General features: G+C 46.7%; 57 protein-coding genes and 1 other RNA gene (2 of these 58 running past the window's edge). 38 read left to right on the top strand and 20 right to left on the bottom strand.

The genetic code is table 11. The features are described from left to right. Positions 1-943 carry the 5' portion of an MFS transporter gene (locus HP548_RS10680; RefSeq protein ID WP_076292060.1) on the bottom strand. Its footprint begins 269 nt before the window's first position, so only the first 943 of its 1,212 coding nucleotides appear in the window; it begins with the start codon at positions 941-943; the stop codon falls past the left edge of the window. A 204-nt stretch (positions 944-1,147) separates the two neighbouring features. On the opposite strand from HP548_RS10680, the gene hemE reads away from it, so the two are divergent. The 6 genes from hemE to HP548_RS10650 all read left to right on the top strand — a co-directional run bounded on the left by hemE (position 1,148) and on the right by HP548_RS10650 (position 7,711). After that, entirely contained in the window at positions 1,148-2,212 is a 1,065-nt protein-coding gene (hemE, locus tag HP548_RS10675; protein WP_063564891.1) for a uroporphyrinogen decarboxylase, read from the top strand. After that, positions 2,205-3,155, top strand: coding sequence for a ferrochelatase (gene hemH, locus HP548_RS10670; RefSeq protein ID WP_175381620.1), 951 nt, complete (start codon positions 2,205-2,207; stop codon positions 3,153-3,155). Before hemE ends, hemH begins: the two co-directional genes overlap by 8 nt. After that, positions 3,155-4,579: a protoporphyrinogen oxidase gene (gene hemY, locus HP548_RS10665; protein ID WP_076292058.1), complete on the top strand. Its 1,425-nt coding sequence runs from the start codon at positions 3,155-3,157 to the stop codon at positions 4,577-4,579. The genes hemH and hemY overlap by 1 nt, the downstream gene beginning before the upstream one ends. 189 nt (positions 4,580-4,768) lie before the next feature. Further along, complete coding sequence (locus tag HP548_RS10660; protein WP_175381619.1) at positions 4,769-6,178, top strand: CapA family protein; 1,410 nt, start codon at positions 4,769-4,771, stop codon at positions 6,176-6,178. Between the two features lie 39 nt (positions 6,179-6,217). Further along, positions 6,218-6,970, top strand: coding sequence for a glycerophosphodiester phosphodiesterase (locus HP548_RS10655; RefSeq protein WP_175381618.1), 753 nt, complete (start codon positions 6,218-6,220; stop codon positions 6,968-6,970). A gap of 105 nt (positions 6,971-7,075) precedes the next feature. Further along, complete coding sequence (locus HP548_RS10650; RefSeq protein ID WP_175381658.1) at positions 7,076-7,711, top strand: fumarylacetoacetate hydrolase family protein; 636 nt, start codon at positions 7,076-7,078, stop codon at positions 7,709-7,711. A gap of 117 nt (positions 7,712-7,828) precedes the next feature. Here HP548_RS10650 and HP548_RS10645 read toward each other — a convergent pair whose 3' ends face one another. Next, positions 7,829-8,236 (bottom strand): hypothetical protein, encoded by a 408-nt coding sequence (locus HP548_RS10645; RefSeq protein ID WP_175381617.1) that lies wholly within the window; start codon positions 8,234-8,236, stop codon positions 7,829-7,831. Between the two features lie 358 nt (positions 8,237-8,594). On the opposite strand from HP548_RS10645, the gene HP548_RS10640 reads away from it, so the two are divergent. From HP548_RS10640 to HP548_RS10600, 9 genes are all read left to right on the top strand, one after another. Beyond that, positions 8,595-9,152: a MarR family winged helix-turn-helix transcriptional regulator gene (locus tag HP548_RS10640; RefSeq protein WP_076292053.1), complete on the top strand. Its 558-nt coding sequence runs from the start codon at positions 8,595-8,597 to the stop codon at positions 9,150-9,152. Between the two features lie 46 nt (positions 9,153-9,198). Then, a complete protein-coding gene (locus HP548_RS10635) occupies positions 9,199-10,638 on the top strand; it encodes an aryl-sulfate sulfotransferase (RefSeq protein WP_076292052.1) in 1,440 nt (479 codons plus the stop codon). A gap of 21 nt (positions 10,639-10,659) precedes the next feature. Then, positions 10,660-11,715 (top strand): ABC transporter substrate-binding protein, encoded by a 1,056-nt coding sequence (locus HP548_RS10630; RefSeq protein WP_175381616.1) that lies wholly within the window; start codon positions 10,660-10,662, stop codon positions 11,713-11,715. 26 nt (positions 11,716-11,741) lie between these two features. Then, a complete protein-coding gene (locus tag HP548_RS10625; RefSeq protein WP_099853557.1) occupies positions 11,742-12,518 on the top strand; it encodes an ABC transporter ATP-binding protein in 777 nt (258 codons plus the stop codon). A 16-nt stretch (positions 12,519-12,534) separates the two neighbouring features. Next, the gene (locus tag HP548_RS10620; protein WP_076292050.1) at positions 12,535-13,308 is read left to right on the top strand and encodes an ABC transporter permease; all 774 of its coding nucleotides are present in this window, start codon (positions 12,535-12,537) and stop codon (positions 13,306-13,308) included. A gap of 237 nt (positions 13,309-13,545) precedes the next feature. Next, positions 13,546-14,355: a DUF92 domain-containing protein gene (locus HP548_RS10615; protein WP_099853722.1), complete on the top strand. Its 810-nt coding sequence runs from the start codon at positions 13,546-13,548 to the stop codon at positions 14,353-14,355. A gap of 13 nt (positions 14,356-14,368) precedes the next feature. Beyond that, the gene (locus HP548_RS10610) at positions 14,369-14,947 is read left to right on the top strand and encodes a TetR/AcrR family transcriptional regulator (protein WP_076292048.1); all 579 of its coding nucleotides are present in this window, start codon (positions 14,369-14,371) and stop codon (positions 14,945-14,947) included. A 70-nt stretch (positions 14,948-15,017) separates the two neighbouring features. Beyond that, a complete protein-coding gene (locus tag HP548_RS10605; RefSeq protein ID WP_175381615.1) occupies positions 15,018-16,955 on the top strand; it encodes an ABC-F family ATP-binding cassette domain-containing protein in 1,938 nt (645 codons plus the stop codon). Positions 16,956-17,121: 166 nt separating this feature from the next. After that, a complete protein-coding gene (locus HP548_RS10600; protein ID WP_175381614.1) occupies positions 17,122-18,060 on the top strand; it encodes a hypothetical protein in 939 nt (312 codons plus the stop codon). A 187-nt stretch (positions 18,061-18,247) separates the two neighbouring features. Here the strand turns inward: HP548_RS10600 and HP548_RS10595 are convergent, their stop codons facing one another. The 5 genes from HP548_RS10595 to HP548_RS10575 all read right to left on the bottom strand — a co-directional run bounded on the left by HP548_RS10595 (position 18,248) and on the right by HP548_RS10575 (position 22,344). After that, the gene (locus HP548_RS10595) at positions 18,248-19,288 is read right to left on the bottom strand and encodes a M42 family metallopeptidase (protein ID WP_175381613.1); all 1,041 of its coding nucleotides are present in this window, start codon (positions 19,286-19,288) and stop codon (positions 18,248-18,250) included. A 116-nt stretch (positions 19,289-19,404) separates the two neighbouring features. Continuing rightward, the gene (locus tag HP548_RS10590) at positions 19,405-19,794 is read right to left on the bottom strand and encodes a LapA family protein (RefSeq protein ID WP_076292044.1); all 390 of its coding nucleotides are present in this window, start codon (positions 19,792-19,794) and stop codon (positions 19,405-19,407) included. A gap of 136 nt (positions 19,795-19,930) precedes the next feature. After that, complete coding sequence (gene pepF, locus HP548_RS10585) at positions 19,931-21,721, bottom strand: oligoendopeptidase F (RefSeq protein WP_175381657.1); 1,791 nt, start codon at positions 21,719-21,721, stop codon at positions 19,931-19,933. A gap of 200 nt (positions 21,722-21,921) precedes the next feature. Then, entirely contained in the window at positions 21,922-22,107 is a 186-nt protein-coding gene (locus tag HP548_RS10580; RefSeq protein ID WP_024629224.1) for a hypothetical protein, read from the bottom strand. Positions 22,108-22,110: 3 nt separating this feature from the next. Beyond that, positions 22,111-22,344 carry a hypothetical protein gene (locus tag HP548_RS10575; RefSeq protein WP_024629225.1) on the bottom strand — a complete coding sequence of 78 codons (234 nt, stop codon included), beginning with the start codon at positions 22,342-22,344 and terminating at the stop codon, positions 22,111-22,113. A 163-nt stretch (positions 22,345-22,507) separates the two neighbouring features. Between HP548_RS10575 and HP548_RS10570 the strand changes: the two genes are divergently transcribed. Beyond that, positions 22,508-22,705: a cold shock domain-containing protein gene (locus HP548_RS10570; protein WP_017689394.1), complete on the top strand. Its 198-nt coding sequence runs from the start codon at positions 22,508-22,510 to the stop codon at positions 22,703-22,705. 146 nt (positions 22,706-22,851) lie between these two features. Here HP548_RS10570 and HP548_RS10565 read toward each other — a convergent pair whose 3' ends face one another. Together HP548_RS10565 and HP548_RS10560 are read right to left on the bottom strand one after the other, a co-directional pair. Then, entirely contained in the window at positions 22,852-24,021 is a 1,170-nt protein-coding gene (locus tag HP548_RS10565; RefSeq protein ID WP_175381612.1) for an MFS transporter, read from the bottom strand. 37 nt (positions 24,022-24,058) lie between these two features. Beyond that, positions 24,059-25,399: a multi antimicrobial extrusion protein MatE gene (locus HP548_RS10560; RefSeq protein ID WP_076292041.1), complete on the bottom strand. Its 1,341-nt coding sequence runs from the start codon at positions 25,397-25,399 to the stop codon at positions 24,059-24,061. A gap of 179 nt (positions 25,400-25,578) precedes the next feature. Here HP548_RS10560 and HP548_RS10555 point away from each other — a divergent pair, with 179 nt between their 5' ends. Next, positions 25,579-26,658 (top strand): tetraprenyl-beta-curcumene synthase family protein, encoded by a 1,080-nt coding sequence (locus HP548_RS10555; RefSeq protein ID WP_175381611.1) that lies wholly within the window; start codon positions 25,579-25,581, stop codon positions 26,656-26,658. A 52-nt stretch (positions 26,659-26,710) separates the two neighbouring features. Next, a complete protein-coding gene (gene pfkA, locus HP548_RS10550) occupies positions 26,711-27,682 on the top strand; it encodes a 6-phosphofructokinase (protein ID WP_076292040.1) in 972 nt (323 codons plus the stop codon). 78 nt (positions 27,683-27,760) lie between these two features. Here pfkA and HP548_RS10545 read toward each other — a convergent pair whose 3' ends face one another. The 4 genes from HP548_RS10545 to HP548_RS10530 all read right to left on the bottom strand — a co-directional run bounded on the left by HP548_RS10545 (position 27,761) and on the right by HP548_RS10530 (position 31,851). Beyond that, complete coding sequence (locus HP548_RS10545) at positions 27,761-29,122, bottom strand: MATE family efflux transporter (protein WP_175381656.1); 1,362 nt, start codon at positions 29,120-29,122, stop codon at positions 27,761-27,763. A 208-nt stretch (positions 29,123-29,330) separates the two neighbouring features. Further along, on the bottom strand, positions 29,331-30,512 hold the full coding sequence (locus HP548_RS10540; RefSeq protein ID WP_175381610.1) for a putative glycoside hydrolase: 1,182 nt from the start codon (positions 30,510-30,512) through the stop codon (positions 29,331-29,333). A gap of 162 nt (positions 30,513-30,674) precedes the next feature. Beyond that, the gene (locus tag HP548_RS10535; RefSeq protein ID WP_029880762.1) at positions 30,675-30,863 is read right to left on the bottom strand and encodes a hypothetical protein; all 189 of its coding nucleotides are present in this window, start codon (positions 30,861-30,863) and stop codon (positions 30,675-30,677) included. A 175-nt stretch (positions 30,864-31,038) separates the two neighbouring features. Beyond that, positions 31,039-31,851, bottom strand: coding sequence for a YitT family protein (locus tag HP548_RS10530; RefSeq protein ID WP_375165310.1), 813 nt, complete (start codon positions 31,849-31,851; stop codon positions 31,039-31,041). A gap of 312 nt (positions 31,852-32,163) precedes the next feature. Between HP548_RS10530 and HP548_RS10525 the strand changes: the two genes are divergently transcribed. The 4 genes from HP548_RS10525 to HP548_RS10510 all read left to right on the top strand — a co-directional run bounded on the left by HP548_RS10525 (position 32,164) and on the right by HP548_RS10510 (position 35,589). After that, positions 32,164-33,747, top strand: coding sequence for a DEAD/DEAH box helicase (locus HP548_RS10525; protein WP_076292037.1), 1,584 nt, complete (start codon positions 32,164-32,166; stop codon positions 33,745-33,747). Positions 33,748-33,930: 183 nt separating this feature from the next. After that, complete coding sequence (locus HP548_RS10520) at positions 33,931-34,767, top strand: YesL family protein (protein ID WP_076292036.1); 837 nt, start codon at positions 33,931-33,933, stop codon at positions 34,765-34,767. 51 nt (positions 34,768-34,818) lie between these two features. Further along, a non-coding RNA gene (gene ssrS / locus HP548_RS10515) (6S RNA) lies at positions 34,819-35,010 on the top strand. 186 nt (positions 35,011-35,196) lie between these two features. Beyond that, the gene (locus HP548_RS10510) at positions 35,197-35,589 is read left to right on the top strand and encodes a DUF1499 domain-containing protein (protein WP_024629239.1); all 393 of its coding nucleotides are present in this window, start codon (positions 35,197-35,199) and stop codon (positions 35,587-35,589) included. Between the two features lie 73 nt (positions 35,590-35,662). Here HP548_RS10510 and tpx read toward each other — a convergent pair whose 3' ends face one another. Further along, positions 35,663-36,181, bottom strand: a complete 519-nt coding sequence (tpx, locus tag HP548_RS10505; RefSeq protein ID WP_063564797.1) for a thiol peroxidase — start codon at positions 36,179-36,181, stop codon at positions 35,663-35,665. A gap of 147 nt (positions 36,182-36,328) precedes the next feature. Between tpx and HP548_RS10500 the strand changes: the two genes are divergently transcribed. Both HP548_RS10500 and HP548_RS10495 read left to right on the top strand, forming a co-directional pair. Next, on the top strand, positions 36,329-36,955 hold the full coding sequence (locus HP548_RS10500) for a rhomboid family intramembrane serine protease (RefSeq protein ID WP_076292034.1): 627 nt from the start codon (positions 36,329-36,331) through the stop codon (positions 36,953-36,955). A gap of 70 nt (positions 36,956-37,025) precedes the next feature. Then, positions 37,026-37,937, top strand: a complete 912-nt coding sequence (locus HP548_RS10495) for a LysR family transcriptional regulator (RefSeq protein WP_024629242.1) — start codon at positions 37,026-37,028, stop codon at positions 37,935-37,937. A 35-nt stretch (positions 37,938-37,972) separates the two neighbouring features. On the opposite strand, the gene HP548_RS10490 is transcribed toward HP548_RS10495, so the two are convergent. Then, positions 37,973-38,653, bottom strand: coding sequence for a zinc metallopeptidase (locus tag HP548_RS10490; RefSeq protein ID WP_099853542.1), 681 nt, complete (start codon positions 38,651-38,653; stop codon positions 37,973-37,975). A 29-nt stretch (positions 38,654-38,682) separates the two neighbouring features. Then, the gene (locus HP548_RS10485; RefSeq protein ID WP_076292098.1) at positions 38,683-39,111 is read right to left on the bottom strand and encodes a MerR family transcriptional regulator; all 429 of its coding nucleotides are present in this window, start codon (positions 39,109-39,111) and stop codon (positions 38,683-38,685) included. A gap of 354 nt (positions 39,112-39,465) precedes the next feature. Here HP548_RS10485 and HP548_RS10480 point away from each other — a divergent pair, with 354 nt between their 5' ends. From HP548_RS10480 to HP548_RS10470, 3 genes are read left to right on the top strand one after another with little or no spacing between them, the layout of a single operon-like run. Continuing rightward, complete coding sequence (locus HP548_RS10480; RefSeq protein ID WP_076292032.1) at positions 39,466-40,866, top strand: ammonium transporter; 1,401 nt, start codon at positions 39,466-39,468, stop codon at positions 40,864-40,866. 33 nt (positions 40,867-40,899) lie between these two features. Further along, positions 40,900-41,994, top strand: a complete 1,095-nt coding sequence (locus HP548_RS10475) for a DUF294 nucleotidyltransferase-like domain-containing protein (RefSeq protein WP_409347650.1) — start codon at positions 40,900-40,902, stop codon at positions 41,992-41,994. Next, a complete protein-coding gene (locus HP548_RS10470; protein ID WP_076292031.1) occupies positions 41,991-42,728 on the top strand; it encodes an exonuclease domain-containing protein in 738 nt (245 codons plus the stop codon). Before HP548_RS10475 ends, HP548_RS10470 begins: the two co-directional genes overlap by 4 nt. Here the strand turns inward: HP548_RS10470 and HP548_RS10465 are convergent. Next, positions 42,714-43,202, bottom strand: a complete 489-nt coding sequence (locus tag HP548_RS10465; protein WP_076292030.1) for a Mov34/MPN/PAD-1 family protein — start codon at positions 43,200-43,202, stop codon at positions 42,714-42,716. The two genes, HP548_RS10470 and HP548_RS10465, sit on opposite strands and share 15 nt — an antisense overlap. 184 nt (positions 43,203-43,386) lie before the next feature. Here HP548_RS10465 and HP548_RS10460 point away from each other — a divergent pair, with 184 nt between their 5' ends. Then, the gene (locus HP548_RS10460) at positions 43,387-43,938 is read left to right on the top strand and encodes a TlpA family protein disulfide reductase (RefSeq protein WP_076292096.1); all 552 of its coding nucleotides are present in this window, start codon (positions 43,387-43,389) and stop codon (positions 43,936-43,938) included. 93 nt (positions 43,939-44,031) lie between these two features. Here the strand turns inward: HP548_RS10460 and cimA are convergent, their stop codons facing one another. Next, on the bottom strand, positions 44,032-45,651 hold the full coding sequence (cimA, locus tag HP548_RS10455; protein WP_175381609.1) for a citramalate synthase: 1,620 nt from the start codon (positions 45,649-45,651) through the stop codon (positions 44,032-44,034). 545 nt (positions 45,652-46,196) lie between these two features. Here cimA and HP548_RS10450 point away from each other — a divergent pair. The 3 genes from HP548_RS10450 to HP548_RS10440 all read left to right on the top strand — a co-directional run bounded on the left by HP548_RS10450 (position 46,197) and on the right by HP548_RS10440 (position 49,474). Continuing rightward, complete coding sequence (locus HP548_RS10450) at positions 46,197-47,501, top strand: DNA polymerase IV (RefSeq protein WP_076292028.1); 1,305 nt, start codon at positions 46,197-46,199, stop codon at positions 47,499-47,501. A 119-nt stretch (positions 47,502-47,620) separates the two neighbouring features. After that, positions 47,621-47,863, top strand: a complete 243-nt coding sequence (locus HP548_RS10445) for a ferredoxin (RefSeq protein ID WP_053783645.1) — start codon at positions 47,621-47,623, stop codon at positions 47,861-47,863. Between the two features lie 171 nt (positions 47,864-48,034). After that, positions 48,035-49,474 (top strand): L,D-transpeptidase family protein, encoded by a 1,440-nt coding sequence (locus tag HP548_RS10440; RefSeq protein ID WP_076292027.1) that lies wholly within the window; start codon positions 48,035-48,037, stop codon positions 49,472-49,474. An 86-nt stretch (positions 49,475-49,560) separates the two neighbouring features. On the opposite strand, the gene HP548_RS10435 is transcribed toward HP548_RS10440, so the two are convergent. Then, a complete protein-coding gene (locus HP548_RS10435; RefSeq protein ID WP_162842436.1) occupies positions 49,561-49,698 on the bottom strand; it encodes a hypothetical protein in 138 nt (45 codons plus the stop codon). Positions 49,699-49,953: 255 nt separating this feature from the next. Here HP548_RS10435 and HP548_RS10430 point away from each other — a divergent pair, with 255 nt between their 5' ends. The 3 genes from HP548_RS10430 (at position 49,954) to HP548_RS10420 (ending at position 52,483) form a co-directional block, all read left to right on the top strand. Continuing rightward, on the top strand, positions 49,954-51,051 hold the full coding sequence (locus HP548_RS10430) for a quinone-dependent dihydroorotate dehydrogenase (RefSeq protein ID WP_175381654.1): 1,098 nt from the start codon (positions 49,954-49,956) through the stop codon (positions 51,049-51,051). A 135-nt stretch (positions 51,052-51,186) separates the two neighbouring features. Beyond that, positions 51,187-52,002 (top strand): GTP pyrophosphokinase, encoded by an 816-nt coding sequence (locus tag HP548_RS10425; protein ID WP_053783647.1) that lies wholly within the window; start codon positions 51,187-51,189, stop codon positions 52,000-52,002. After that, positions 51,989-52,483, top strand: coding sequence for a DUF309 domain-containing protein (locus HP548_RS10420; protein WP_175381608.1), 495 nt, complete (start codon positions 51,989-51,991; stop codon positions 52,481-52,483). Before HP548_RS10425 ends, HP548_RS10420 begins: the two co-directional genes overlap by 14 nt. Before the next feature lie 212 nt (positions 52,484-52,695). Here HP548_RS10420 and HP548_RS10415 read toward each other — a convergent pair whose 3' ends face one another. Further along, positions 52,696-53,244, bottom strand: coding sequence for a thioredoxin family protein (locus HP548_RS10415; RefSeq protein WP_099853532.1), 549 nt, complete (start codon positions 53,242-53,244; stop codon positions 52,696-52,698). Positions 53,245-53,465: 221 nt separating this feature from the next. On the opposite strand from HP548_RS10415, the gene HP548_RS10410 reads away from it, so the two are divergent. The 4 genes from HP548_RS10410 to HP548_RS10395 all read left to right on the top strand — a co-directional run. Then, the gene (locus HP548_RS10410; RefSeq protein ID WP_175381607.1) at positions 53,466-55,154 is read left to right on the top strand and encodes an RsmB/NOP family class I SAM-dependent RNA methyltransferase; all 1,689 of its coding nucleotides are present in this window, start codon (positions 53,466-53,468) and stop codon (positions 55,152-55,154) included. After that, positions 55,151-55,897, top strand: coding sequence for a pseudouridine synthase (locus HP548_RS10405; protein ID WP_099853528.1), 747 nt, complete (start codon positions 55,151-55,153; stop codon positions 55,895-55,897). Before HP548_RS10410 ends, HP548_RS10405 begins: the two co-directional genes overlap by 4 nt. Positions 55,898-56,244: 347 nt before the next feature. Next, on the top strand, positions 56,245-57,048 hold the full coding sequence (locus tag HP548_RS10400; protein WP_099853719.1) for a Cof-type HAD-IIB family hydrolase: 804 nt from the start codon (positions 56,245-56,247) through the stop codon (positions 57,046-57,048). A gap of 99 nt (positions 57,049-57,147) precedes the next feature. Continuing rightward, positions 57,148-57,671: the start of a hypothetical protein gene (locus tag HP548_RS10395; RefSeq protein WP_175381606.1), read on the top strand. It continues 532 nt past the right edge of the window; 524 of the gene's 1,056 nt are visible here — the first part of the coding sequence; the start codon lies at positions 57,148-57,150; its stop codon lies off the right edge, out of view.

Here is a 57,671-nt window from a genome sequence, read left to right as displayed (position 1 = left end):
TGAAACGGACGATGATGAGCTGCCATACCGTCTGCACGAAAGCTTGCGGTATAAGCATGAGCCCTGTTCCTATAAGAGAGAATGTAAGTACCTTGTGTGAACCTACCCTGTCACTGAGCTTCCCGAGAATTGGGGACATGGCCATGTTGGATAGTCCCGTGACTGCGCCGACAAGCCCTGCCCAGAAGGCGACGTTGACATCCGAACCGTGTAACTTCTGTACATATAGCGGCAAGAGTGACATCGGGCTGATCATGGCAAATTGCAATAGGAATGTTACAGCAAATAGCGCGGGTAACTGGGGAGACTTGTTCAGTTCCTTCAGACCGGACAATACGGATTGTTCCGGCAGTTTGGCCGCTTCCTTGCGGTCAAACTTCTCTCTGACCAGGAACATGGCGAGCATTGAAGCCGCAAAGATCAGTCCGCCAGTAATATAGAAGATAGGGCGGAAGCCCACTGCATCAGCAAGCAAACCGCCGATCAGCGGACCCAGAATCGTACCGGCCACTTGGCCGGATTGGCTGATGCCCATGGCAAAACCCATGCGATCTTTCGGCGTTGTACCCGAGATCAATGCAACTGCTGCCGGGTTGAAGCCGGAGATCGTACCGTTGAGCAGTCGTAATAAAAGGAGCTGCCATGGGTTCTGTGCAAAACCCATCAAGGCAATAACAATCGCCATCCCGAATCCGGAACGCAGCAACATAATTTTCCGTCCGTACTTGTCAGACAATTTGCCCCACAAGGGCTGGAACAAAAATGAGGTGAGGAAGTTGGCAGCAAATATAAATCCCGCCCATATGCCAATTTCATGCTCACCAACCACGCCAAGATCCCTGGCGAGATAAAGGGACAAAAACGGGGTAATCATGGTCATTCCCGAGTTGACCAGAAATTGTCCAAACCAAAGCACAATGAGGTTTACTTTCCACGTTTTCAAAGTGCTTTCACTTCCTTTCCGATCGTTTCTGCAACGTTTCAAAAAAACACGATTCTTTCATTATAACATAATTTGCATATGGATGAGGGGATGTAAGGAATGTCATAGTATTGTCATCGGAACAGATCGACACGTGGTTGTTACCGCTCTTTAAAAAGGGCATAATGTTATTTATGAGTCCAAAAACTATTGGAGGCTTCTTACATGAGCTATAATGATCGTCTGATTCAGGCCAGCTTCAAACAGCAGGTGGACCGTGTTCCCGTGTGGTACATGCGTCAGGCTGGGCGTTATGATCCCGAATATCGCAAGATTAAGGAAAAGTATTCTTTGCTCGAAATTTGCCGTCAACCTGAGCTAGCAGCTGAAGTTACACTCATGCCGGTACGTAAACTTGGTGTGGATGCGGCTATTTTGTATTCCGATATTATGAATCCGGTTGCTTCCCTCGGTATAGATTTTGATATTGTTAAAAATATTGGACCTGTCATAGACAATCCAATCCGCACGGCGGCAGATGTGGATCGTTTGCGTCCCATTGATGTTGAAGGAGATCTGTCTCATATTCTGGAGACGATTCGAATTCTGGACAAGGAACTGGATGTACCTCTGATTACGTTTGCCGGTGCACCTTTTACCATTGCCAGTTATTTGATTGAAGGCCGACCTTCCAAAGGGTACATACGGACCAAAACGATGATGTACAGTGAACCTGAAGTGTGGCATAAATTAATGCAAAAACTGGGCGATATGGTGATTACATATGTCCGTGCACACATTGCGAACGGCGGTAAGGCATTCCAACTGTTCGACAGCTGGGTTGGCGCGCTTTCGCCAAACGACTTTAGAACGTATGTGTTGCCGACGATTACTCGTATCTTTACCGAATTATCGGATTTGAATGTACCGAAAATTTATTTCCCGGGTGTGGCTTCTGGTGAATTGCTGCCAACATTGCACGATCTGCAAGCTGATGTGATTGGGCTGGATTGGAGAGTATCAATCTCCGAAGGGCGTAAACGACTGGGCGGAAAATTTGCTGTACAAGGCAACTTGGACCCTTATGTGCTGACAGCACCGATGGATCTGATCAAGCAGCATGCCAAATTGATTATTGACGAAGGTATCAAGGAGCCGGGGTATATTTTCAATCTGGGCCACGGACTATTTCCTGAAGCATCTTTGGATAAATTAAGAGAACTCACGGCGTATATTCATGAATATTCAGCTGAAGCACTGAAGACTGGGGTGACGGTTACTAATGACTAATACAGTAGGTGTACTGGTGATGTCGTATGGCACACCTGAGAAAATGGAAAGTATTGAAGCGTATTACACACATATCCGGAGAGGACGTCCGCCTGAACCGGAACAACTGAAAGAATTGACCGACCGTTATGAAGCGATCGTTGGGGGTGTATTCCCACTTCGGGAAAACACGGATAATCAGGTTAAGGCCCTCCAGGAGACGTTAAACAAGGATGACCGTTCCAATGAGGTTGAATTCCGTTGTTATCAAGGGTTGAAGCATGCGTATCCGTTCATTGAGGATGGCGTGGAACAGATGGCGAAGGATGGAATTCAGACTGCAATAGGCATCGTGCTGGCACCACATTTCTCCACGATGAGTGTAGGGAGCTACATTAAGCGTGCTCGTGAGAAAGCGGAAGACCTGGGTATTCAGATGTCCTTCATTGAGAGTTATCACCTGCATCCGAAGTTGATTCAGGCTCTCTCCACACGTGTTAGTGCCAAATTGGATGCTTTCGAGGAAGCGGGAGCCAAACGCGGGGATGTGCGAGTGCTGTTCAGTGCACACAGTCTGCCTGCACGAATTGTAGATATCGGTGATCCATATCCGCAACAACTGATGGAGACTTCGGAAGTCATTGCTTCCCGTTTAGGTATTACGAACTGGCAGTTCACGTGGCAAAGTGCGGGACGGACGGCGGAGCCGTGGCTGGGCCCTGATATTCTGGACACGCTTCAGGATCTTGCTCGTGAACAGGTGGAAGATGTGCTTGTAGCACCGATTGGATTCGTATCGGATCATCTGGAAGTGCTCTATGATCTTGATATTGAAGCTAAAGCGATTGCCAAAGAGATCGACATGCGCCTTATGCGTATCGATTCTCTAAATAGTGACCCACTTTACATGGAAACGTTAAGTGACGTCATTATTAACCAGTGGCAGCAAGGAACGGATGAGTAATGGAAGACCATAAACGTCGTGTCGTTGTTGTCGGCGGAGGTCTGACCGGCCTAAGCGCGGCATTTTATATTCGGAAGCATTACCGGGAAGCAGGGGTTGAACCTGTCATTACCTTGGTTGAGAAGAGTTCTTCCATGGGTGGCATGATTGAAACGCTACACCGGGATGGGTTCGTCATTGAGAAGGGACCAGATTCTTTCCTTGCCCGCAAAACGGCGATGATTGATTTGGCTAAAGAGCTGGAAATTGACCATGAACTGGTCAGCCAAAATCCGGAATCCAAAAAAACGTACATCATGCAGCGTGGCAAGCTGCATCCTATGCCGGCAGGACTCATTCTCGGTATTCCGACGGAGTTGAGACCTTTTCTGAGAAGTGGTCTTGTATCTCCGGCAGGCAAGCTGCGCGCATTAATGGATTTTGTCATCCCTCCCCGTCGTACAACGGAGGATGAATCGCTTGGTTATATGATTGAGCGCCGCCTTGGAGCGGAAGTGCTGGAAAACCTGACTGAACCGTTGCTCGCAGGCATCTATGCTGGTGATATGCGGCGATTGAGTCTTCAGGCAACCTTTCCGCAATTCGGTGAAGTGGAGCGGGATTATGGTAGTTTGATCCGAGGAATGATGACTGGCCGCAAACCGACGGAGACCCATACGGGAACGAAGAAAAGTGCTTTTCTGAACTTCCGTCAGGGCTTGCAGAGCCTGGTTCATGCACTTGTACATGAGTTGCAGGACGTGGATCAACGGCTGAACACTTCCGTGAAATCTCTGGAGGTTCAGACTGGAGATTCGGCCAGGTATAGCATTCAACTGGATAACGGAGAGCGTCTTGAAGCAGATGATGTAGTCATTACCGTGCCTACGTATGTTGCATCTGAACTGCTGCAACCACATGTGGATACAGCTGCTCTGGATGCAATCAATTACGTATCGGTAGCGAATGTGGTGCTGGCTTTTGAGAAAAAGGATATTGAACATGTATTTGATGGGTCTGGTTTCCTCGTTCCGCGTAAGGAAGGCCGCAATATTACAGCATGTACTTGGACATCAACTAAGTGGCTGCACACCAGCCCGGATGACAAAGTACTGCTTCGTTGTTATGTTGGCCGTTCCGGAGACGAACAGAATGTGGAACTTCCGGATGATGCACTGACAGATCTAGTACTCAAGGACTTGCGCGAAACAATGGGCGTAGAGGCCGTTCCGATCTTCTCGGAAATTACTCGGCTTCGCAAATCCATGCCGCAGTATCCAGTAGGTCACCTGCAGCAGATTGCAGCACTCCGGGAGGAACTTGGCAGCAAATTGCCGGGGGTATACATTGCGGGTGCTGGTTATGAAGGGGTAGGCTTGCCTGACTGTATCAGACAGGCGAAAGAAATGTCAGTGCAAGCTACGCAACTCATTGCTGCAAAATAATTAACGTACATGGCTGTCTCGATCGTAGAGTTTTTCTACAGGGGAGACGGCCTTTTTTTTGCACCATAAAGCGAAAAGGGGAGAGAGATGAATTCTTTCAATGTTCGCACTTCCAAGGAATGATGGAAATCCAGAATATGCCTGATATAATATGATAAGGATTGCTGTGAACAAGAAGAGGAGTTGCCTATGTATCCCCCAAGATCAAAACGAAGTGTACAAAAGAAAAAAGTAAAACGTGCCCGCAAACGTATGGTCTGGATCATTAATTTGGTATTGATTGTGGCTATCGGACTTGTCTGCCTCTATTATGCAGTTGGAATGAAGGAACAGCAGGCGGACCCGGAAGTAAAAGAAACGGTTGTGAATCAGGAATCTGTGAATGAAGAGAGCCCTCAAGGCGGTGAGCAGGTAAGTTTACCTGATACTGACACGGAGGCAGGTAATACTTCGGATGAGGGGTCGGAGGGTTCTACTGAACAGGTAACTGAAAATTCCGGCGGTAATTCTGGTGAGAAAAAGCCTGATGCTGCAGACTCCAAGGCAAATGGAAAGACAGATACGGGAACGAAAAAAACGACGGATACTTCTGCTTCTTCCGGCTCCAAGGGGAGTGAAGGTACAGGAACTGAGACGACACAGCCATCTACTTCGGCAAACGATGTAACCATTAACTTTGTTGGGGATATCCAGTTTTCGGGCAAAGTGGCTGAATTGTTGGATAAGAATGGTTATGACTATCCCTTTGCAAAGCTCGGCAACTTGTTCAAGGAAGATGATCTGACCATTGGAAACCTCGAAACCCCCGTAACCCTTGGTGGAACTGGTGCAGCAAACAAAACCTATGTATACAAGTCTTCGCCAAAAGCGCTCGAAGCGATGGCTTCAGCAGGTTTTGACGCCGTGAATCTCGCCAACAATCATATTCTGGATCAAGGTGTAGAAGGTCTGGTTGATACGTTAACTTACCTTGAGCAATACGGTATAGCGCACACAGGAGCGGGTATGAACAGGGATGAGGCTTATGCACCAGCTTATCTGGAGCGCAAAGGCATGAAGATTGCACTGCTTGGATTCAGTCGGGTTGTGCCTGAAACAAGCTGGAAAGCGGAAGGGAATCGAGCAGGTGTTGCCGAGACCTACGATTCTACTGGAGCGGTAAAAGCAATTCAGGAAGCCCGCCAAAAGGCTGATCTGGTCATCGTTGTTGCACACTGGGGAGAAGAACGGGTCAGCACTCCGAATAATGATCAGACCCGACTGGCTCATGAATTTGTAGATGCAGGTGCCGACCTGGTCATAGGTGGGCATCCCCATGTCTTGCAAGGTGTGGAGTACTACAAGGGCAAATGGATTGCATATAGTACAGGCAACTTTATTTTCTCGAAATCAACAACAGAGGAAACGTGGAAAACAGCAGTTTTTCAGGCGAGCTGTAGTAAGGATGCCAAATGCAGCATGAAGGTTATCCCTTATGAGGCAGGGTTGGGTCAGGCCATTCCCATGGTGGACCAAGCCAACAAACTTCTGCTGGAGCAGATGACCCAGCTCTCGCCAGGTATTCGTTTTGATGCGAACGGATTCGCATCGGTAAATTAAGGTTCGATTTATTTATTTATTTATTTAGGAGGGGATGAAATGAACAACCTTTGTGTAGCGCACCGTGGTTTTTCGTCCATTGCACCAGAAAATACGATGGCTGCATTTCTGCTTGCCATGGAACAGCCTGAAGTTCAGTGGATGGAGTTGGATGTACAGCTGTCACGTGATGGTGTACCGGTGGTTATTCATGATTTTACTTTTGATCGGACTACGAATGGAAAAGGATTAGTTCGAGAAAAGGACTGGGCAGATATTCAACAGCTGGATGCGGGATCTTGGAAAGGAAAAGCCTATAAAGGGGAACGTGTTCCTGCGCTTAGTGAAGTGCTGGACCGCACCTGTGGCAAAGTGAGATTGAATATCGAACTGAAAACGCAAGGCAATATGTATCCCGGCCTGCCGGCAGCGGTTATTCATGAGGTGAGGAAGAGACATATGCAGCATGATGTGGTCATCACTTCGTTTGAACCTGCGGCTCTGGTTGAGGTGAAGAAACTGGCCCCGGAGTTCAAAACAGGTTTGATTATTGATGCACGCCCAGGCGATCTGGCAGCAGTGCTGCGGCAGATGAATTGCAGTTTTCTTTCCATCGGTTACACCAATGTGGACAAATCGCTGATGCGCGAGATGCGAAATGAAGGCATTCAGGTCATGGCCTGGACAGTGGATGACAAAATCATCATGAAGCGTCTTGCGGCGATTGATCCGGAGCTGATGTTATGCACAAACCGGCCTGATGTGTGGGAACAGGCTTTTCAGGAAACGAGTAGCCGATTTTTCAGACCCTAAACTCCAATTTTTTGAATAGCGAAAATATGATATGTACTTATATAATAAAAAGATGAACATGCTCCATATACGCTAATGAATCCGATAAAGGTGGTCGTAAAATCCATGCTGACAAACATTCGCAATGTATACTGTGTAGGACGAAATTATAAACTTCATGCAGAAGAACTGGGTAACGCGGTTCCGGATGAACCAATGATCTTTATGAAACCTTCCCATGCGGTTGTTGCCTTGAATAGTGAAACGCTGCAATTGCCTGCGACAAAGGGCGAAGTTCATTATGAGGCTGAACTGGTCATTCAAATCGGGCGGGATTATGAGCCGGGTATGGCTGTAGATGAGTTGGTTGACGCGTATGCGTTTGGCATTGATTTTACATTACGTGACGTACAGACGGTCATTAAGAAAAAGGGCCATCCGTGGACGGCAGCCAAAGGGTTCAAGAATTCGGCTCCGGTTACTGCATTCCAGCCATTTCCAGGGTCCCAGGCTCTTCTTGAGAAAGACTTTACACTCACCAAGAACGGTGCCGAGGTCCAACGTGGCAATATTCGTAACATGATCTTCAGTCTACAGGATATTGTGGATTATGTAGGTCATCATTACGGACTGGGACCTGGAGATATCATCTTTACAGGCACACCAGAAGGGGTTGGACCAACGGCAGCAGGAGATGTGCTTGAACTAGTCTGGGACGGCGAATCTTTGGGCAAATGCACGATTGCAGAAGCAGTTCAGTAAGTATCATACATCATCAATTTGCTTATTTAGAGTAAATATGAAACAGATAAGGGGCGTTTCGACGCTCCTTTTTGGCGTGCCCTCATTCTCTGCCTTAGCACATGGGAGACTATTCATTCACGCGAAGCTGTATGCTGTATTGGCACTCTCCGTGACCAACTCTTCCAATTCACTGCTTTGCACTGCGTGCTGCTCCGCGCTAATACTCCCACTTGCGAGTCGTTGATCTAACTGCTCCTTGAGCTGCCTTATTTGCAATGCGACAACCTCGTTGAAGTCACCAGTGTTCTCATCTGCAATCATCCTCAGCGATTTACCCGCGTACAGATCCTGAACCAAGTCATCTTCAGAATGTTGATTCAGAGCACTCAGCAACTCATCCTCGCTATTGTCTTTGGTATCTATGTTAACGATGGACCATTTCGTCAAAGGTATCGGGGTTATCGCTGATCTGCCCCAGGCTGTTCCGGCGAAAGACATGGTGACAATCATTGTTCCGACAATGATTACGCGCTTCATATTCATATGTGTCATCCTCATTTCTATGGTTAAGTACGAACTGAATCGTAGCTGGTTTGATGTAACGCTCTGAGGATAGTGTAACCGGGAAAGCTGAAGTGAAACTTAAAACCGGATAAGTAATCTATATATGAGGGACATCGAGCTACAAAAAATAAATCTAAATTCACACTTGACAGGTTGGGTTAGTGGGTTATATGATGAACTCAATTATTTTAACACTAATTAAATGAACAGTGAAATAAATTGAACTGAAGCGAGCTGATTGGACCACCAAAGGCTCCCGGGACTACTCCACTATGGAATGTCCGCGGGAGCCTTTTTTCGTATTTACTGCCGTTTTCAGTTAGACAGGGAGGATGAAATGAGCAATAACGACTGGGAAGCGTTGGAGAAGACAGATTGGTTGTTTCGTAAAATGGTCAGACGATTCGTGAAAGAACGAGATCGTATATCGGTAGAGGGGGTCAGTTTACCTGGCATGCTTATCCTGCACAAAATCATTCGTGAAGGGGAACAGCGATTGGGGGATTTGGCGGAACAACTGGACTTCACTTCAGGTGCCATTACAGCGTTAACAGACAAGTTGGAGAAAAAGGGACTCACGATCCGCAGGCGCAAGGAAGATGACCGTCGGACGGTTTTGCTCGACATTACTGCCAGTGGACGAGAGATGTTTGCACGTAACAGCAATATCGGTGCCCGATGTATCACGCTTCTGTTTGAGGGCTTTACGACGGAGGAACTGGAGCAGCAAAGCCAATTTTATGAGCGGGTGATAGCGAATCTGGAGGGATTCTCGGATACGCTGCTGGAATTGGCAGAGAACAACGGGAGGCAGGAACACGATCCATCCACCGAAAGTGACCCTGAACAGAAGCAGAGGGAGAATACCGGAAAGAGCAACTATCTCAGTTATTAACGTTTGATCCGATGTGAAAACAAACAATCCAAGGGAGAGATGATCAATGGGGCATTCAACAATTTATCCAACCGGGGCAACCGTATATAACCCTGATAAGGCTTGGGGCGGTTATACCGTCTATCAGGCAGGTGAGGAAGGGGTTGTACTGATTGATATGAATGGTAAGGAGGTTCACCTGTGGAAAGGGCTGCTGGGTTTTCCGGCCAAAGTTTTCCCCGGTGGCTTCGTATTGGGCAGCACAGGGCGAAGAGATCCGAAGTTCGGTATCCAGGACAACGTCGATTTGGTTCAGGTGGATTGGGAAGGCAATATTGTATGGAAGTACAACAGCTACGAACACATTGAAGATCCGGGATATGAACCGCTGTGGTACGCTCGTCAGCACCATGATTTTCAGCGTGAAGGCAATCCGGTCGGCTATTACGCCCCTGGGCTTGCACCTAAGACCCAGAGCGGGAAGACACTGATTCTTGCTCATAAAAATGTGAACAACCCGTCCATTTCGGATAAACCTCTGCTTGATGATGCGATTATAGAAGTCGATTGGGAAGGGAATGTATTATGGGAATGGCTGCCGAACGAGCACTTTGAGGAACTTGGATTTGATGAGGCCGCCCGTAATGTTTTGTACCGTGACCCAAACACACGCTCATTCGGACATCTCGGTGGTGGTGTGGGCGATTGGCTACATATTAATTCAGCTTCTTATGTTGGTCCAAACCATTTCTATGAAAATGGAGACGAGCGGTTCCATCCCGACAATATTATCTGGGATGCCAGAGAAGCAAATATTATCGCAATAACCGACAGACAGAGTGGAAAGATCGTATGGAGACTAGGGCCGGATTACTCTTTGCCTGAAGTAAAGCATATTAGCACCATTATTGGACAGCACCATGCACATATCATTCCCAAAGGTTTGCCTGGAGAGGGGAATCTGCTGGTATTCGACAATGGTGGCTGGGCCGGTTATGGCCTGCCCAATCCGGCTTCTCCATACGGCTTGAAACATGCTGTTCGCGATCATTCACGCATACTGGAGATCAATCCGGTGACGCTGGAGATCGTTTGGCAATATACATCCGCAGAAGCCGGATTTTCCGTTCCGACAGATTCCTATAAATTTTATAGTCCGTATATCAGCTCCGCTCAGCGGCTGCCTAATGGTAACACGCTAATTACGGAAGGCTCCAATGGTAGATTGTTCGAGGTTACATCTGAGTATGAGCTGGTTTGGGAATATATTTCCCCTTATAAGGATGGACGGAACACCAATATGGTCTATCGTTCGTATCGCGTGCCTTATCACTGGGTACCACAGCTGGAGAAGCCCCAAGAGGTTGCTATTGAAGCCATTGATGTTTCCGCCTACAGAGTGCCGGGAGCAGCGCCCAAAGGTTCTTCATCCGTTGTAAGTGTTGAAGTAACACTGCCGTTTGTTGAAGGTGCAGCCTGTGTGGCAACGTCAGATGAAGGCAAGTAAGGTGGCGCAGAGCGACGAACAATGATTAGAACGAATGGGGTGCATATTGTGAGAAAACCATCCACCTTAACTGGTGCGTTATTAATGCTCTTATCCATGTTATTGATATTATCGGGATGTTCTGCAAACGAATCGGTATCCGAAGCAAAGGGTGCCTCAGGCACAGAGGCCAAAAAAGTGAAAATCCGGATCGCAGATACAAGTACTAACCCAACGTTCAGGGTAGCTATTGCCAAAGGTTTCTTTGCAAGCCACGGTATTGATGCAGAGAGCATTACGTTTGGTTCGCCAGCGGAAGGTGTAAATGCGCTATTTATCAAGCAGGTGGATATTGCGTACGGAGCTGACTTTCCTGTATTAAACGCTTTGGCAAAAGGGGATTACTCCGTCATTGCTTCCGCAGGTCAGGCTACGAATGAAGCAGCAGCTGCGTGGAAGTTGTATGCCAAGAACGATATACAGAGTGGTGCAGATCTCAAGGGTAAAAAAGTAAGTTTCATCCGCGGTACATTTATTCCTTACCTGTGGGATGAATATTTGAAGGACCAGGGATTGGAGTTAGGTGCAGTAACTCAGGTCGGTCAGGGAGCATTTGACGAAGCGTACATTGCACTAAAGCAGGGCGATCTAGATGCAACCTGGGTCATTGGTTCCGCCTTGACTGATAAGTTCGATGCGCTTGAAGGCGTGCATCAGCTCACCGATATGTCCCAAACTCCTGTACGCCTTGGAATGGGGCTTGTAGCAAGCAATGAGTTCATCCAGGCGAACCCTGAAACGGTGAGTGGTTTTCTCGCAGCGCTGGATGAAGCCTCCGTATATGCCCAGGCGCATCCTGAAGAGGTTGCAGACCTGATGTATAAGGAAACCAAGCAGCCTAAGGAGGCCACCTTGAAGGATCTTCCGATCAATCCATGGGAAGTTGGATTTACCCAGGCAGCTTATGACAGTCTGGCAGGGCAGAAGCAGTATATGGTGGATAACGGAATCATCGAACACGATTTTGATCTCGATAGCAAACTGAACCTGGAGCTCCTGAAGCAGACACTGCCAGATAAAGTGACTTATAGTAAATAACTCGCAAATTGAATGGAGGTGTTCTCATGTCCTTACCTGCAGATCAGCATACGATTCGTATCGAGCAGCTTCGCAAAACATACAATGCCCCCACCCATGGGGATGTACACTATATTATCAAGGATGTCGATCTGGTCATCAAGGGAGGGGAATTCTTTGTCCTGCTTGGCCCCAGCGGATGTGGCAAGTCCACGCTTCTAAATATGATTGCAGGCTTTATCTCCAAGTCTGGCGGTCAGCTCAAGGTGGATAATAAGGAGATCGATAGACCGGGCAAGGATCGGGCCATGGTATTCCAGCAGGCGGATTCTTCTCTCTTTCCCTGGCTTACCGTCAGGGAGAATGTGGAGTTTGGACTTCGGATGGCCAAGGTGCCCAAGTCTCAGCGGCGTACAATATCAGACCGATACATCGAGCTTGTTGGACTGGGTAGTCATGAAGCCAAATTTCCAAAGGAACTGTCAGGTGGCATGAAGCAGCGGGTGCAATTGGCCCGGGTGCTAGCTAACGATTCGGCCATCCTGTTGATGGATGAACCCTTTGGAGCGTTGGATGCAATGACTCGGCGTACGATGCAGAAAGAGCTGGTCAATATTTGGCAGGAAACTCACAAGACCGTTATTTTTGTCACTCATGACATTCAGGAGGCGCTCTTGCTGGGTCAGCGGATAGGAATTATGTCAGTAGGACCTTCATCCAAGATAACGGATATATATGACAATGCTCTGTCTTATCCGAGGAACATTGCTTCATCGGAGTTCAACATTCTATATGACCAGATTCAAAGCCATTTTGAAGAATAATTGAGGTGATAGCAAGATGAGGTGGTTGGAGAAAAAGTGGGTGTCTATCCCTCTATTGTGGGTGACGGTAATTCTGATTTGGCAGCTAGGGGCCATGCTCTATGGTCCTGAAGTGATTCCCGGTCCGTGGGATACCATTCTTGGTGCCCGTGAACTGCTTGCTGACGGTACACTGATGCAGTATATCGGAATTAGTTTTACACGTGTGCTTGCGGGTTGGGTGCTTGGCAGTGTGATAGCGATCCCGGTAGGGCTTATCATCGGCAAGGTTCATATGATCCGGCTGTTCGCCGAACCTTTCCTTAATTTTATCCGCTTTATTCCGCCGATTGCATTCATTACCCTATTCCTGGTCTGGTTCGGGATTGGGGAGCAATCGAAGATTGCACTCATCATGTATGCAACGTTCTTCATCGTTGTGTTAAACACGCTGACAGGTGTACTCTCCATTGAAGAAGACAAGATCCGGTCAGCCCGCAGCATGGGAGCAAACGAATGGCAGATTTTGCTGCATGTCGTTGTTCCGGCGACGACTCCGTATATTTTCACGGGGGTACGACTGGCAATGGGCACTTCCTATATGGCTATTATCGGAGCAGAAATGATTGCTGCAAATGAAGGCGTGGGTTATCTGATCTGGAATTCTCGATTATTCTTTCGCACAGATTGGATCTTTGTCGGCCTGATTTCTCTGGGCTTTATGGGCTTTCTCACCGATCGGTTGTTCAATTGGTTTGGTCGCAGCGTGCTCTACCGTTATGGTGTAATTGGTGGAACGAAGCGTGTCTGAACTGGCACTTGAGTTGATGGCATCCTCGAATCCTTGATTAAACGGAAGCAGGATCATTCATCACAGTTTTATCACAATATCATAGACCTGATTTGGCAGCTTTCAAAGTTGCCAAATCAGGTTTTTTGTATGCGGGGTCAGGGAGTTTCTGCATTGGGTTCAAACCGTGGTATAATTAAATTTCAAAAATATAAAACGTCATGTGGGCCATAGATGCTGCCACATGCAGGAGAACTTATGGACTGGATTATTGGCGCCGTATGCGCTTTTATTGTAGCGGGTGCTGCTTACGCGAAGAAGTCGTTAACCCTGTCCGGCTGCCTGGCGGCTGTGATCATGGGTACGATATATTACGGAGCGGGCAACCTGTTCTGGTTTGGAACACTGCTGCTGTTTTTCATTACCTCAACACTGTTCTCCAAATTTCGCAAGGATCGCAAGCAGGAGCTTGAGAAATCGTATGCCAAGACGGGCAATCGTGATGCTGGACAGGTCATGGCTAACGGTGGAATCGGCATGTTTCTTGTTCTGGGGAACTGGATCCTTCCACACCCGGCCTGGATGTATGCTTTTATTGGTGTCATGGCTACCGTTACTTCAGATACATGGGCAACCGAGTGGGGAAGTCTCAGCCGTAAGCCACCGCGCTCTGTCGTGACGTGGAAGGTGCTGACTCCAGGTACCTCTGGAGGTGTTTCATTACTTGGGACGCTGGCTGCTGCCATAGGTGGAGCTTTGATCGGCGTGGGTGCGTTTTTCTTTTCCTGGATTGCCGGGATCGGAGGATTGAGTCTGCTCAGCTGGACGTGTGTCGGCCTTGTAGGCGGATTGGCAGGAGCTTTTGCCGATTCTTATCTGGGCGCAACGGTTCAGTATATGTATCGTTGTACTGTGTGCGGCCGTGAGGTCGAGGTTAGTGAACATTGTGGACACAGAACCGTTCGAGCGCGTGGCTGGACTTGGATGAGTAATGATCTGGTGAACGTGCTCAGTTCGGTGATCGGCGGATGTTTAGCGATCGGTTTGGGTATCATTTTGGCGTCGTAGGGAGGGAGTGCGTTTGAGCACTGTGCAAGGAGACAAATCGGAGGCAATTCTGGATGCAGCTTATGGTATTTTCGGTTCAAAAGGATTCTATGAGACGAAAATGTCCGATATTGCGGACGAAGCAGGCATCGCGAAAGGCACCATTTATTTATATTTCAAAAATAAGGAACAATTATTTATCGCCGTATCCAAGCGGGATTGCGACAGTTTTATCAGTCGCCTGGATTATGCATTGAAATCACATGAGAGTACGGGGGATAAGCTGGGTGCGATCGCCAAGACTCACCTTACGTATTATTATGAGCGTCGCAATCATACCAAGCTGTTTTTTATGGCACCCAATAATGATCCGGATCTGATGAAATTCATGAAGGCATTTATGAATGAATATATGAGCATGGTGCGTGAGGTGTTAGAGAATGCTGGTGTGCCTGAGCCTGTGCTGCTCGCAGAAGCTTATATCGGGATTCTCGATCGGCTAAAGATGGATATCATGTTGAATCCGGAATTTAATGAGGAGCACCTGAACAAACGAATTGCCTTTGCAGCAGCTCTGTTTCTGGACGGATGTCGTTCCTTTTTGCAAGTATAGCGTGAGTGTAGTTGCATCTTATGTGCAGCCTCATATTGAATACATTTTACAGAGAAGTAGGTTACGAGCAATGAACATAATGACGGTAGAGCAAGTTGCGAAAAGCTATGGTGAGAAAATATTGTTTAAAGACGCCTCATTCGGTATGGGCGATCAGGACAAGATTGGTGTCGTTGGTGTCAATGGAACCGGGAAGTCCACATTTTTGCGTGTCATTGCAGGTATGGAGCCAGCGGATGAGGGACAGATCTCGATTGGGAATGACGTGCGTATACAGTTCCTGGCACAGAATCCGCAGTTTAACCCGGATAATACAGTCTTGCAACAAGTATTTGAGGGCGACAGCCCGGAGATGAAAACAGTACGTGAGTATACAGAAACAATGGAGCTATTGGAACTTAATCCTTCCGATCCGGCACTGCAAGAGCGTTTATTGCGTTTGAACCAGCAAATGGAGCAGCTCCAGGTTTGGCAGATGGAAAGTGAAGCGAAGAGCATTCTGTCCAAACTGGGCATTCGTCAATTCGATGCGCTGATGGGCACATTGTCTGGTGGACAACGTAAACGGGTGGCGCTTGCTTCTGCGCTGATTCATCCCTGCGAATTGCTCATTCTGGATGAGCCTACGAACCATATTGATAATGATTCTGTAGTTTGGCTGGAACAGTATTTGCAAAAAAGGCGCGGCGCCCTGCTCATGATCACGCATGATCGTTATTTCTTGGATCGTGTAGCCAATGTGATGCTGGAGCTGGATCATGGACGTTTATTCCGTTATGAGGCCAACTATACCCGTTTCCTGGAACTGAAGGCTGAGCGTGAAGAGCGTGAATCCGCATCCGAACAAAAACGGCAAAATCTGCTGCGTACGGAGCTCGCCTGGATTCGTCGCGGTGCAAAAGCACGGACCACGAAACAAAAAGCGAGAATTGATCGCTTTGAACAGTTGAAGGATCAACAGGGACCCAATCGTTCAGGCTCACTAGAGGTATCCGTGGGTTCCACTCGTTTGGGTAAAAAAATACTGGAGATCGAGCATCTGTCCAAATCGGCAGATGGCCGCAAATTGATTGAAGATCTCAGTTACATTGCGGTACCAGGTGACCGGGTAGGTATTGTCGGCCCGAACGGCAGCGGTAAATCAACCTTGCTGCAAATGATTTCTGGAAAGTTGGAACCCGATGCCGGTGAGGTTGTTGTGGGCCCGACGGTTAATCTGGGCTACTTCACTCAGGAGCATCAGGAGATGAATGAATCTCTGCGGGTTATTGAGTACATCAAGGAAGTGGCCGAGAATATAAAAACGGCTGATGGATCTCTTATTACAGCAGCTCAGATGCTGGAGCGTTTCCTCTTCACCCCTGCGTCACAGTGGACACCCATCTCCCGTCTGTCCGGCGGAGAAAAGCGTCGTCTGTACCTGCTGCGTGTGCTGATGGCTGCACCGAATGTCCTGCTGCTGGATGAGCCGACGAACGACCTGGACATTCAGACACTTGCAGTACTCGAAGATTACCTGGATGATTTCCCAGGTGTTGTATTTGTCGTATCCCATGACCGGTACTTCCTGGATCGGACGGTGGATAAAGTACTGTCTTTTGAAGGTGGCGGTGCTGTGCGTGTGCATGTTGGGGACTACAGTGAATATGCAGAATGGATGTTAAAAAATGCCCCTGCATCTTCTCAGGATAGTGCGACGGGAGCAGCTGCTAAATTGAAACCGGCAGCAACGGAAGAAAGTAAACCTGCTGTCTCGGCCGCTAAACCTAAGTTGAAGTTCAGCTTCAAGGAACAGCGTGAATATGACCAGATTGATGAGAATATCGAGAAAGCTGAAGCCAATCTGGCCCGCATTAATAAAGAGATGGAAGAATCGTTCAGCGATTCAGCCCGTCTACAGGAGTTAATGGCAGAGCAGGCGGAGGCGGAGCGTCATCTGGACGAACTGATGGAACGGTGGACCGTTCTGAATGAGCTTGCGGAACAGATTGAAAACAGCAAGTCTTAAAGTATATTTCAGTGAATCGTCTTCTCTTCAAAAGCGACTTGTAGTCGGCTTTTGGGGGAGGGCGATTTTTTTTGCATTGATGAAAATGAATTTATATGAAACGTTAACCATATTCAAACCGTTTATTAAATAAAGAATTCCATAGAAGGGGGAGAACTCCACATCCATGTACAGAGAACTGAATGAACAATTGGCAGTGATCAAGGAAAAGGGAAGAATGTACGATAAATGGAATGATCGGCTGGAGAAGCTGAATCAGGAGGAAGCGGAATGGAAAAGGAAAGTACAGCAGCGTCTGGAGCATCTACAGAAGGAACAAAACGATGTGGATCGCCTCAACAACATGACGTTATCAGCATTCTTTTATCATTTAATCGGCAAAAAAGAGGATCGACTGGAAAAAGAAGAACTGGAGTTGATGGAAAGTAAGGCAGAGTACGATACAGCATGCCAGATGTTAACGGATATCCAGAAGCAGCGCTCGCAAGTTAAGCAGCAACTGGACGGACAGCGGCAATACCAATTCTGGGAAAGTGATTACAAGGTGTTATTGGGCAAGAAGGAAAACGATTTGCTCGATAAAGATGCAGAATTGCAGCAGATGGCTGAGGATCGAGAACATCTCTCGGGAGAGCTTCAGGAGCTAAATGAAGCGGATCGAGAAGGTCAGTATCTGCTCGATGCACTTGAACGTGCTGAAAAGGCTTTGTCCTCTGCGGGAAATTGGGGAGTATACGACATGATGGGTGGGGGGATGATCTCGACCCATATTAAGCGCAGCAGAATGGATGACGCTCAGGTTGCTATTGTCGATGCCGGAAGACGTCTTCGCCGATTTCAGAAGGAGCTGGAGGATGTGAAGATGGCTGTAAACACGGAATTACACCTTGGAGGCCTGCTTTCATTCGCAGACTATTTCTTCGATAATCTCTTTGTGGATTGGATGGTACAAGACAAAATTCGCAAAGCTGAAACTCAGGTGAAGGATGGATTGAGTGCAGTGCGAAGCACGTTGCATGTGCTGAAGGATGAGATCCGGGATCACAAAGTGAAGCTGGAGCTTCTGGAACGTAGGTATAGCGAATATATTGAACGAGCAATTTGAGACATTTCAAAGAAGAAGGACACTTCCGGCTTGCGCCTAAACGGCGCAGCAGAAGTGTCCTTTTTTACATGATAAAAGTGAATGATAAATATCCAAGTCGGCATGCCCGATCAGATCGAGGTCACAACTCTGATCATTTATTCAAATGCTGTATTTCCATTCGACTTGTGCATGACCATGTCACAATTTACTTGGTCGTAATATATGCGGCGAGCAGTCTCGCTGTATTCAGGACAGCGTCTTTATGCGTGCGTTCCATGGAGTGGGAAGCATGAACGCCCGGACCAATCAATGCAGCACGAATGTTATTTCCTCCACGTAATGCTGCACTGCCATCGGAGCCGTATTGTGGATAAATATCAACGACATAATCAAGGCTTGCTTGTTTGGCCAGTTCGATCAGTCGCGAGGTCATATCGTAGTCATATGGTCCGGACGAATCCTTGGCACAGATGGATACATCCGTCTCCTTGCAGCTAAGGTCGTCACCCATTGCGCCCATGTCTACAGCAATCAATTCGCTGATTTCCGCAGGAATATAAGATGCGCCGTGTCCAACTTCTTCATAGTTCGAGATGAGCAGCGAAACGTTATGCAGTGGTTTCCAGTTTTCCCGATGTGCAGATTCCAGGATACCGAACAAAGCAGCTACGCTGGCTTTATCATCAAGGTGACGCGATTTGATATATCCGCTGGGTGTAATGACCGCACGGGCATCGAAGGAAATAAAGTCCCCTACAGAGATACCCAATGCCAGAACATCTTCCTTGGAAGAGACCACTTCATCAATGCGTACTTCCATATGGCTCTCGCTTCGCTCAAACGTACGTGCATCCGGATAGACGTGTACAGAAGGGTGCAGGGAAAGGATGGTGCCTGTGTAGGTCTTTCCATCGCGTGTGTGGATGGTGCAATACTCATTCTCGATACTGTTCATGGTAAATCCACCGACAGAGGTAAGCTTCAGTGTGCCGTAGGATGTGATGGAACGCACCATAGCTCCCAATGTATCCACATGTGCACTCAATCCGATCGTTCTGGAAGAGTCCTGCCCAGGCAATGTGAGCACAGCTCCACCCTTGTTGTTCAATTCAAAATCAACATGAAGTGATTCAGCTTCCTTGCGGATCATCTCAATAATATCGTGGGTATAGCCACTAGGGCTGGGAGTATCGAGTAACTTTTTCAGAAAAGACAGGACATAGGATTCGTCAATGGTAAAACTCATATGGAAATTTCCTCCTCGTTAATAATTGTGCAGTAAGTTGTTCTTAAAACAGAATACAGCCTGTCTGGCAGAATGTACAATTCCATTCTTGATAGCCAGCAGGCTGCTCTGATGTGTTACAGCGTACCCGAAGGATTTCCTTTTCGTTGACTCTGAATGGAATCGGACTCCACAGAAACGTTGTCCGAATCGATCGTTCCGAATGTATCCATGGATTTAAACGAATCCAGAGAAGAGGTAGAGCTGCTTGCTGCGGAGTTTTCCAACTCGGATACACGCAGCTTCAATTGTTTGTTCTCGCGTTGCAGTCGATATTGGCGGAAGATGCCATAAGAACCTACAATGATTCCACCGATTAGGGTGCAGCCAAGAATGAGCAGAATCAGCGGGATTTGAACCGTGTTAAATAGCAGGTTGACTTGTACGGAATCCACATTAATGACCGCAAAAATTCCGGTAAGTAATGCAAAAACGAGACCTGCGATGAGTGCCCATTGCATTTTCATGGTGGTGCCTCCTTGTTGAACAATTCAGGACTATGTATGCAATTACCCTAATTTATGGAGCTTGCATCTTGCTTGATTATAAAATCCCTTGCCCGAATGGGCAAGGGACACAGGTCACATGGACGAAAAAGCAACCTTATTTCGTTAGTTGTTCCATTTGCTCAATCAATTCCTTGAACACACTCATAGCTTCGCGAATCGGCTCTGGCGTTGACATATCCACTCCTGCTTTTTTCAGGATGTTGATGGAATAGTCACTGCCACCGCTCTTGAGGAATCCAAGATAACGGTCTACAGCAGGCTTCCCCTCTTCCAGAATTTGCTTGGAGAAACTGGTCGCTGCTGAGAAGCCGGTCGCATATTTGTACACGTAGAAGCTGTTATAGAAGTGGGGAATACGCGCCCATTCCATTTCAATATCTTTGTCCACCACCATGCTATCTCCATGGTATTTGACATTAAGATCATAATAAATCTCGGAAAGCAGCTGAGGTGTGAGAGCTTCACCCTGTTCCGCACGCTCGTGAATGATTTTTTCGAATTCTGCAAACATGGTTTGACGGAATACCGTGGTACGGAACTGATCTGCATAATACGTCAGCAAGTATAGCTTTTCCTTCGGATCTGTCGATTTATTGAGCAGATAATCCATTAACAAAGCTTCATTCGTTGTAGATGCAACCTCAGCCAGGAAAATGGTGTACTGTGCATCACGATATGGAAGCGTAGTGTCTGAATAGTGGGAATGCAGTGCGTGGCCCATTTCATGTGCCAGTGTAAACATGCTATTCAGGTTATCTTTGTGATTCAACAAGACGTAAGGGTGGGTGCCGTAGGCTCCCCAACTATATGCGCCTGAACGTTTATTCTCATTTTCGTATACATCAATCCAGCGATCATCATAGCCGGCCTGTAATGCGTCTGCATAATCCTTGCCAAGCGGCTTCAAGCCATCTTTAACCGTTTGTTTGGCTTCCTCGTAGGTAATGTCCATTTTGTATTCATCCACCAGTGGGGCGAAAAGGTCATACATATGCAGCTTATCTACGCCGAGCAATTTTTTGCGCAGGTCCATATAACGGTGTAACAGCGGAAGGCTCTCATGAATTGTATCCACAAGATTGGTATAGACATCCTTCGGAATGTTGTCGCCGTAAAGGGACATATCCATGACGGAAGGGTATTTCCGAACATCGGCATAAAACATATTTTTAGTTACGTTAGCGTTCAGAGCTGCAGCAATGGTGTTCTTTTGCTTGCCATAGGTTTCATACACCGCTTTGAAGGCACGTTCGCGAACTTCCCGATTCGGATTTTCCAAGAACTGAATATAGCTGCCATGAGTCAGTTCCACTTCGTTTCCATGCTCATCCTTGATTTTTGGGAACTTGAGATCGGCGTTGTTCAACATGCTAAAGATGGTCTGTGGTGCCTGGGATAGATTACCCACCTGTGCAAGCAATGCTTCCTCGGCTTGGCTCAGTACATGAGCCTTTTCACGTTTCATCTCTTCCAGTGTGAACTTATAGGCAGAGAGTTTCTCGTTGGAGATGAGGGCATCCAACTGATCATCCGGAAGGGACAAGATTTCGGGTGTAACATAAGATAGTGCTTCACCAACCTGCACGCTTAACTTTTGTGCTTTTTGGGACAGGTTTTGATATGTAGGGTTAGCTGTGTCTTCATCTTGATGCATCCGTGCATACACAAAGAGGCGTTCGGTTTTGAGACTGATCTCATCTTCGAGTTCAAAACAGTTTTTGAGTGTCTCAGGTTTGTTCAGTTTGCCTTGGAATTCGGAGGCTTTCTTAGTCAAAGACGATACTTCTTCATATTCCTGATCCCAAGCTTTCTGATCGGCGAATAGATCTTCCAGTTTCCAGGTTTGTTCAGTAGGTACCTCGGAACGTTTCAATAGTTGACTCATGGGAATCCTCCTTTGATGAAGTGATGAATATATAGACGAAGCTGCCTTCGTCCCACTCGCTTGTGCGGAGAGAGACGAAGGAATCAGACTAAGTACCAGCAAAATGAACAGCGATTTGCGGTATTTCAACGGCCTTCCTCCTCACTATACGAATAATCCCGTATAGTATGACCTGAGGGGCATTGAAATATTTGATGAAGCTAGGCTCCCATATTGACCAAAAAGTAAACGATCAGGAAAAATGCGAAACAGATCAGCAGGGTGGCAATCAGAGCCATGCCCCGTCTTAGACGATCCGGGATGGAGTTGCGTCCCAGAATCAGCACGATTCCCAAGGAAAAAGCAAGAATAATAAAGATGACAACATTGCTTGAGTCAAGCTGCATGGGCTAGACCCCTTTGAAGGCAGCCATCAGTTGACGCCATTCGTCCTCGCGGTTCTCGAAATCTTCTTTCGGGAAGCGGCGTTCAGCCCAGTGCATCAACGCAGGACGGCTGAGGAAGGTATGGCATTCTTCGCCCCATTCTTCCGAGATTTCACGAAGCACCAGATATTTGCCTTGAACTTCTACGGTCATCATATTCCACTTGTCTGTTTTGTATATTTCATGTTTTTTTATCATAGGTAGTCTCCAAACTAACGGTTTTGGTAAAATGATACCGTACCCTTGGATTCAAAGCAAATTTTTTCGACTTTTATGGAAAAGATAAATTGCAATGTAGAAGGTCATACAGTATAATGAGGGTATTCGCCATAGATGGCGATATTTTTAGGAGGTTGTTCATTTGAAAGGTACAGTTAAATGGTTTAACGCAGAAAAAGGCTATGGCTTTATTTCAGTTGAAGGCGGCGAGGACGTATTCGTACATTTCTCCGCAATCCAAGGCGACGGCTTTAAAACATTGGAAGAAGGTCAAGCGGTAGAATTCGAAATCACTGATGGAAACCGTGGTCCTCAAGCAGCTAACGTAAACAAATTGTAAGAATTTTTCCGATCATACGGATTTCTTATAAATGATTGGCTTCTAGCTGAATATACGAACCCAAGCACAGTCCCCCCATGGGAGACTGTGCTTTTTTTGATATATTTGATAAGTGGAGTTCCATATGGGAAATCCTTTTTGGATGTTTATGTGCGGCTAGTCATGCTTGACCAAAGCTTCATACAAAATCCAACAAGTGCCGCCAGAGAAAACGCCATCGCAGTGAGATAGAAGGTGTTTCTGTTGGTATGCTCCAGCAGCAATCCTCCCAGCGTTCCGCTGAGCAGACCGGAAGCGCTGGACCACACAATGGTGAACAAGGCCATACCAGTGGCGCGATAGCCATCCGGAACAAGGCGGGTAATATAACGGACTGCCGTCACGTAGAAGATGCCAAAGGTCACGCTGTGCATCGTCTGAATGGCAACGACCGCCGCGGGTGTATCCGAGATGGACATCAGAAATAAGCGAATCGTATACATCAGCGCAGCGATCGTCAGCAAAGGAAGTTCTTTGTAGCGATTGCCGTATCTGCTTAGCAGCAAAAACACCGGAATTTCACTGACCGAAGAGATCAACAGGGACCAGCCGATGAGCCCTTCACTGGCACCTAGATCTTTCAGTGTGATGGTGAGAAAAGCTTCATTCATCCGGTGACCCAGAGCGAGCAGAAAAACGCATCCGAAAAAGGTGAGGACATCCCTTCGTTTCAAGATGGACCATAGTCCCGAAAGATCCATTTTAGTGCTGCTGCCCGAAGGCTGATCTTTTAATCGAAAACCGATTAGGAGAGTAGTCGCGGCCAGAGCAATACATACCCACATCGTCCATCCTGGTCCGAAAGATCCGAGAAAATATCCAATGCTTAAGGCAAAGAACGCATATCCGATCGAGCCAAATACACGAATGGAAGTGAAATTTCGCCCATACTTGCTTGCGGTTGTAATCGCCATCGTATCCGAAAGTGGATAAACCGGGTAGTAGAAAAAGTAAAACAGGGTCACCAGTACAAACACCTGACCAAAGGTTGTGGCATTGGCAAGCATGACACCTGTGATCAGTTGCCCGGCAAGCAGGATGATCATCACTTTGCGTACAGTTTTGTAACGGTCACTGGCCATACTCCAGAACATGTTAGAGAATACGGAGACGAGAGGACCGATTCCGTACAGGTAACCGATTTCGGCCCGACTGAACCCCAGATGACTGAAATAAAGCTGGAAATACGATACCACCAGAACGGTGGAACCGAAGATGGTGAACATAAGTGCCCGCAGCCAGTTTTGATCTGGCCGGGCGGTATGACTTGATTTCATGATGAAAGGCTCCATTCTTGATTACAGTTCAAATTTATTATCCCTTGAGGGAAGATGATTTCCCGGATGAGTGTACAGACATGCTAGGTTCCTTCTGCGTACGCCGGATGACAAGCCAGACAATGACAAGCTCGGCAAGCAGGCCTAGGGATTGAGCCACTGCACCGATCATGCCGTTCCACGCAGGGAATATGCTAACCAGAATGAGCAGGACGATCACCGTACATATGGCATTGGCCGTCTGGGAGCGAAACATCGTTTTGGTCTGTCCGCGCAGTAGAATCAAACCATTACTGAAGTCGAGAAAAGGTGAAATCAGCGGAAAGAGCACAAACGCACGTAGTGTCCACAAACTTTGCTGTAGCAGATTGCCCTGAACGCTCATTACATTTTCCAATACCCACGGTCCAAGCGGGGTGTAGGCAATCGACACGGTCATGGCAAAAGGAACAAATCCGGTGACCAGTGCGAACTTCTTCACTAGTTTGGCATCAACAAGATAGAAATTCAGCACGATTTGGTGGATGTATGTAAAAAAGCTTAGCATCAGCTGCATCAGGCTACTCGCAACGGCAAAGGAAGAGATGGCTAGAGCAATCCCGGTCGTTTTGCCAAGTACGATATTAATGACGGGGCCGATAAACAGGGCTACAAAACTGGATAATAACAGCGGTTTGTAAAAGCGAAAGACGTCTGCCTTGTTTTCAACAGGATGATCTTCCAGCTTGGCTGGCATCTTGCGTTTAATGCTGTTACCTTCAAGAAAACTGACCAAAGCCTCAATCATCATTCCTGCCGCAAAAATGATAGCGCCTACACGTCCACTATCAATGCTGTCAGTATATATGAAATACAAGGACAGGCCATACATGCCAGCAAGGCGGAATAACATACCGATTGTCAGCCATTTCGTACGGTTATTCGTAATAATGATGCCTTGATAGATATTGCGGATGACCGAAAAGATGCTGACATACATGAGAATCTCGTAGACGTCGATCACTTTGGATAACAGATCCGGGCTTACGCCAAACAGATATTTGAATACACCTGTACCAATGGGAGAATATACGATGAGAAATCCGATTAGAAGTACACAAGCGAGAAATATTTTGGTCACAAACGTGAGGGCCTGAAAGGAAAGGCGGTCCCGAACCAGCGCCGAACAGGTTTGACGCAGTAGGGTTGAAGGGCGCTCGGTGAGGGTTAGCAGGCTACCAGCGATGGCGTAGCTGGCAATGACCGTCTCGGGATGAGCGGAACGTGCGAGTGTACTGTTAATGATTACGTGCGAAATGGTAACGAGAGAGGCGGATATGCCCAGGGGCACAAAAAATGCAAATAACCGTCTCCACGAAAGTGGTTCACTTGACGTCATGTCAACGACTCCTTTGATGGATGAAATATGCCTAGTATATCACAAAGCCTTGAAAGCGGATGCGATTTTTTGTGCGGAATATGCGGGAGATCATTTGTACAATTAAGGGGATCATATTATAATAGGATTGGTTAAAAATCGCTCTAATACGTATTCAACCAAGTGGAGGCACATTTATTTTGAGCCAATCAAATCGAAATCGTCATCAATATCCGCGTGGACCGTTGGCATTGATGAGAGGGGTGTACAAATACACCATTCCGGAAACGCGGAAGGAATTGGATGGATGGCGTGCCCAAGCTGAGAAAATTCCGAATGAGGAATTGCGCAATCAGGCACTGGCCAGTCTCAGGGACAAGCAGTTCCACTGTGAAGGCGGGACCGTTTATGCTTTACCTGATTTGCCGAACAGGCACATTCTGATTCCACTGATCGTTTCATATCAGACTATTAGTGATTATTTGGACAATCTGTGTGATCGCAGTACATCGATGGACCCGAATGACTTTCGGCTTCTCCATCAATCTATGCTTGATGCGGTAGATCCCGAAGCAACCCCTGTCAATTATTACGCGCTCCGTGAGGAGCAGGATGATGGTGGATACCTAAGGAATCTGGTGACCTCATGTCAGGAGCTGACTCGTCAGCTGCCAGGCTATGCATCCGCCAAGCCTCAAATTCAGGATCTGGCAGGCCTATACACGGACCTGCAGGTATATAAGCACATCAAGCCGGAACTGAGAGAAACGGCTTTGCTGGAATGGTGGTCGGAACATCGCCACCGCACACCTCAGTTCCGTTGGAACGAATTTGCCGCCGCTACCGGCTCTACGCTGGGCGTATTCATGCTGTTTCTGGCTGCGAGTGATGATCAGCTGACAGAGGAGCAGGCGGCTTCGATCCACACTGCCTATTTTCCTCATGTATGTGCTCTGCATATTATGCTCGATTATTTAATCGATCAGGATGAAGATCGTATCGGAGGAGATCTCAACTTCTGCAATTATTATGAGAATGTGGAGACAATGCTGGACCGAATTGCTTTTATTGTGGAGATGGCCCGCAGTGATGTGCAGAAGATTCCGGGAAGTTCGTTCCACCGGATGATTATCGAAGGACTGCTTGCCATTTACCTGTCTGATCCCAAAGTCAGCGAACAACAGGAAGTTCGCGTCGTTTCCAAGCGTTTGATGAAGAATAGTCCGATGACAAGAGTATTTTTCTTTATCTTTAGCCGCTGGATTCGTAAGCATATGTAAGTCAGGCGTATTGGTGGGAGCCTGAAGTGAAACTAGAGGAGGAAGAAACATCATGACAGCAGTAAAGAAAATCGCAGTTTTAACGAGCGGTGGTGATTCACAAGGGATGAACGCGGCTGTTCGTGCGGTTGTTCGCAGCGGACTGTTTCACGGTCTCGAAGTGTACGGGGTTCAACGTGGATACCAGGGTCTTTTGAATAACGATATTTTCCCAATGGATTTGCGGAGTGTAGGGGATATCATCCAGCGTGGGGGAACGGTTCTGCAATCGGCACGCTGTAAGGAATTCTATACCGCTGAAGGTCAGCAAAAAGGTGCAGACATTCTGCGTGCACGCGGTATTGACGGCCTGGTTGTTATTGGTGGAGACGGTTCATATAACGGTGCCAACAAACTGAGCAAGCTGGGCATCAACACGATGGGTCTTCCGGGAACGATTGATAATGACGTTTCTTTCACCGATTATACGATCGGATTCGATACAGCAGTAAGTGTAGTAGTAGATGCAGTAAACAAATTGCGCGATACCATGTCTTCACACGAACGCTCTTCCATCGTTGAAGTAATGGGCCGTCACTGTGGCGATATCGCTTTACATGCAGGACTCGCATCGGGTGCAGAAACGATTCTTGTACCGGAAGTTCCGTTTGACATGGACGAAGTGGCAGATCGGATGAAAGCCAATTTTGCACATGGCAAACGCCACAGTATCATCATCGTTGCTGAAGGCGTGGGCAAAGGTGAAGATGTAGCGAAAGAACTGATGGAACGCTGCCCAACGTATGAGCCACGTGTAACTGTTTTGGGTCACATTCAGCGTGGAGGTACGCCAACTCCGTTTGACCGTAACCTTGCCAGTCGTCTGGGAGATTTCGCCGTACGCAGTCTGATCGCAGGTGAGACAGACAAAGGTTGCGGTATTATCAAGGGAGAACTGACCCTGACGGATATTGATAAAGTTGTTAATACGAAAAAAGACTTCGATATGGAGACTTATCAGCTTGCACAGCGTTTGTCCCAATAATCCAGTCATCAACAAAAGTTTAAATTAAAAGAGCACAGTCCCGTTTTATCGCGGGCTGTGCTCTTTGTTATATTTCCATTATTTATTTTCAGCCATACGAACCGAGGCTTGCTTCTGAACAAGGAACAATCTCCAGAGAAGCGCTGTTGCTCCAACGGCGAGGCCGGCAATGAGTCCAACCCAGTATCCAAAGGCACCGAGTGAGGTATACGTAGCCGTGATGTAGCCGACCGGTAGACCGATGATCCAATACGCGACAAACGTTATGATCAATGCAGGATTCACGTCCTTGTAACCCCGAAGTGCTCCCTGCGTTGGGGTGGCAATGGCATCAGAGATTTGAAAGAAGATGGCGTAAATCAGGAAATGCTGTGTCAAAGCAATAACTTCGCGATCATTCGAGTACACGCCTGCAATTTGTTCCCCGAATACCAGTAATACCACAGCTGTTAACAGAGAGAGCCCAATGGCTCCTCCGATACCCAGGAGGCTGTATTGCTTTGCGTCTCTCACACGCCCTGCGCCCGCCTCATAGCCCACAAGAATCGTAAGGGCCATACATATACTCACAGGCAGCATATACAGCGTAGAAGCGAAATTCAGGGCTGCCTGATGGGCAGCAATCGTAATAGTGTCGAACCGGCTCATTAATAATGTGACCGCTGCAAAGATAGAGGTTTCAAAAAAAGTAGCGAAACCGATGGGAACACCGATCTTGAGCTGCTCTTTCCATTTGGTCAATGAAATGTTGGGCAATTTTCGAAAGATCCCATATTGGGCAAAGGGCTCAATCCGGTGTACGAAAAAGAGGCTGAGGAGAAAAATGAGCCAGTATGTACTTGCTGTAGCTACACCTGCTCCGACACCTCCCAGTTGAGGGAAGCCCCAGCGTCCAAAGATAAGCAAATAGTTCAGGAAGATGTTTACAGGAAGCGAAACCAGCGTAATCATCATGGTGATCCGTGTCTGGCCCAGTGCATCCATAAAACTCCGCAGCACAGTGTAGCCGAAAAGGGGGATAACCCCAAAAGCCAAAGCACACAGAAAATAGAAGGCGACTTGGGCAACCCGCGGCTCCAAAGGCATTCCGTTAAGAATGGGACTGAGCAGTAATGTACCTGCTGCAAGAACGACGATTCCGACCGCCACACCTAGATATAAGGCTTGAATGACATTATGACCAATCTTGTCATTACGATTCGAACCGAGCAGGTGTGAGACAACAGGTGTAATGCCAATCAGAATACCACTGAGTCCTGTCTGTACCGGCAACCACAGGCTTGCACCAATGGCGACACCAGCGAGATCAGCAGGGGAGAACTTGCCTGACATATTGGTATCGAAAAACGACATGGCAGAGAGGGCGATTTGTGTGGTGAAGATGGGTAGAAATATAATCAGGAATTGCTTTACTTTTTGAGAAAAGCTGGTGGTGGTCATGTTCACTGGCAGTGCCTCACTATTCTTAAGAGTTATCACTAAACTGTCATGTACGGACAGCTATTTATTGTAGTGGATTTTGCCCAATTTGAATAGGGAGAGGAATATGGTTGTGCGGAAGGTAAGGTTGAGAGCATAGTAAATAACCTCGCTCCAGAGAATACGGAACGAGGTTATTGGAGTAAAGTGAACAAACAATAAGAGTGCATTATTTATAGTTTACATCTGGTGTATATCGATTGGAAGCATTCCAGAGCAGGTACTCATCCACATCCATGTCTTTCATCGCACGAATTTGGTCTTCTACCTGTTTTTTGCCGTATTTGATGTAATGTCCGCTGCCTAACCAGCTTGCTGTAAAGTCCTGAATCCATGGGCGGATAACGGGTTTCAGCTCCTTGGTTGGATCGAGTTTCTTATGTGTATCTTTCATGGAGCCTTTGATGGTCGTATAGGGATCTTTGTCAGGGTCCTTCACACCGTACCAGCCGGTGGAGTAGTGACTCGGGTAAACCATCGGCGAAATGACATCCACGTTTTCAGATATCTTCACAAAATCCTGTCCAATACCCTCGGCTGCTGGTACTGAGGCTGCGTAACCGAATATATCTACCGAGACTCGGACACCCAGCGGTGCGAGCTCTTTGCGTGCATACTGCACGAATTCGGCTACAATGTCGACCCGGGACTTGTCAGACTTGGTGTATTTCAATGCGTCTGCACGCGTTTCAAAACCTTCCGGAAAACGAACATAGTCGAACTGAATTTCCTTAAATCCCAATTTAGCAGCTTCCTTGGCGATCTCTATGTTGTAATCCCATACTTCCTTACTGTAGGGATTCACGAAGCTGTCGCCTTTGCCATTGGCCCATACAGAACCGTCCTTGTTGCGGAAAGAGAGCTCCGGATTTTTCTTGGCGAGAATCGTATCCTTGAATACAACCACTCGTGCGATCGGGTAAACATCATGTTTTTGCAGGCGTTTCATCAAGGCATCAATATCACGGATAAAAGGCTGAGATTTGCCCATTTCCTGTAATGTCTTGTTCTCCGTAGGGTAAGTTATGTATCCGAGATCGTCCTTGATATCAATGACCATGGAATTGAGCTCTGTGTTATCCATCAGATCGAGTAATGATGTCATGCGTGCACCACCGGCGCTGTAAGCCGTCACATAGATGCCTTTGACAACGGGTGCATCGGGTTGAGGGTCAATTTTGGCAGGTGGGTTATCCGCATCAATAACGACTTGATCTTTTTGAGATTGAATAATGGCGGTATTGAAGCTGTTTGTTAAAGATTGAAAAGGCTGATTCCCTTGATCGGCTGTAGCGGGTGCACTACTGATAGTTCCCCAGGCCATAGCCAGTAAAGCCCAAAACATGTTCATTCATTTCCACTCCCCTATGTGCATTCCATGTTTGAATTATACATTAAAGCCTTTGGGCTTTTAACCATATTATTCAAGTGATGAAACACATGGGGAAAATGAAAACCGCTTCCTGTTGAGGGGTAACCCCCACAAGAAGCGGCGTGATCAATCTAAAAAAAATTATTGAATGTAAATCTCATTTTGATGCTCACAAATACTGTACTGAATGATTTCCATTGCGTCTCCCTGTTCCAGGATGCCCAGCCCATCCCGGAGAACAATCAGTGAGTCGAGCTCATTCGGTTTTAAGAAAGGGAGCATTTCCGGGCACCATCTGTTGACGATTTCAAACAGTTTTACCGTTTCCATATCCACAATAATCACCCTTTCCTACTCGAATTCCAAAATGGTAAGTCATTCGGCGCGAATCGGAAAAGCACATGGTTCTGTGAAATTGAAGGGCACATCCTGCTATACAACATATTTAGGAGCCGTACACCGTTATTATACCACAATGTTTAGAATTGTTAACCGTACATCTGTCTCAACTTCGGCGGAAAGAGCCCATAACTCCAACCGTTTCCACAATATTAACAAAGGCGTTCGGATCCGTTTCCTTGATAATTCGTTTGATTTCAACGAGTTCGTAGCGAGTAGTCACTGTCATTAACATGTCCTTTTCGATGTCTGTATATGCTCCCTGAGTTTTGATTTTGGTGACCCCACGAGGGCGAACAAGCAATTTTTTCAACATCGCTTCGGTTTCATTGGTAATGATGTACAATGTGACTTTGACATGGCTGATGTGAATCAGATCCAGCACTTTGCCTGTGATATAGATCGATACCATGGAGGCAAGCGCGATGTTCCAGTCATCATTCAGATAGCCTGCGAGCATAATAATGGCTCCGTTCATGCCAGCCATTACCGTACCAATCGGAAAATCACGATTACGGGTGAAAATGGAACCAACAATGTCGAGCCCGCCCGTCGAGCCGCCGACTCGGAAGGAAACTCCGGTACCCAATCCCACTAACACGCCGCCAAAAACACAGCTCAGAAGGGGGTCTGTTGCCACAGCAAAAACAGGCAGAAGCCCGATGAACCATGAAGTGGCTGCTACCGAAACAATACTTAATGTAATGAAACGTCGTCCAAGAATAAACCAACCTGCAACCAGCAGAGGAATGTTTAGAACAAAATACATTATACTAAGATTCAAATTCGTAAAATAGCCGAGAAGCATGGAAATACCGGATACTCCGCCGCTAAGAAGCTGATGGGGAACCAAAAACCAGTTGAAGCCGCAGGCAATAGCTGCAGCACCCAATACGATCACTAAAAAGTGCCAAACCATTTTGGGCAATTTAATCACCTCATTTATATTTAAAACCAGATTGCTGGTAATCTTGAATTGTTTTGTGATATAATGATTTGTGGATATTCTTGAGTAGGAAACTTTTTCCAAATGGAACTATAAAATTTGAAATGTTTCAAACGCATGTATGTAGTTTTAGTCTTATGTTGGGGACCCATTCACGAATTATGTTCGTTTGTGAAAATAATTCGACTTGATGGGATAACCTATAAATATTAACGCTACTTAAGAATACAGACAACAAAGTGGATTGTCCACCATGTCCACCATATAGAAGGAGTATGAATAATTTTGACAAATTTAAATTTCACAGATTTCAATCTTGAACCACTGGTGCTGCAAGCGATCACCGAACTTGGTTTTGAAGAGGCAACTCCGATTCAATCCAAATCAATCCCTCTTGCTCTTGAAGGCAGAGACTTGATCGGTCAAGCTCAAACGGGTACTGGTAAAACCGCTGCATTTGGTATTCCATTGATCAGCAAAATCTCCAAAAGTGATGAAAAAATCCGCGCCCTCATTATGGCACCTACACGTGAACTCGCGATCCAAGTTGCCGAAGAAATCGAAAAACTCACCCGCTTCAAAGGTTTGCGCTCCCTGCCAATTTACGGAGGACAAGATATCGTTCGTCAAATCCGTGCACTGAAAAGAAAACCACAGATCATCATTGGTACACCAGGACGTCTCTTGGACCATATCAACCGCAAAACAATCAAACTTGATGATGTACAAACTGTTGTATTGGATGAAGCAGATGAAATGCTCGACATGGGTTTCATGGAGGATATTCAATCCATCCTGAAACAAGTTCCAGACGAGCGTCAAACGATGCTGTTCTCAGCAACAATGCCTCCTAACATTCAAAAATTGGCTCAACAATTCTTGAACAACCCTGAGCACGTTTCCGTAATCCCTAAACAAGTAAGCGCGCCTTTGATTGACCAAGCTTACATCGAAGTGCCTGAGCGCCAAAAATTCGAAGCACTCAGCCGTTTGTTGGATATGGAATCTCCTGAACTGGCGATCGTATTCGGACGTACTAAACGTCGTGTTGACGAATTGGCTGAAGCTCTGCAAAAACGTGGATACTCTGCTGACGGTCTTCATGGTGACTTGTCTCAAAACCAACGTGATACAGTAATGCGTAAGTTCCGTGACGGCAGCATTGATGTACTCGTTGCAACAGACGTAGCTGCACGTGGACTCGACGTATCCGGCGTAACTCACGTTGTGAACTTTGACCTTCCGCAAGATCCGGAGAGCTATGTTCACCGTATCGGCCGTACAGGTCGTGCGGGTAAAGAGGGTGCTGCATGGTCTTTCGTAACTCCGCGTGAAATCGACCACCTGCACTTCATTGAGCGTGTAACACGTCACCGTATTCCGCGCAAACCACTGCCAACAATGGCTGAGGCTGTAGAAGGAAAACAACGTTTGACAGCTGAGCGTTTGCTCGAAATCGTACAATCTGGCGAACTGAACGAATACAAAGGTATCGCGATTCAAATGCTTGAGCAATATGATTCTGTTCAACTGTTGTCAGCTGCGCTGAAGCTCCTGACAGGTGACAAAAAAGATGCTCAAGTTGATCTGACTCCTGAAGATCCGATCCGTGCAAAACGTCGTAAACCGGATGTTCGCTCTGGCGGACGTAAACCATCTGGTTACAGCGGCAACCGCAGCAGCAGTGGTGGCGGTGGTTACAACCGTGATCGCAACAGCAGTGGCGGCGGACGTGGCGGATACAACCGCGATCGTAACAGCAGTGGAAGCGGAAGTGGAAGCAGAGAAGGTGGTTACAACCGTGACCGCAAACCACGTCCAAGCAACAACGAAGGACGTCGTCCTGCCAAAGATTCTTCTTTCGAATAATATACAAGTGTGAACTGGAAAATGGAGCAGGGCGACTGCTCCATTTTTTTATGTGCAGATTATGCGAAACCATTATGCTGTCGATCTCTTTTCGGGAAGGGCTGGCTTTTCCTATCTATAATAAGGTATATTAATATTATTAGAATTAAGGCTAGACGCAAGGCTGCGGAGGAGGAGAATTGTTTGGAATTTAAAGGAGCTATGGGTGGGATCTACCGACTTACAGAGTGGATTACGAGACTGGCCGCAACCAATTTGTTGTGGGCTATTTGTTCGTCTCCGTTCTTGTTTTTCTTGTTTATGAAACTGCTCGTGATGCAGCAGAACCTGGCTAACGAATCACTACAAATGAACTGGGCTATAGCCATTGTGGCACCGCTTACACTATTCCCGGCGACGTCGGCGCTGTTTACGGTTGTTCGTAAATGGAATATGGGTGATACGGATGTGCCGATCTTCCGTACTTTCTTTGTAGGTTACAAAGAGAACTACAAACAGAGTTTAATCGGAGGCGTCTTCTATACCTTGCTGTTTGCCATCATGTATCTGGATTACACAGTATACATGACACAATTTAAGAATATGCAGCTGGTCGGAATTATTATGCTCGTACTGCTGCTGCTGCTGTTTGTTTCTCTCTTTAACTTCTTCTCGATGGTTGTGCATTACCACATGTCCATCGGAATGATTATCAAAAATGCAGTTCTATTGACGTTGATCAGACCATTCCGTGTATTTTCCACGTTGCTGGGAAGTGGATTGTTGTTCTATATCGGTTTTCGTTATCCGGTCTTGTTCATCTTCTTCATTATTAGTATTGTTGCTTGGTTTGCTTTCTTCAACTTCTACGCTACGTTTAATAAGATGCAGGAGCAGATGGAGAAGATGCAACTAAAGAAAGAAGAAGAGGAAGCTGCACAAGCCGCTGAACAGGCAGGGGAGTCAGTTGAGACGATAGAGACGGCTGAACCATCTGAGCTTAAGTCATCTGACGAAAAACAAGATAATATCCAAAAATAAAACATGAGCTGTCACCATTTACTTTTTACACAGTTAGGGATATAATAATTGTACATCCTGCGATGTACGTTTCGGTTATTCGTTGTTTTGAACCAATGATGATGTCTTCGGGAGATCAATACAGAATGTTGCTGAAACGCCCTGTCTATATGACATGGGGACTTCAAAAAACATTTTTGCGGCCACCCACCTGCCAAGCAGGTTCATAAGACAATGTAGCCGGACGGCATAGGCGGGTTCCTATTTTATCATGTACAGCACCCTGACTCTTTCCTCTAATCCAGGAATTTCAGGGTGCTTTTTATTTGAGCTTATTTTGTTGAATTGGCTGTATTTTGTTAAAAGTGTCGCTTGCCCTTTTGTTACTACATGAACAATGTTACACTAGTATACATAAATGGAACGGTTACATTCAAAGGAGGAAGGGTCTTGACCTTAAAGAGAACGCTCGTCGGTATCATCCGCAGCATGGAGGGAACCAGCGATCGAGCCAAGGATCCCAAATTAAAAACACGGTATTATAACTTATCCAAAGACAGAGCCTGGGAAGAGGTTTCTTCGACACTCAAAAAAATTCCGGGTTATAAAGTGCTGCATGAAGTGCCTTCTGTGGGAGAGGTCATACTGGAGAAGCGGACTACCTTTGGACGGACGATGGATATTACAGTTTCCATTATATCGGTAAGTCCTGTTCGTAGTGCGGTCGATATGTATTCGGCTTCACGTGGTTCACTTGGAGATCTGGGTTCTAATTATCGCACGATCATGAACTTGTTCTCCGTATTGGATAAGAAGCTGAGTAAGTATAAGTCAAATGATTGAAATAGATGGTTGAATAACAAAAAGCGAGAGAAGGTTAACCTTCCTCGCTTTTGTTCTGAACGTGAACTACCTTTTACAGCAAGGCTTTTACAGCGGAAATCGCTTGCTCGAAGTTAGGGGAGTCTGTCATTTCAGGCAGATATTCCACATATGTAATTCGGTCTTCAGCATCCAACACGAAGATGGAGCGCATGTCCAATTGGAATTCTTTGATCAGAACACCGTAGTCTTCACCGAATGAACGTGTTTTGTAATCGGAAAGTGTTACGACGCGGTCAACTCCGGCTGCTCCACACCAGCGTGCTTGTGCAAATGGAAGGTCAACGCTTACTGTCAATACGACAACATTGTCTCCAAGATCTCCTGCTTCAACATTGAAGCGACGAGTTTGGGCATCGCATACGCCAGTATCCAGTGAAGGAACAACGCTGATTAATTTGATTTTACCTGCGAAGTCTTTCAGGGATGCATCTTCAACCAGGTTTTTACTCAGTGTAAAATCGGGTGCTTGATCGCCCACTTTCAACTCGGGTCCGATCAATGTAATAGGGTTGCCTTTAAAGGTGGCTGCGCCTGTACGTTCTTGTGCCATAATAATGTTCCTCCTTATAAGTTGGTGATCCGTGCCAAAATCCATTATAATCTTTTATGAAAGGCATTGTCCAATTCGGACGAGGATCATTAAAATGGGCCATACTTGAAGGCTGATCTGAACAGGGTGGAGTGAAAGCAGAAACTTATGATATTTATAAGGTATGAGAACTGGAAAAGTTATTTGAAATTTTTCCCTTTGACGTCGATTCTTTTAATTGCCAATGTTGTTATGTTTATTGTGTTGAGTTTGAACGGTGGTTCCACAAACAGTATGACGCTGCTTAAGTTTGGAGCGCTTGTTAACCATGAGTTGTTTGCAGCAGAATGGTGGCGTTATATTACGTCGATGTTCTTGCATGCTGGTTTCAGCCATTTGTTGTTTAACAGTTTTGCTCTCATCGTATTTGCACCACCAATGGAACGGTTGCTTGGTTCAGTAAGATATGGTGTGTTGTACTTGGGTGGAGGCATTTTGGGCAACATTCTGGCTGTTGCGTGGTATAACTCGGTTGGGGCGACGACAATCTCAGTAGGTGCTTCAGGAGCAATCTATGCAATCTATGGTGCATTTCTGTATGTTGCCTTGTTCCAGCGGACAATGATGGACGAAACCTCACGTAAAACGTTGTATACACTGCTTGTATTCGGAATTATTTTTTCCTTTGCCATGACAGGCATTAACTGGATGGCGCATTTGGGTGGGTTGTTAGGTGGATTCTTCATTTATGGACTGCTCATCCGCTTGTGGAAACCCCGCAGCTTTAAGCAGTAATCGGATTGGTCTGAAGACGGAATGCAATCAAGGATAAGTAGGGTATAGTAGATTGGAGAGATCAGTGGCAGTGGAATTAAGACAGTTGCATTACTTTTTGAAAGTGGCACAGAAGGAGCATGTTACGCAGGCGGCGGAGGAATTGCACGTAGCGCAGTCTGCGGTGAGTCGTCAAATTCATCAGCTGGAGGAAGAACTGGGAGTAGACCTCTTTATGCAAAAAGGGCGAAATCTGCAGTTGACCGCAGTCGGGCAGCTCTTTTGCAAACGGGTTGAAGGCATATTGAAAGATCTGGACAAAGCGGTCGGTGAGGTTCATGAGTTTCTCGACCCAGAGCATGGTGAAATTCGTATCGGTTTTCCTCACAGTCTCGGTATTCACTTGATTCCTTCGGTTGTAGCAGCGTTCCGTCAGCGTTATCCTAACGTCAAATTCAGATTCAAGCAAGGCATGTTCCCAACGCTCATTCGCGATGTGTTATCGGCTGAAGTGGACTTGGCCTTCATATCTCCATTTCCGGAAAAGCATGACCAGGTAGATGGAGACATTGTGCTTACGGAAGAACTGCATGCAATCCTTCCACCCAATCATCCGTTGGCCGGTGAAGAGAGCATTGCGTTAGAGCAACTTAAAGATGATAAGTTTGTATTATTCAGCAAAGGGTATTCTTTACGTCCGATTGTTTGGCACGCGTGTCTCGAAGCTGGGTTTACCCCCAAGATTGCTTTTGAAGGTGAAGAGACGGATACCATTCGTGGGCTGGTTGCCGCCGGCATGGGTGTAAGTTTGCTGCCGGAAATGGCCCTTTTCCAGACGAACCCGCTGCAACCGGCGCATGTAGCCATTTCTCATCCAAAAGTGACACGTACGATTGGGTTGATCCATCGCGCGGATGACAAGCTTCCACTTGTTGCGCAGTCATTTCGTTCATTCTTGCTTAATTATTTCGGTTTACAGCAAAACAATACCCCATCCGATTAACGGTGGGGTATTGTTGTTTTTGTTTGTGTATTCAATTAGTCACGGCTATTGAAAATTCCGATGTAACGAACCAGTTCCAGTAATGAGATTAAGGCTGCAGCGACGTAAGTTAATGCTGCGGCATTCAGTACTTTGGCGACGCCTCTTTCTTCTTCGTTCCGGATATAACCTTCCGATACCATAATCTCTCTTGCACGATTACTAGCATTGAACTCGACCGGCAACGTAATGAGTTGGAACGCAACGGTTACGGAGAAGAAAATAATACCAATTCCGACTAGGTTCATTGCATTAAAGATGAATCCGGCAATGAGCAAGAAGGGTGCGAGTCCGGATGCAAAGTTGACGATCGGGAAAATCCGGTGACGTAGTGCCAACATCGGATAACTTTCCTTATGCTGGATCGCATGGCCAACTTCATGGCACGCAACGGAGACAGCCGAGATTGAGTTTTCATAATATACAGGCTCAGACAACCTCACGACACGATTGATTGGATCGTAGTGATCGGAGAGTGCTCCACGCACCGGTTCAATAGGAACGTCGTGTAGGCCGTTAGAGTCCAGCATATGACGAGCAGCATCGTAACCGGTCATTCCATTCAGGTTTTTAACATCAGACCAACGATTGAATGTGCTCTTAACGCGGAATTGCGCCCACAAGGAGAGCACAAAGGCGATAATGATCAAAACGAACATACCGTTATTAAAACTCATATTCATTCCTCCGCTTTCTAAATATTAAGTTACATCATGGTGTTCTCAAGCAAGATTTTTAAAGCTTCCATCGTACCAGCACTTTTGGCGAGCAGTCCGGCCATCATCTTACGTGCTTGTACAGGTTTCATCTCGCCTAGCAGCGGTTTAAGCTCATTTACCTCTCGCTCAAGCTGTTGCACATGGAGTTCCAATGTTGTCAGTTTACTGGCAACCTGTTCTTCCGTGCTCACCATACTCCACTTCTCAAGAGATTGCTTAATCTCGTCGAGACTATACTTCTCTTGTTTCATGTGTACAATACGTTCGAGCCTGGTTAAAGTTTCATTACTATAAAGACGATAGTTTTTTTCTGTACGCTCTTCAGGAGCAATGAGACCGAGCTTTGTGTAATAATCAATCGTCCGTTCGCTCACACCTGCAGTTTTGGCAAGTTCGCCAATCCGAAACAATTTCATATCCCCAATGATATTCACCTCGCTTGCAAGTTCAAATGTAGGGAATTGTAGATTCCAGTTGCGGCTTTGCATAACCCGCCCAATTTTTTTCTTACTAATAGTTATGATACATGATCTTTAACCATACAGTCAAACGTTACGCTTTGGCGGCAGTCATGCTGCGTTTCTATATCTATGTACTCATAGGACATGAATATGTACTTAAGTGCAAGAAAAAGACGTAAGACTTTATTCCCAGAAATATTTTTCATTTTTGATGAAAATACTCTTGTCAACTTTCCTGTCTTCTGCTTATAATGGCATTAAGAGTTTCACGATATGTGAAGAAACTTAACATAAGAGGGAGTGGGGTATATGAGAAAGAAATGGTTGGTTTCGGTGTTAATAATGCTTACTTTATTGGCTTTCCCGGTCAGCGCATTTGCAGCTGCGGAGGGGCCGACTAACATCGAGCTTCAAAGCGGCCTGAACTCAGCCTTTACGTTTCTGGCTGTTGTGCTGGTTTTCCTGATGCAAGGGGGATTTGCTTTACTTGAAGCGGGTTCGACTCGAATGAAAAACGCAGGGCACATTGCGGGTAAAACAATCCTAACATTGGGAATATCGGTTATTGCCTTCTGGGCTCTAGGCTTCGGTCTTGGTTTCGGTAATGGTAACAGTTTCTTCGGAACAACTGGATTTTTCCTGAGTGGGGACGGAATGGCGGCTTCTTTCGAATCATTGGCCTTTTCTGATGTTCCGCTAACAATTAAGTTTGTATTCCACCTTGCCTTTGCGGCAGTATCCCTGGCCATCGCCTGCGGTGGTATGGCTGAACGTGCAAAGATGAGTGTATATATCGTTTTCGGTACGTTGTATACCATTATCATGTATCCGGTTGTTGCTCACTGGGTATGGGGCGGCGGCTGGTTGGCTGAGCTTGGTATGCAAGACTTTGCAGGTTCGACGGTTGTCCACTTGACGGGTGCAACTGCTGCACTGGTAGCTACTATCTTGTTGAAGCCACGTATCGGCAAATATAACAAAGATGGTAAACCTAACATCATTCCAGGTCATAACCAAGTTTACTCCGTACTTGGTGTAATTATCCTATGGATCGGTTGGTTCGGTTTCAACCCAGGTAGTACATTATCTGCCATGGGTGATGGATTCTTCGGTTATGTAGCATTGACTACAAACGTAGCTGCGGCTGCTGGTGGTGTTGCGGCACTGTTGATCTCATGGGCTGTATTGGGTAAATCCGATATTCCGAGCATGCTGAACGGCGTGCTTGCGGCACTCGTTGCCATCACAGGTGCTTGTGCTTTCGTAGAACCATGGGCAGCGTTGGTTATTGGTGCTCTGGCAGGGATTATCACATTCTTCACTGCTCAATTCTTTGAACGTAAAGGAATTGACGATCCAATCTATGCTTTCTCTGTACATGGTATTGCTGGTATGTGGGGAGCGATCTCCACAGGTCTGTTCGCAACACCAGAACTTGCTGAGAATGCAGGTGTAGGTCAAGCGGGATTGTTCTACGGTGGCGGTTTCCACCAACTGGGCGTTCAGCTTCTGGGTCTGGCAGGCGCATTTGCCTTCGTACTGATCATGTCCTTCATTATTCTTGGTGGTATGAAAGCTGTCATGGGTATCCGTGTAACGGAAGAAGAAGAAACAATGGGTCTGGATTTAAGTGAGCATGGTACTTACGGGTACCCTGAACAAATGAAAAATGTAGAAACTAAATCCAATGGCGGTACGTTCAGCTCCTAAGAGGAATGATTGCTGAATCATGCTTCAAGGAGGCTGGACATGATGGAACCCATCCCGTATATAAATCAATCCTGGTCCTATCAGGGAATAGATGGTGCGGCATCTTCTCAAGAACTGCGCCAGGCACGTGTGATATTGCAGAATGAGCTCCAGGAACTGTTGTCCGCTTCCTTGTCGCCGATTGAATGGTACCAGACGGTAAATGAACTGCATGACCGGGTTGCTCGGCGAGCAGTAGAGTTATGCATCCAGGGGATGGTAGAGGAAGGCTTAGGCCGACCTCCCGTCCCCTATGCCTTTATCGTTTTTGGCAGTTCCGGCAGGCAAGAAGCGACGTTATGGAGTGATCAGGATAATGGCATGATTATCAGCGATTTCCCTCATGAGGGGAAAGAGGCATATTTCGCTGAACTCGGACTTCGAATGACCGATATGTTGGAGGCACTTGGTTACGCCAAATGTGAAGGCAAAGTGATGTGTTCAGAGCCTTTATGGAGGAAAACGCTGGAATCCTGGAAGGAACAACTGAAAACATGGGGATCGGACCTGTCATGGGAGCCGGTTCGCAATCTAATTATCGCTTCAGACATGCGCTTTGTTGCAGGTGAGCCAGAACTCGCGGAGGAATGGATTTCTGCATTTTATGAAGGGTTCAGATCGCTTCCTGATCTTTCCGATGCTGTGTTGCGCAATACCGTTAAACACAAGGCGACACTGAACATTCTTGGAAGGGTCGTAACGGAACGATTCGGTGAACATGCAGGTGGATTTGATGTGAAATACGGCTTGTATATTCCTCTGGTGAACAGTGCGCGTTTTCTGGCTTTACAGCATGGTATCAAAGAAACGTCCACGCTGAAGAGAATTCAGAGGTTGGTGTCACTCGAAGCAGTTCCATTTACTCTGCTGGATGCAGCTCAGCGTGCATTTATGACGGCTTTGAAGCTGCGCCGCAGTACACCCATTGTGTTGAAACAAGGGTTGCAGCATAGCGGTGGTTTTCTGAATGAGAAACAGTTGAAGGAAAAACAAATGCTTTATGAACTAAGGGATACGTTAGGGTTGGTGCGGCGAGTACATCGTGCGCTGCAAAGACAACTTCGTTTTGCAGAAAGGAGACGTCCATGAGAGAGCCGGCAAGGGGCAATACTGGATTCTGGAATTCGCTGCGCCAGGGAGGGGTTCCTTCCGCCATCGCTTCCATAATGGGAGCCCCTACGGCGCAACATATGGCGTTTATCCGTTCGATGATGAGAGAACAGCGCAGACCCGAGGTGCTGCACACGCCCTTGAATGAATTGAATGCTGTCGTATTTGATCTGGAAACGACGGGCTTCTCTCCCCAGCACGGGGATGAGATCCTTTCCTTTGGGGCGGTGCGAATTAATGGTGGTGTGATGCTGGATAATGAGCAGTTCTATACCTTGGTTCAGTCCAAAGTCTCCGTTCCGGAACACATTACGGAACTGACAGGAATTACACAGCAAATGACGATGGATGCTCCGTCGCTGCTGGAAGGCTTGCATGACTTCATGTCTTTTGTTGGTGGAAGTGTACTGGTTGCTCATGCAAGCGCGCATGATCGGGCTTTTCTGAATGCGGCCTTGTGGCGGACATCCAAAGTAAGGTTAACGCACCGGCTCATCGATACGATGATGCTGGCACGTTGGCTTGAGCCGAGTAGGCCTGGTTATGGACTGGATGAATTGCTGGAATCCAAAGGCATTCCCATCTATGGGCGCCACCACGCTTTGGAGGACGCTAAAATGACTGCACAGCTTTGGTCCTGTTATCTGGAGGATATGTCTCGCAAAAATGTAGAAACATTGGGTGATCTGTACACCCAGTTAAGTCACGCATAGTGGGGTGGGCTGTAAGCTGTATGGTTGGCCGAGGCTCGTTACAATGCTCGAATCAACATTTGAATGAATTTGATAACCATTTAGAAGCATCTTTGATTGTGTGTCAGCTGTAAGGTCTGGTGAGCCTATAAAATAGAGCTGGAGTAGTCCAGCGAAAATCGGTAGGTTGCGCAGATCCTCATTGGAAGGTATGGGAGTGGTTCGAGGGTGGGAGTGAAAGAGCCCGATAAGTTGCGGCTCATTGAACACACATCGGATCCATTCTGCATCTTCCAATGCGAAATGGTGCAGCGGGTCAGGCGCTACGTTACGAATGGGCTGAAACCGACTGATTCGTATGCCGCCCGCTGCGGCTTCACCCAGCACAACCCCGCAGGCTTCCAGCGGCAGCGAAGCAAACATGTACTTAGACATCTCCTGCTCTACGAAGGAAGGGATGTAGAAGGTGTTTTGCTGCCCGTGAAGTGCTGCCATTTGTATTCACCCCTCTCTCTTTGGCTCCTGCTTCGGCAGGAGTCCTTTTTTATTTTATTTTGTGTGACTCGGATTGTAAAATTTTAAAGGAAAAGGGTACAATATGAGAGAGAGCTTGAAATATCTCACATGTTATAAAAGCGTAAATCTCGATATGTTTGATTATACAAAAGGGTGGCTGGTCATGAAACGAAATATATACATACTGCTGGGTGTTGTATTGCTGGTGGGCATTGCTTTGGCTCAAAATGCAGACAATGGAATCGCAGCTGTGTTTAAGCAGGAGGAGCCGATGCCCACGGAGACGGGGCCGAAAGCGGGTTTACTGGCACCAGCGTTCTCTTTGCAAGCCATGGATGGGAAAACCTATTCTGTAGGCGGAGCCAAGGAAAAGGCCATCTTCGTCAGTTTCTGGGCATCATGGTGTGAACCGTGCAAGCAAGAAGCTCCTGCGCTCAATACATTGGCAGCAAAATACAAGGATAAACTGGATCTCTACGGTGTGAATGTAACCACGTACGACAAAATCAGAGATGCCAAAGCTTTTGTAGATGAATACAAACTGACGTTCCCTATTCTGCTTGATGAAGACGGAACAGCATATGCCAAATATAACGGTTTAGCTTTTCCAACGAATGTACTGATTGATTCCCGAGGAGTCGTTCAGGAAATTATCTTGGGGATTTTGCCTGAGAAAGAGCTGGAGCGAAAAATCAAGGAGTTAATTGCGGATTAACCAAGCAAGAAGCTAGCCGAGCGAGAAGCAAAAGCGCCTGTCTTCCAATGTTTTTGGAAACAGGCGCTTCTTTTATTTTCCGGGAAATATGCATTAATGGTTGCTTAGACCGTGAGCTGGAATGTTGACTACATCAGGCTCGTCCTGCAATTTTTCTTGAAGAAGGGCATAACGGAAACTGTGTACGAGAGCTTCCCAACTCGCTTCAATCACGTTCTCGGATACACCGACCGTATTCCAGGTGTTTTCTGTGTTTTTGGATTCAATTAATACACGAACCTTCGCGGCAGTAGCATCTTTTTCATCCAGAACACGTACTTTATAGTCGGACAGATGCATGTTGGCAAGGGAAGGGAAGTACTGCACAAGTGCTTTCCGAAGTGCGTTATCCAGTGCGTTGACCGGACCGTTGCCTTCAGCTGCGGTATACGCACTTGTTCCACCTACGTTAAGTTTAACAAAGGCTTCCGAAACAACTGACTTGCCAGCCGCTTTTTCAACAAGCATCTTGAACGATTCAAAGGTAAATAATTCTTTCATGTCACCGTTGGCTTCACGGATCAACAATTCAAGAGAGGCATCAGCGCCTTCGAACTGATAACCCTGATGTTCCAGATCTTTGATTTTCTCAATGATCTGACGTGAATTGGCACTGCTTGGATCAAATTCAAGACCCAGTTCCTGTGCTTTGGACACAATGTTACTTTGTCCGGCCAGTTCGGAGACGAGCACACGCTGCTTGTTACCAACCAACTCAGGAACGATATGTTCGTAGGTCCGCGAATCACGCAGTATGGCAGAGACGTGAATACCGCCCTTGTGAGCGAAAGCCGCATTTCCGACATAAGGCTGGTTGATTGGCATATTTACGTTGGCAATCTCACTGACATAACGGGCAACATTTGTGAGCTGTCTCATCGAATCCTCAGAAACGCACTCATATCCAAGCTTCAGTTGCAGGTTAGGGATAATCGAAGCCAGATTGGCATTGCCACATCGCTCTCCATACCCGTTCATTGTACCTTGCACCTGTCTGGCACCGGCTTGTACTGCGCTTAAGGTGTTGGCTACAGCAAGTTCACAGTCATTATGTGTATGAATGCCCAAATGGGCTTGTGGAAGCCGTCCAGCGAGTGAGGATACGATCTCGTACACCTCATGAGGCATCGTTCCACCATTGGTGTCACACATTACAAGCCAGTCCGCTCCAGCTTCATGGGCTTTGGTCAATACAGCCTGTGCATATTCCGGATTGTGTTTAAATCCATCGAAGAAATGCTCTGCATCGAAGATGACTTCCATACCGTTTTGTTTCAGATAGGCAATGGAGTCGTAGATCATGGACAGATTTTCTTCCAAAGTGGTCTGCAAAGCAGTGTGTACGTGGAAATCCCATGACTTGCCTACCAGAGTCGCTGCCTGAGCACCGGATTCAATCATGCGCTTCAAGTTCGCGTCTTCACTTGCGATGCTGCCTTTACGACGTGTACTACCAAAGGCGACAACCTTCGCGCTCAGGTTCAGTTCCTTGACTCTTTTGAAAAACTCAATGTCCTTGGTGTTGCTGCCTGGAATTCCGCCTTCAATATAATGAGCACCCAGGTCATCGAGCTTCTTGGCAATTTTGAGCTTGTCATCTGCCGATAAGCTGACTCCCTCCCCTTGTGTGCCGTCACGTAAAGTCGTATCGAAGATGGAGATGGCCTTTGACATGAAGATCCTCCTTTAAGATGAAGCGCTTTTTTTAGAAAGTTTAATGGTGTGTTTAAAAAACATATGAGCATGTTGGTGACGAATCCTTCGATTCTGTACCGCTACACTGTATTAAATTCAAAGTGTAGATTTGTCCTAAAATCGTGAATTTGTATAATTAATTATTATAGCACCATTATCGCCAAATGCTACATCGAATTCACCATTTGGTGTAACAAATGATGGATTGTAGAGTTGAGTGAGCTGTGAACGTAGTCTTGTAATATGTTATGCTTCATCTAAATACAAGTATTCCAGGATTGAATATGGATTCAAATCTTGTCTTTATAAATGGAGGGAAAAGAATGAGCTTTGTTTGGGAGAATACAATTATTTCATTCATTATTATTGCTATTATTGTCGTTGCCGTGTGGGGTATCATTCGATCGATCGTTAAACCTCGCCGAAAATAAGGGAATATAAATGATTTTTACATAAGGGACTTTGATATAATAGAGTAGATTGCATTTCACGGAATTGTGTATACGAAAGGGCGGTGGTGGATCATGTCTTCGGACGGGACGCATAACAACATAGATGTAGATCGATATTATCCTACCGCCGGACGAGTGATTTTGCATGTCGATATGAATGCTTTTTATTGCTCTGTACATGAAGCCGAGGAACCGGAATTATATAGAGGAAAAGCGACGGCCGTTGCTGGCAGTAGTGAAGTGCGCAAAGGTGTCATAGTAACTTGTTCATACACAGCTCGAAGCAGGGGGATTTCTACAGGCATGGTTGTTCATCAAGCATTGAAGAAATGTCCTGATTTAATTGTGATTCGTCCGGATTTTCATTTATATCGTCGGTATTCGAAAGAATTCATGAAAATAGCTTACAGTTATACACCGCTACTTGAAGCGACCTCAATTGATGAGTGTTATCTCGATATTACGGGGTCCAGACAGTTCGGTACACCGCTGGAAATTGCGGAAAGTATTCAGACCAGAATCCGGGATGAGTTAGGGATGCCTTGTTCGATCGGAATTGCACCCAACAAGCTGCTTGCCAAGATGGCCTCTGATTTGAAAAAGCCAAATGGCATTTCGATCTTGCGGATGAGGGATGTACCTCAGATTTTATGGCATAGACCTTGTAACGAGATGTTTGGAATTGGCAAAAAGACAGCGGAAAAGCTGAAGAAACTGGGCATTGAAACCATAGGACAGCTTGCCAAATCAGACGAGCGGATGTTAACCGATGTGTTTGGAATTAATGGCTCCTGGTTAAAAAATTCAGCAAACGGCATTAATCATTCGGCAGTTCAGGCTGAACGTGAAGCGAACAAATCGATTGGACACACGACAACGTTACCCGCGGATATATCTGAAATGGATGATGTACATCGGGTGTTACTGAATATAAGCGACCAGGTTGCAAGACGGTTGCGCAAACACGAAATGCTCAGTCAGGGCATTCAGATTACGATTCGTACACCGGATATGAAGACGATTACGAGATCACGGATGATGGAGGTGCCTACTGAAGATGCCTCGATCATATACCGGGAGGCCTGTGCTTTATTTGCAAAACATTGGGGCGGCGGGAAGCCTGTTCGTATGTTGGGTGTGACCCTTCAAACGCTGATTCCGCGTGAGGAGTCGGCGATACAGCTTGATCTGTTTGAATATGAGCAGAAGCCGAAGAAGGAAAATCTGATTCGCATCATGGATCAGTTACGTGACAAATTTGGCGAAAATGCTGTCGTTACTGCTGGCATGCTGGGAGATGATCCTTCCGTATTACTGCGCAATCATAAAGTCCGGGGAACATCGCTGCAAAAAGATAATTTGCAAAGTCTCGATTAAATAGGGCATAATGAAGTCTTGAGGCTGTTAAAATTATTTGTAATAACTCTTACTTTGTATTAATATGTTTCTAGATAAAAATACTGTACGTTTTTGAATAATAGGAGGAGAGATTGGTAATGAGTAAATTTACTTGGGTAGAAAAAGATACATGTATTGCGTGCGGAGCATGCGGAGCAACGGCGCCAGACATTTATGATTATGATGATGAAGGTTTGGCAGAAGTAATCTTCGATGGAGATGCTAACCAAGGGATCAAAGCAATTCCGGATGACTTGTTCGACGACATGCAGGATGCTTGTGACGGCTGCCCTACGGACTCCATTAAAGTTGCAGATGAACCTTTCAACAAAGAAGGTTAATTTCTTTCATATGAACATACAAAAGCACATTCTTCTGTCTTTGGGACAGTGGAATGTGCTTTTTTTGTCGAATGTAGAGGCTTACATCCGGGTACTCAAGTCCTATGGATTTCTTGTCATCATTTGCCGATATATATATAAACGGAAAAAGGCGAAATGATGGAGGATCGGATGCAAAATACTCACCTACGAACATATGTAAAGAAACATCCTGATAATAAAATGGCCTGGTATTTACTCGGTAAGGAATATTTGGGTGAAGGGCAGGAAGCCAAGGCGAACTATTGTTTTCAACAGGCGGGTGAAGTCTACGAGGCTTTCGAGCGAAGCAAGGCACCGGCAGATATATGGGTGGATTATCAGGAGAAGCTGGTTGAGATGGCTGAGCAAAAAGAGAAAAAACATCGTGTTCGCAAGATGTGGCTTACCCTGCTGATGCTGCTTGTACTGGCAGGATTACCACCTGCGGATGCTCCTGGTTTCAATCGTGATGCAGCCGAGGCGTTGGCTTCTGCTTTGGAATCGACGGACGATTCCATGGATAACGAATCAGGTAATAACCCGAAGGAAGATTTGGCTCTTGTTGTGAACTCCAATGTGTTTACAGCTGGAGCATTCGGTGGAGGCAACCAGGGGGAGGCTGCACTTGCAGCTGCATGGTCGGGTTCTGTTGCGAAAGTGCAGACATCGGCTGTGCTTGGAATGCAGGTCGCAGGTAACTGGACATTATGGAAGCGAAATATGGCGGTGAAATATATCGTTCAGACGAACAGCAGTGGCAAATTAACGGCACAGAGTTATGATGCCAAACAGTGTAACTGTGAACCGCCGGAAGTATCACCGGAGATCAAGCGTCTGGCGCAAGCCTGGACAGCCAAACAGGAATCCGCTGCAGCTCTGTCGAGTGCAATGATTACATATAAGAAACGAAACGGAAACTGGCCGAAAAGTGTTGCGCAACTTGCCCAGCCATTTCCAAATAATATTCTGGGCGAGACTGCACCTGGCATGACCCGGATGTTTCCGGCACTACTAGCCATGCATCAAAAAGGACAAATGGGTAAAGGAAAAAACACAGCCGAGGGAAAACGTGAAGGTTCAGATTCGCAACAAGGCAAAAACGCTGCGTTTGTGGATACGTTAGGCGGAAAGCCTTTTTTGCAGGATCGGCTTGAGATTATCGTGGACAAGAGCAGACATAAGCTTGCACTGATTAGTGGCGACACCATTATTCGGAATTACGAGGTAGGGCTTGGGGGAGATCGTACTCCAGAGGGTTCGTTTGTCATTTCAGACAAAGTTGTAAATCCCAATGGTCGCTCCAATGGCGAATTTGGAAGTAGGGGCATGCAGCTATCGGACACGAATTATGCCATCCATGGGACCAACGAGCCAAACAGTATCGGGCTGGATGAATCCCTTGGATGTGTGAGAATGAGTACTGAAGATGTGGAAGAGCTATTTGCTCTTGCTCCTCAGGGAACTCCGGTACGCATCGGGAAAGATCTGCTGCCAGAGACAGCTATGGTTCCAGAAGCGAAGGATCGCTACCGGTACACACTTGTTCCCAAGCAAAATAATCCGAATAAGACGTATCATTGGTTGAATTAAACGATAAACCAAGTGATTCAGACCGAAGAAAACGTAAAATCCATGCTGGATTGGTATGTAGATGCAGAAACAGTAGGTTGAAGCATTTACAGGTTGGCGATAATAATAAGCGCACCAATGATAATGATCAGTCCACCGACGCTGGCTGCGGTCCAGATAATGGCTTTCCGGTTGACCTCATCTTTCTTTTGCTGCAAAGTAGGTGGTTTGCGTTTGGGAGCCATGGGCTGTTCCTCCTTCATGGAATAAGGCTATATAGATGTAGCCATGCTCCCATTGTAAAGAATTCAACTCGCCATTTCCAGTAGGCGGGTGGATTTCTTGTGAGCATTTTGCATATTACGAATCCTTCTGTCTATGCTCAAACTACTTTCCTTTTGAAGAAGAAACGGATAGACTTGTGTATAGAGTGTTTTTTTACATATGAAAAAGACGGAAAGCATTTTTTCAGCGTACCGGACCAGAACGGAGTGAGTGATTTGTTATACAGAAGTCTTGCTAAACCCTTGTTGTTCAAAATGGACCCTGAGCAGGCCCATCATCTAATTATCGGCGGCCTTAGTGGAATGGGGAGTATTCGCCCGGTTCCTTCCGGTTTGCGTGTCATGTATGGTGTGCGTGAAACATCGGATCTGGCTGTGGATATGTTCGGCTGTCATTTCCCTACACCTGTAGGACTTGCGGCTGGTTTGGACAAAAACGGACAGGCTGTAACGGGCTTTTCTTCCATCGGGTTTGGCTTCATGGAAGTGGGTACAGTCACACCGCTTGCACAGCCAGGTAACGACCAGCCAAGGTTATTCCGCTTGCCTCCCGATGAGGCATTGGTGAACCGGATGGGCTTCAATAACCTTGGCGCCGAAGCGATGGCGGGTGAATTGGCACGCCTCTCGGAGCGTCGTATTCCAGTGGCCGTAAATATAGGTAAAAATAAGGCGACATCGAATGAAGAAGCGCATTTGGATTATGCGAAATGCATTCGGGCGCTATACGATTATGCGGACCTGTTTGTGGTCAATATTAGTTCACCAAATACACCGGATTTGCGTAATCTGCAACATGGGAATGAACTGAAAGAATTGCTTGCCGCTGTGATGAATGAGATGGAGACGCAACGCAAGAGAGCAGGCGGTTCCGTTAAATCGGTACTGGTCAAAATCGCACCTGATGTGAATGACCAGGAGCTCGAATATATGGTGAGTACCATTGCAGATAGTGGAGTTGCCGGTATCATTGCAACGAATACAACGATCAGCCGAGAGGGCCTGTCTCATCAGCATGCCAAAGAGACAGGTGGACTAAGTGGCAAGCCGCTGCGTGATCGTTCCACAGAAATCATTCGCCAAATCTATCGCCAGACAGAAGGCAAACTGCCAATCATCGGATCGGGGGGCATTTTCACAAGCGAAGATGCTTACGAAAAGATTAAAGCAGGTGCCAGCCTGGTGGAAATATATACGGCATTGATCTATGAAGGACCTGAAGTGAACCGGCGCATTCATGCCGGACTGCGTGAATTGCTGCGCAAAGACGGTTATAGTCATATTTCGGAAGCTGTCGGTGCAGAGCATCGTTAAGCAATGTTTCAGAGTTCCCCGGGTTGAAAATTAGAAGCGTGGAAGAGGGTAATGTCGTACGGAACTCTTCCCCCCGCTTAACATCATGTATAATGGATAAGAACAGGGGAAGCTATAGAGACAGGAGGCATAAGCATGGACGGTAGAGACTGGGGTACATTTTTACTTCCTTATGAACAAGCGGTAGAGGAATTGAAAGTTAAGTTTAAAACGATGCGGGCGGAGCTTAAGAAAAGGGAAGAATACGCCCCGATCGAATTCGTTACCGGTCGTGTCAAAAAAATATCCAGCATTCTGGAGAAATCCAGACGCCTGAATGTGCCGCTTGATCAGGTGGAAACAGGCATTGAGGATATTGCAGGTATCCGCATTATGTGCCAGTTTGTGGATGATATTCGGCGGGTAGCCGAGTATATTCGTGGTCGTAAGGATTTGACGGTATTAATCGAGAAAGATTATATCACCAATTTCAAAGAGAGCGGCTACCGCAGTTTCCATATGATTATTGAGTATCCTGTTCAGACGGCTCTAGGGCAGAAAAATGTGCTGGCCGAGATTCAGATTCGGACGCTGGCGATGAACTTCTGGGCCACGATCGAGCACTCCCTAAGTTACAAGTTTCGGGAGAGTCTACCGGATGATATGCGTGCAAGATTGAAAAAGACGGCCGAAGCCGCTTTTGTACTCGATAATGAGATGTCGGCGATCCGTCTGCAAATTCTGGAGGCGCAAAAGGCCTTTGAAGATGACTCCAATATTGTATCAAGAACGCTGAACATCATACATCAATTGTACTTCTACCACCTCGTGAACGAAGCAATAGAGGCACAAAAGCGCTTCAATGACTGCTGGGAGCGTCATGATATGGAAGGGTTAAAAGACCTTCTGGATGATGTGAAAGCACTTCTGAATGCGGCTAGAAAGGGCGAAAACCCGGATGAGCAGCTATGAGCCGCTGTATGTGGACTATCTGATCTACTTCAACCGGGATCAGGACTACTTTGAATGCCATGAGGTATTGGAAGAACTATGGCTTGAACGGGATCGGGATTCTCTGTACAAAGGATTGCTGCAGATTGCAGTGGGGCTGTATCATTTCAGGAATGATAACCTTCGCGGAGGACGCATGATGTTACAGAGTTCGGTAGATCTGTTAAAGTCATATCCGGAAACTTCGCGAGGCATTGCCCTTGGGTCGTTGGTGCAGGAAGTACAGGAGCTGGTTCATGGACTTTCCGGTCCTGAGCCGCAGAATTTTCCTTACAGAGACTTGCATATTCAGATTCAGGATGAGGTGCTGGTGCAGGAAGTTCGAGAACGAGCTCTTGAACTGAAGCCTAATATTCCCCAACGCCGAAGTCCTACACGTGGACGAATCTATGAAGAGAAGATGAAAGCCTTGCAGCAAGAGCAGAACTTGCAGAGCGAGTAAGCTTGTAATGTAAAGACATCATTCATTTCATCATTAACATATTTTCAGACATATGATATTAAAAAAAACACCCCGGCAGTTCCTATAGAGGAATTGGCCGGGGTGTTCAATATTAAAGGACATCATTAAAGTTTGGAATGATTCCAGAGCTTGTCCATACAAAGGACAATATGATCCATGCGGGTCCATCGCAACCACGAAGAGTTATACGATTAGCTTGCTGATGGAGTGGTACTGCCTTTATATTTTTCGAAAAATTGCTTGTAGTCATCCAGGGTATAACCGTTGTCACTGCCATTTTCCTGCAGCCCGCCAACCATGCGGTCTTTCTCAATACCATCCTGATAATATACCAGAGTTGGTGTGTACTCAATGTTATAATCGGTCCAACCGGAATCGAATTCGCGCAGATTGAACTGTGGCAGTTGAATCCCTTCCTCATCGACCAGTGGCATCAACTGAGGTGTTGTCGCACGGCAGTGTGAGCAGTCGGAGGCAAAGAAATAGACAAAGAAGCTGTCTTTGTTATCAATTCTAGCTTTCAGATCGTCAGGCAAAATAATTTGTTGGTAGTTCGGATCGTTCAGCAGTTCGCGTGTTGCAGGATTAAGCTTGGAGGCGGCGATGCCATAAGCATTCCCCACAGCGTCCATTTGTTTCTTGGATTGCTGGTTCACCAGGACAAGTGCTGCAATCAAAACGACGAAAATACCCAGGAAAATAAGGATCGCAGCGCTTTTCTTTTTCTTCTTGGATTTCATTAAGACATCCCCCATCGATCATATCGAAATATAGTTTTGGCAAAAATACGGGATGGGATAATATGCATAAACACCCGAATTTTTGCACATCAATCAATCTACTTGCCATTATACTACATTACACGCTGTAGTGGAATATGTATGAAGCAATAGGAAAGCATTGCCCGGATATGATAACATAGAACTATATGCAATTTTAACAAGACAGGATGAGTGGGATTATGGCTGTACAGCTGCCTTCGATATTTGCCGAGCGGATGAAAAGCTTGTTAGGCGATGAATTTGAACAATTTATGAAATCTTATGAGCAGTCGCCACATGCGGGGCTGAGAGTGAATACGTTAAAAATATCGCTGGAACAATTCAAGGAAATTGCTCCATTTGATATGCGACCCATTCCGTGGTGCGGAACGGGTTTTTATGTGCCTCATGGAGTTAAGCCGGGGTTACACCCTTATTATCATGCGGGTTTGTATTATATCCAGGAACCAAGCGCCATGGCCCCAGTTGAATTATTGGATGTGAAACCCGGGGAACGCGTGCTGGATCTATGTGCGGCTCCTGGCGGGAAAACAACCCAGATTGCTGCCAAGCTTCAGGGGAAAGGTGTGCTCGTTACGAATGATATCCATGCGGAACGTACGAAAGCCCTCGCCAAAAACGTGGAACTGTATGGAGTACGCAATGCTGTTGTATTGAATGAATCACCGGAACGGATTGCGAATGCATTTCCTCATTATTTTGATAAAGTGTTAATCGATGCGCCTTGTTCGGGTGAGGGTATGTTCCGTAAAGATGAGGACATGGTGAAATCCTGGGAAAATCATTCGGTGGAAAAATGTGTGCTGATGCAGCGCGATATTCTGGAGACTGCGGCCAAGCTGCTTGCTCCAGGGGGAACCATCGTATATTCCACATGTACATTTGCACCAGAGGAAAATGAAGCGATGATAGCGGAATTTCTGAACATCAATCCTGATTTTGTGGTGAATGACATCCCGGGAAGTGCTGGATTTGCTCCAGGACGACCGGAATGGGTGCGTCAGATGTTGCCCGAAAAAGCAGAAGAGACGGGATCTGTGCTAGAGCAAACGCGCGGCACTGCTAGGTTGTGGCCCCACTTATTGGAGGGAGAAGGTCATTATGTTGCTGTATTGCAGCATCGTTCCGAATCTCTTACTGAAGAAGACGGAAATCAAAAAGAGGGCAGCGTTTTACAAATTGGACAGGCAGTGGACACAGATTCCATCGAACCAAATGAATCGGTAGAACCATTTATCCGTGCATCCGCACCAATCAGTAAAGAAGAGCGGAAACGGGAACGTCTAATGAGAACCGAATCCAGAGAACGCAATGATAAGCATACCCGTGGTGGCAAGGCTCAGGGAAAACAGGGTAAAGGAAACGAACGTGGTGGTCGCAAAAACGAACGGACTCAAGGACGAGGAACCGACCAGGCAAATGTCGATCCAGGAACGGTGTATGCTCAATTTGTACAAGAAAATTTGGGAATCGAGCTTGCTGGAGAAACCGTGTTTTACGGTGATCGTGTGTATCAATCTTCTGTGGGTGCTGCTCGTCTGGAAGGTCTCAAGGTTATTCGACCAGGGTGGTTTGTGGGTACCGTGAAGAATGGGCGATTTGTGCCCTCTCATCCGCTTGCATGTGCTTTGAATGCAGCTGAGGCCCAGAGATCCGTTAACATATCTTCCGCAGAGGGTGAAGCGGTAAGGTATCTCAAAGGAGAAACGTTGAACATCGAAGAAGCACGAGTAGAACGTCAAGCAGATACAGCGGCCAAAGGTTTCGTGCTGGTATGTGTGGACGGTTTTGCGGCTGGCTGGGGCAAATGGCTGGATGGTGTACTGAAAAATGAATATCCAGCAGGCTGGAGGTGGACATCGGTATGAGTGGAAAAGGAAAACAAACGCTGCGTCTGGATAAAATATTAAGCCATATGGGTGTGGGGTCCCGAAGTGAGCTCAAAAAGATGGTCAAGCAGGGCAGAATTCGTGTGGACGGGAAGCCGGTAAAAGACAGCGGTGTGCAGGTTAATCCAGACGTAAACGTAATTGAAGCTGATGGAGAGCGGATCGTCTATCGGGAAATGATCTACCTGATGCTGCACAAACCACCTGGCGTGGTGTCGGCAACCGAAGATAATCGGGATAAAACGGTGATTGATCTGCTGCGTAAAGAGGAGCGTGTCTTCGATCCGTTCCCTGTGGGACGACTCGACAAAGATACCGAGGGTCTGCTCATTCTTACTAATGATGGGCCACTTGCCCATGATCTGTTGTCCCCGCGTAAACATGTGCCCAAGACGTATGAAGCTCGTGTGCTGGGGAACGTTGATGAAGAAGATATCGTAAAATTCAAAGCCGGCATTCAGCTGGATGATGGATATGAGACGTTGCCTGCGGAACTGACTGTGCTTCATCGTGAGGAAACGGAAGAGGGCGTGTTTTCTTCCATTTCATTGATCATTCATGAGGGCAAGTTCCACCAGGTGAAAAGAATGTTCCAGGCTGTTGGCAAACGTGTGGTTTATTTGAAACGTGTTGCCATGGGTGACCTGGAGCTGGATGCCAATCTGGAAATTGGCAGTTATCGCGAACTAACCGCAGACGAGTTAGATCGTCTGCGGAAGTAACAGCTCCCGTCCTTCGCGAAGCGGAGCAGGGAGCCCGGGCAGGAGGCGAAGTCCTGCCCACCGCACCAAAGGTGCAGCAGCTCACGTCCTTCGCGAAGCGAAGCAGGGAGCCCGGGCAGAAGGCGAAGCCCTGCCCGTAATGGTCCCGCTTGAGCTTGGGCGGGACCGCCGCTGTTAAGCGGCAGACCCGGCAACCAAGCGTTCCCACACCGACCGTCACATAGCAAGCTCCTACCTGCCGCCGGTAAACGAGACGGGAGTCCAGAGGGCAGAGCCCTCTGGGGCCCTCCCTCGGAAGGGAGGGTTTGGGTGGGTGCGACTCTTTTACAGATAAGGAATGAAGACAAATGACAATTAAATTAATCGCACTGGATGTTGATGGAACGCTGCTTAATGATCATCATGAACTTACCGAAATGACGCAAGAGACCTTAATTCGTGCTTCCCGTCAGGGAGCTGAGATTGTCCTGTGTTCAGGCAGAGGTCCTGCCAATACGATTCCGTTTATGGAACAGATGGGACTTGACGGATATGTCATTACACATAATGGGGCGGTAACTGCCCAGGTTCAGACTCGTGAAGTGGTGCACCATTTTGCCATGGATGGACAGGGGCTGGAGCCTTTCATAACTTACTGCCGCACGCAAGGTGTGCATTTTGATATCAACACAGCGTTTGGACTCTATGTGGATCAGCCGGAAGGTTTGGAGTTGCAGGTACGCGAGATGTATCAAAACTTTATGGCAGAGCCATTAAAGCTGCCGCAATGGGCGGATATGACAGAGCCGCTTGCGAAATTCACTGCGTTTGGACCGATTGAGCAAATGAACGCAGTGCAGCAGGAGTGGTCGACCTGGAATCTTCCATATTATATGACGCGTAGCGGTGATTTTTTCATTGATCTGATGCATCCCGAAGCCTCCAAAGGTGCAGCTCTAAAAAGACTGGCCGAAGCAAAAGGAATCCTGCCTTCCGAGATCATGGCGGTAGGTAACTATTATAATGACATCACCATGTTGACCTTTGCAGGCAAAGGGGTGGCGATGGACAATTCCCCGGAGGAAGTTAAGGCTGCTGCGGATGAGGTTACACTTTCCAACAACGATCAGGGTGTGGCCCACGCTATCCAAAAATATGTGTTGTCCGTCTAATAGTTCGCTCTTAAAATCTGAATATCGTTGTATCTTATAAACTGTCGCTCTCAAGGGTAACCTAATAGAATAACGTTAGGAACCGAGGAGGACAGGTGCATGGAACTGAAAGTAGAGCTGATTCCTGATCTTCGTACATCAGGCGGCGAAGTGTTGGATATTATGGTGGACGGTCAATATGCGGGTTCATTGCTGCTCGTGTTCAGGGAAGGGGATCGGGTATCCGGCAGCCTTCAGATTGAGCAAAATTCGCTACCTGACGAGACAGAACAGTATATAGTTGAGCAGGTGCACGAATATATTCGTTCTCTCGCGGATGCGGTAAGTGCTGCTGAATATGAAGTGCTTGTAAGCTGCGGTACACTGTATTCTGTGTTACAGAAGCCAGAGTCTCAAACGGATGTGTTCATTCAGTCGTCACGGTCTGAAGATACGTATAATCACGATGGACAGAATGGTCGAGCTGATGTAAATGAAGTACACGTCATTCCTGGCTCACAAGCCGAATCATTTACATATGAAGACCCCGAACAACTGCTTGAAATGGAGCTTGTAAGCGCCGGACGCAGCATTTCCACCTATGTATTTAATGACGCCAATGGACAGGAACTGGCCGAAGCCTC

Origin of the sequence: Paenibacillus taichungensis, assembly GCF_013359905.1 — a bacterium.
GTDB lineage: Bacteria > Bacillota > Bacilli > Paenibacillales > Paenibacillaceae > Paenibacillus > Paenibacillus taichungensis.
This window is presented reverse-complemented; position numbering and strand designations above follow the sequence as displayed.

Bases quoted from the DNA above. Each gene is read 5' to 3' on its own strand.
- HP548_RS10605 (WP_175381615.1), top strand. From the start codon at position 15,018: ATGAACATAATGACGGTAGAGCAAGTTGCGAAAAGCTATGGTGAGAAA.
- pepF (WP_175381657.1), bottom strand. From the start codon at position 21,721: ATGAGTCAACTATTGAAACGTTCCGAGGTACCTACTGAACAAACCTGG.
- HP548_RS10625 (WP_099853557.1), top strand. From the start codon at position 11,742: ATGTCCTTACCTGCAGATCAGCATACGATTCGTATCGAGCAGCTTCGC.
- HP548_RS10480 (WP_076292032.1), top strand. From the start codon at position 39,466: ATGAGAAAGAAATGGTTGGTTTCGGTGTTAATAATGCTTACTTTATTG.
- HP548_RS10645 (WP_175381617.1), bottom strand. From the start codon at position 8,236: ATGAATATGAAGCGCGTAATCATTGTCGGAACAATGATTGTCACCATG.
- HP548_RS10470 (WP_076292031.1), top strand. From the start codon at position 41,991: ATGAGAGAGCCGGCAAGGGGCAATACTGGATTCTGGAATTCGCTGCGC.
- HP548_RS10485 (WP_076292098.1), bottom strand. From the start codon at position 39,111: ATGAAATTGTTTCGGATTGGCGAACTTGCCAAAACTGCAGGTGTGAGC.
- pfkA (WP_076292040.1), top strand. From the start codon at position 26,711: ATGACAGCAGTAAAGAAAATCGCAGTTTTAACGAGCGGTGGTGATTCA.
- HP548_RS10615 (WP_099853722.1), top strand. From the start codon at position 13,546: ATGGACTGGATTATTGGCGCCGTATGCGCTTTTATTGTAGCGGGTGCT.
- HP548_RS10640 (WP_076292053.1), top strand. From the start codon at position 8,595: ATGAGCAATAACGACTGGGAAGCGTTGGAGAAGACAGATTGGTTGTTT.
- HP548_RS10450 (WP_076292028.1), top strand. From the start codon at position 46,197: ATGTCTTCGGACGGGACGCATAACAACATAGATGTAGATCGATATTAT.
- HP548_RS10655 (WP_175381618.1), top strand. From the start codon at position 6,218: ATGAACAACCTTTGTGTAGCGCACCGTGGTTTTTCGTCCATTGCACCA.
- HP548_RS10540 (WP_175381610.1), bottom strand. From the start codon at position 30,512: ATGAACATGTTTTGGGCTTTACTGGCTATGGCCTGGGGAACTATCAGT.
- HP548_RS10535 (WP_029880762.1), bottom strand. From the start codon at position 30,863: ATGGAAACGGTAAAACTGTTTGAAATCGTCAACAGATGGTGCCCGGAA.
- HP548_RS10440 (WP_076292027.1), top strand. From the start codon at position 48,035: ATGCAAAATACTCACCTACGAACATATGTAAAGAAACATCCTGATAAT.
- HP548_RS10620 (WP_076292050.1), top strand. From the start codon at position 12,535: ATGAGGTGGTTGGAGAAAAAGTGGGTGTCTATCCCTCTATTGTGGGTG.
- HP548_RS10660 (WP_175381619.1), top strand. From the start codon at position 4,769: ATGTATCCCCCAAGATCAAAACGAAGTGTACAAAAGAAAAAAGTAAAA.
- HP548_RS10650 (WP_175381658.1), top strand. From the start codon at position 7,076: ATGCTGACAAACATTCGCAATGTATACTGTGTAGGACGAAATTATAAA.
- hemE (WP_063564891.1), top strand. From the start codon at position 1,148: ATGAGCTATAATGATCGTCTGATTCAGGCCAGCTTCAAACAGCAGGTG.
- HP548_RS10460 (WP_076292096.1), top strand. From the start codon at position 43,387: ATGAAACGAAATATATACATACTGCTGGGTGTTGTATTGCTGGTGGGC.
- HP548_RS10600 (WP_175381614.1), top strand. From the start codon at position 17,122: ATGTACAGAGAACTGAATGAACAATTGGCAGTGATCAAGGAAAAGGGA.
- HP548_RS10580 (WP_024629224.1), bottom strand. From the start codon at position 22,107: ATGCAGCTTGACTCAAGCAATGTTGTCATCTTTATTATTCTTGCTTTT.
- HP548_RS10400 (WP_099853719.1), top strand. From the start codon at position 56,245: ATGACAATTAAATTAATCGCACTGGATGTTGATGGAACGCTGCTTAAT.
- HP548_RS10560 (WP_076292041.1), bottom strand. From the start codon at position 25,399: ATGACGTCAAGTGAACCACTTTCGTGGAGACGGTTATTTGCATTTTTT.
- HP548_RS10545 (WP_175381656.1), bottom strand. From the start codon at position 29,122: ATGACCACCACCAGCTTTTCTCAAAAAGTAAAGCAATTCCTGATTATA.
- cimA (WP_175381609.1), bottom strand. From the start codon at position 45,651: ATGTCAAAGGCCATCTCCATCTTCGATACGACTTTACGTGACGGCACA.
- HP548_RS10405 (WP_099853528.1), top strand. From the start codon at position 55,151: ATGAGTGGAAAAGGAAAACAAACGCTGCGTCTGGATAAAATATTAAGC.
- tpx (WP_063564797.1), bottom strand. From the start codon at position 36,181: ATGGCACAAGAACGTACAGGCGCAGCCACCTTTAAAGGCAACCCTATT.
- HP548_RS10445 (WP_053783645.1), top strand. From the start codon at position 47,621: ATGAGTAAATTTACTTGGGTAGAAAAAGATACATGTATTGCGTGCGGA.
- HP548_RS10575 (WP_024629225.1), bottom strand. From the start codon at position 22,344: ATGATAAAAAAACATGAAATATACAAAACAGACAAGTGGAATATGATG.
- HP548_RS10420 (WP_175381608.1), top strand. From the start codon at position 51,989: ATGAGCAGCTATGAGCCGCTGTATGTGGACTATCTGATCTACTTCAAC.
- HP548_RS10425 (WP_053783647.1), top strand. From the start codon at position 51,187: ATGGACGGTAGAGACTGGGGTACATTTTTACTTCCTTATGAACAAGCG.
- hemH (WP_175381620.1), top strand. From the start codon at position 2,205: ATGACTAATACAGTAGGTGTACTGGTGATGTCGTATGGCACACCTGAG.
- HP548_RS10565 (WP_175381612.1), bottom strand. From the start codon at position 24,021: ATGAAATCAAGTCATACCGCCCGGCCAGATCAAAACTGGCTGCGGGCA.
- HP548_RS10500 (WP_076292034.1), top strand. From the start codon at position 36,329: ATGATATTTATAAGGTATGAGAACTGGAAAAGTTATTTGAAATTTTTC.
- HP548_RS10590 (WP_076292044.1), bottom strand. From the start codon at position 19,794: ATGAAAATGCAATGGGCACTCATCGCAGGTCTCGTTTTTGCATTACTT.
- HP548_RS10410 (WP_175381607.1), top strand. From the start codon at position 53,466: ATGGCTGTACAGCTGCCTTCGATATTTGCCGAGCGGATGAAAAGCTTG.
- HP548_RS10465 (WP_076292030.1), bottom strand. From the start codon at position 43,202: ATGGCAGCACTTCACGGGCAGCAAAACACCTTCTACATCCCTTCCTTC.
- HP548_RS10630 (WP_175381616.1), top strand. From the start codon at position 10,660: ATGATTAGAACGAATGGGGTGCATATTGTGAGAAAACCATCCACCTTA.
- HP548_RS10635 (WP_076292052.1), top strand. From the start codon at position 9,199: ATGGGGCATTCAACAATTTATCCAACCGGGGCAACCGTATATAACCCT.
- HP548_RS10595 (WP_175381613.1), bottom strand. From the start codon at position 19,288: ATGAGTTTTACCATTGACGAATCCTATGTCCTGTCTTTTCTGAAAAAG.
- HP548_RS10435 (WP_162842436.1), bottom strand. From the start codon at position 49,698: ATGGCTCCCAAACGCAAACCACCTACTTTGCAGCAAAAGAAAGATGAG.
- HP548_RS10415 (WP_099853532.1), bottom strand. From the start codon at position 53,244: ATGAAATCCAAGAAGAAAAAGAAAAGCGCTGCGATCCTTATTTTCCTG.
- HP548_RS10530 (WP_375165310.1), bottom strand. From the start codon at position 31,851: ATGGTTTGGCACTTTTTAGTGATCGTATTGGGTGCTGCAGCTATTGCC.
- hemY (WP_076292058.1), top strand. From the start codon at position 3,155: ATGGAAGACCATAAACGTCGTGTCGTTGTTGTCGGCGGAGGTCTGACC.
- HP548_RS10490 (WP_099853542.1), bottom strand. From the start codon at position 38,653: ATGAGTTTTAATAACGGTATGTTCGTTTTGATCATTATCGCCTTTGTG.